Consider the following 41,933-nt stretch of genomic DNA (forward strand, 5'->3'; position numbering starts at 1 on the left):
CCGACGGCGTGGCCGCGGAGGTGGATCGGCGGCTCGGGCTCACCTGGTTCGGCGGGCTGCTGCTGCTCGCGGCACCCCTGCTCGTGCTGCTGTCCGTCGCCGCGGCCTGGCCGGTCGCCGCGGCATCCGGAGTGGCGCTGCCGCCGCTCGTCCCCGGCCGTCGACCCGCACGAGGAGAATCATGACCGACCGCCTGTCCCCGTCCCGTCCGCACACCGAGGCCCCCGCGCTCGCGATGCCCGTGGGTGGCATCGGCACCGGCGGCTTCGCGGTGAACGCCGACGGGTCGCTGCGCCAGTGGCAGCTGCAGGGCATGCCGAACCACCTGGGCGCTCTCCCCGGCACGGGCTTCTGGCTGCGGGTCACGCAGGTCGAGCCGCCGCTCAACGTCATCTCGATGGTGCAGGGCACCCCGGTCCCGGATCCGCAGGCATCGCTCACGACCGACGGCTTCGTGCCCGAGTGGATGACCGCGGCGGCCGAGAGCTTCAGCACCTTCGACAGCGCCGCGTTCCGGGGCACCTACCCGGTGGCCGAGGTCGAGCTGACCGATCCGCGCCATCCGGTCGAGGTGCGCATGCGCGTGCTCAACCCGATGGCCCCGCGCGACGTCGAGCTCAGCTCGATCCCGACCGGGATGTTCGAGTTCACGCTCACCAACACCGGCCCGATCGGGGTGCACGGCACGCTTGCGGGGTCGCTGCTCAACGCGATCGGGTGGGACGGCATCACGCCCATCGCCGACAGCACCCCGGGGCTGGGCGGCAACGTCAACCGACTGCGCCGCGGCAAGGGCTGGTCGCGCGTGGTCATGGACAACCCGAGCCTGGACGAGAGCGACCGCCTGGCCGGGCAGCTCGTGCTCGCCGCCGACGACGAGACAGCGGCCGTGCTCACGCGGTGCAGCGGTCTGGAGCACCTCGACGCGTTCCTCCGCTCCCGCGCCGGGAACGACGGACGCTCCCGGCTCGCGCTCGCCCCCACGATCGGCGACCCGCAGCTCAACGCCCCGCAGGGCGGGTCCGGCCCCAGCCCGCAGGGGCGGTCGTGGCTCGGGGTGGTCGGCGTGCCCTTCGCCCTCGCCCCCGGCGCCTCGCGCACGATCTGTTTCTCGATCTCGTGGCACCTGCCCAACCGGTTCGTCGACATCGAGCAGTTCGGGGCGCCGCACCCGGAGTGGGGAGCGTCCACCTTCTACCTCGGCAACGCGTACGGCCGGCGCTACCTCGACGCGCTCGACGTGCAGGCCACGGTCGAGCGCCGGTGGGACGAGCTCGTCGAGCGTACGCTCCGGTGGACCGGCACCCTCGCGGGGTCGAGCCTCGACGCGCGGGAGGTCGAGCACCTGGCCGCCCAGGCCGCATACGTGCGCAGCCCCACGTGCTTCATCGGCGCCGACGGCCGGTTCTACGGCTACGAGGGCTCGCTCGGCGACTCGACCTGGATGTGGTCGGGCGTCTTCGGCGGCTCCTGCCCGCTCAACTGCACGCACGTGTGGCAGTACGAGGCCGCGCTCGCCGGGCTGTGGCCGAGCCTGGAGCGGAACATGCGCGACACCGAGTTCGACGTGATGCAGGCGGCCGGCGGGTCGATCCCGCACCGCCTGCGCGTGCCCACGTATCTGCACCAGATGACGGACGAGTTCATCGGCGGACCGGAGGAGCCCGCGCTCGACGGCATGCTCGCCACGATCCTCAAGTCGCTGCGCGACGTGCAGCGCGGGGCGGGATCGGAGTGGCTCGAACGCCGCTGGCCGCAGCTCGTGCGGTTGTACACGCACATCCGGGAGAAGTGGGACGCGGACGGTGATGGCGTGCTGCGCGGCATCCAGCCCAGCACGCACGACATCGACCTCGCCGGGGTCAACCCGTTCATGGGCACGCTGTGGCTCGCGGCGCTGCGGGCGTACGAGGAGCTCGCGCGGCGGGTGGGCGACACCGAGGCCGCGGCGGAGGCGGCCGAGAGGTTCCGCTCCGGCTCGGCGGGGTACGACGAGCTGCTGTTCGACGGCACCCACTACATCCAGGTGCTCGACGAGGGCGACCCGGAGGACTTCCAGTGGCGCACGGGTGTGCTGTCCGATCAGGTGATCGGGCAGTGGTGGGCGCATCAGCTCGGACTCGGGCCGATCCTGCCGCCCGAGCACGTGCGCAGCGCCCTCCGGCACGTAGTCGCCTCGAATCTGCGGCACGGCTTCGCGGACTTCGCGCACCCGTATCGCGTCTATGCCGACACGGCCGACGACGTCGGGTTGCTGATGTGCACGTGGCCCGAGGGCGGACGACCCGAGGTGCCCACGCGCTACGCCGACGAGGTGTGGACGGGCATCGAGTGGCAGGTCGCGGCGCACTGCTTCTTCGAGGGGCTGGAGGAGGAGGGCCGTGCGGTGCTCGAAGGACTGTGGGACCGGCACGACGGCCGCCGCCGCAACCCCTACAACGAGATCGAGTGCGGCGATCACTACGCCAGGGCCATGGCGGGGTGGACGCTGCTGCAGGCGCGCTCCGGCGTGCGCGTGGACGAGGGGACGGGCGAGCTGCACGTCGGTGCCGAGGGCCGCTGGCCGTGGGTGAGCGCGGCGGGCTACGGCACCGTCACCGTGGGGGAGCAGGTGGAGGTCGATGTGGTGGAGGGCGACTGCCCGTTCACCGTGGTGCGCGCCGACTGAACGCACCGAAGGGCGCCCGCGGGAAGCGGGCGCCCTTCGTCGTGCTCGGTGTCAGCCCTGCGGCGGGCGCGACGGGGAGGCGCCGATGTCGGGCACGGCCGCGCTGCCCAGGTGCACCTCCAGGTCGTCGGCGCTCGGTGTGCGCGGGCGGCGCGCGGTCGGCCGGTCGAGGTAGAACAGCGCGGTGGAGGCGATGTCGTCCCGCAGCGGCAGGTATCGCCATCCGCTGCGCCAGCCGAGCGCCTGGATGTCGACCCGCGGGATGCCGCTGGCGAAGTGGATCGGGTCGAGCACGTGCCAGCGGTACATGCCGAAGCGCTGCTGCGACACGTAGAGGCCGTCGGGCCGGATCACCTGCGGCATCCCCAGATACGGGGTGGAGAAGGCGGTGTAGCCCTGGCCGGGGATGTCGAAGTTCCACGCGCCGCCGAAGTAGTCTTCGGTGCCGGTGCCGCAGATCGTGGGGTGGTCGGTGTCGTCGTCGAGGTAGAACTTGATCTCGCCCTCACCCCACCAGCCGTTGGAGTTCACGCCCCACGCGATGTAGGTGCCGACGTACTGCCCGCGCCCCTCGATGCCCTCCAGCAGGACGTGCGGGGTGCGGTCCTCCAGCGGGTTCGAGCGCCGCCACTGCGCGTGGAAGTAGGCGTCGTCGGAGTGATCGCCCCCGACCTCGTAGGTCACCTGGTAGTAGACGCGCACGTCGACGGTCGACGTGTTCTCGAGCGTGAGCCGGGCGCCGTCGCGGAACGGCATCGGCCAGTAGGAGTTGAAGCCGCCGTGCGGGTTCGCGGCGATGGTCTGCGAGTTCACCTGGGCGAACACGCCCCATCCGTTGCAGAAGAAGTCGCCGTAGGGCACCTCGACCGCGGGCTCCGCGGCGCCGTCCCAGTACGCGCGCAGCAGCAGGGTGCGCCAGTTGTCGGTGTGGGTGGTGATCCAGATGTGGGTGATCTTGCCCGGACCCTCGATCGCGGCGAGCTCGAAGGTCTCTCCGGCCGGGATGTCGACGCTGGGGGAGATCTTCCAGCCGGGGCCGAGGTCGCGCGCGCTCGCCGCACCGGTGCCCTCGGTGGCGCGGCCGCCGCCGCCCGGCGAGCCGTCGAAGTTCTCGGGGGAGATGGACCGGGTCTGCACGGTGCGCAGCGCTGCGAGCGTGGACAGAGAGGAGGGGGCAGGCGTCATGGCCGCCAATGTAATCGATTTCAGATCGATGCACCAGAGACCTCGCGAGCGCGCGATACTGTTGCTTCACGTCCGGGGTCACCGGACAGGCAGTGAGGGTGCATGGCCACGATCTACGACGTCGCGGAGCTCGCGGGCGTCTCGCCCGCGACGGTCTCCCGCGTGTTCAACGGCACGAGCGTCTCGGAGGAGAAGGTGGCCGCGGTGCGCGAGGCCGCCGCCCAGCTGCACTTCACGCCGAACCGCGCGGCCCGCACCCTGCGCACCCAGAGCTCCGAGGTCATCGCGCTCGTCATCCCCGACATCGAGAACCCGTACTTCACCGAGATGGCGCGCGGCGTGGAAGACGTCGCCTCCGAGGCCGGGTACTCCGTGGTGCTGTGCAACTCCGACGCCCAGCTCGAGAAGGAGGCCACGTACCTCCGCATCGCGATCGCCGAGCACATGTCGGGCGTCATCATCGCGACCGCCGATGAGCACAGCGATCTGAGCGGCATCCTCGCCACCGGGCGACCCGTCGTCGCGGTCGACCGCAGCACCACGTACGACATCGACGGCGTGGTGATGGCCAACCGGGCAGCCGGCACCTCCGCCACGCAAGACCTCATCGCCGCGGGCTACCGTCGCATCGCCTACATCGGCGGGCCCGAACACATCGACACCGCGGCCGAGCGCGCGGCCGGCTGGCGCTCCGCGCTCTCCGCCGCAGAGCCCGACCTCGACCTGGACGAGCTCGTGCGCTTCGCGACGTTCCGGGTCGACGGCGGCCGCGCGGCCATGGAGGAGCTGCTGGCGCTGCCCGAGCCGCCCGATGCGGTGGTCGCGGGCAACAACCTCATCGGGGTCGGCGCCCTGCAGGTGCTCACCGAGCGGGGGCTCACGCCGCCCGCGGTCGGGGTCGCGGTGATCGGATCGCTGCCCTTCACCACGCTCTCGCCCACGGCGGTCACCGTCGTCCGGCTCCCGGCGCGGCACATGGGGGTCACGGCGGCGCGCATGCTGCTGGAGCGGATCAAGGGCGACACCCAGCCCGCGCGCACGGTCGTGCTGCGCAACGAGGTGCAGTCCGCGAGCACGCCCCGCGTCTGACGTCCCTGCGGACGGGCGGGGCTCTGCCGGGGAAACGCCCACGCATCGGCTTGCGGCTTGAAATCGATTTCGCTTACCATGGCGAAAGGTCGGATCACCGGCCGCCCTGCGTCGAGGAGGACCATGCGCTGCACCATCGGTGTCGACATCGGCACGTCCAGCAGCAAGGGCGTGCTCGTCGACGAGGCGGGGACGATCCTCGCGACCGCGACGCGCGCGCACGAGGTGAGCCGCCCCCGCACCGGCTGGGTCGAGATGGACGGCGACGTCTGGTGGGACGAGTTCGTCGACCTGGCCCGTGAGCTCCTGGCCGCAGTGCCGGAGGCCGAGGTGGCCGGGGTCGGCGTCAGCGGCATGGGCCCCTGCATCCTGCTCGCCGACGAGCACGACCACCCCGTCCGCCCCGCCATCCTCTACGGCGTCGACACCCGCTCCACCGCGCAGATCGCACGGATGACCGCGGAGCTGGGCGACGAAGACATCACCCGCGTGGGCGGCTCGACGCTCACGTCGCAGGCCGGCGGCCCCAAGATCGCCTGGGTCGCCGACGAGGAACCCGAGGCGTGGTCGCGCGCCCGCCGCCTCTACATGCCCGCGTCCTGGCTCGCCCGCAGGCTGACCGGGGCCTACGTGCTCGACCACCAGTCCGCCAGTCAGGTGTCGCCCCTGTACGACATCGAGCACGAGCGCTGGCACGAGCCGTGGTGGCAGCGCTATGCGGGCACGATCGAGGCCCCGGAGCTGCGGTGGGCGGGCGACGTGGCGGGCACCGTGACCGACGCGGCCGCCGCCGCCACCGGCATCCCCGCAGGCACCCCCGTGGTCACCGGCACCATCGACGCCTGGACCGAGGCCGTCAGCGTGGGCGCGCACGAGCTCGGCGACCTGATGCTGATGTACGGCACCACGATGTTCCTCGTCGCGACCGGCGCCGAGACCCTGCGCACGCCCTCGATGTGGACGACCGCCGGTGCCTTCGCCGGCACGCGCAACCTCGCGGGCGGACTCTCGACCTCCGGCGCGCTCACCGCCTGGCTGAAGGACCTCACCGGCGCGGACTACCCGGAGCTGCTCGGCGAGGCCGCCACGTCCGGCCCCGGCGCCCGCGGGCTCCTGATGCTGCCGTACTTCGCAGGCGAGCGCACGCCCATCCAGGACCCGGATGCGCGGGGCGTGATCGCCGGCCTCACGCTGGAGCACACCCGCGGCGACCTGTACCGCGCGGCGCTCGAGGCCACGGCACTCGGCGTGCGCCACAACGTCGAGACCATGCGGGCCGCCGGCGCCGACATCCGCCGCATCGTCGCGGTCGGCGGCGGCACCCAGGGGCGCCTGTGGCTCCAGATCGTGTCCGACGTCACGGGACTCGTGCAGGAGGTGCCCGAGACGACCATCGGCGCGAGCTACGGCGCCGCGTTCCTCGCCGCCGGAGCCACCGCGGCCCCGGGGGCTGCTCCCGCCATCGACGACTGGAACCCGATCGCCGAGACCGTGCGGCCCGACACGGCGCTGCGCCCCTTCTACGGCGCCCTGTTCGACCGCTACGTGCGGCTGTACGAGGGGACCACATCCGTCGTCCACGACCTCGCCGCGGACCAGCGCGGCGCGACCCCGACCACCCCGACCCCGGAGGCACCATGACCACGTACACCCTGCCCGCGCCCGCCGCGCGCCCGACCGCGGCACCGAAGACCGCGTACCTCATCACCTCGGGCGATCTGCGCGAGTCGGCGAACGTCGCCGGGTGGCCGACCCAGGTGGAGCTCGAAGCGGGTGTGACGGGCGTGCTGAACGACCTCGGCTGGGAGGTGATCCGGCCGTTCGGCGTCGACCCCGAGACCGGTCACGGCTTCATCTCCAGCCAGCGCATGGGCCTCGAGGTGTTCCGCGACATCCCGACCGATGCCCCGCTGGTGGTCGCGATCGCCAACTGGCAGTACTCGCACCACGTGCTCGCCGGGCTGCGCACGCACGAGGGCCCGATCCTCACGGTCGCCAACTTCGCCGGTGACTGGCCGGGGCTGGTCGGTCTGCTCGGCCTGAACGCCGGGCTCACGAAGATGGGCAAGCCCTACGCCACCACCTGGTCGGTCGACTACACCGACGACTGGTTCATCGACGGCATCCGCGAGTGGACCGAGACCGGCGCGATCACGCACGACCAGTCGCACGTGCGTCCGCTGCCCGCGCTGCCGGACAGCCCGGAGAAGCAGCTCGGTGAGGCCCTGGCCGCGCAGCTGCGCGCCGACAAGGCCATCATCGGCGTGTTCGACGAGGGCTGCATGGGCATGTACAACGCGATCTTCGACGACGAACTGCTCAACCACACCGGCATCTACAAGGAGCGGCTGTCGCAGTCGGCGCTGTACGCCGAAATGCTGACCGTGACGGAGGACGAGGCCGACGCCGCGTACGACTGGCTGATCGACCACGGCATGACCTTCCGCTACGGCGACGACGCCGCGACCGAGCTCACGCGCGAGCAGGTGCAGTGGCAGCTCAAGATGTACATCGCCGCGCTGCGCATCGCCGACGACTTCGGGCTCGACGCCGTCGGCATCCAGTACCAGCAGGGTCTCAAAGACCTGGTGCCCGCGTCCGACCTCGCCGAGGGCATCCTCAACACCACGGCGCGCCCGCCGGTCACGTCGCGCGACGGCTCCCGCGTGCTGCACGAGGGGCGCGCGTTCCCGCACTTCAACGAGGCCGACGAGGGCGTCGCGGTCGACGCACTCGTGACCGACCGGGTCTGGCGGGCGATGGGCCTCGTGCCCGACAACACGCTGCACGACGTGCGCTGGGGCGAGGACTTCGACGGGCAGTTCGTGTGGGTGTACGAGATCTCGGGCTCCGTGCCCGCCTCGCACCTCGGCGGCTGGGAGCACGCGGAGGGCTGGCGCCAGGGCCATGTGTTCTTCCCCGCGGGCGGCGCCACCATCAACGGGGTCTCGAAGCCCGGCGAGGTCGTGCTGTCGCGGGTGTTCATCGCGGACGGCGTGCTGCAGGCCGACATCTTCCGCGCCTCGGTCGTCGAGCTGCCGGAGGAGGAGACGCAGCGCCGCAAGGACGCCACCAACCCGGAGTGGCCGATCGCCCACGTGGTGCTGCACGGCATCTCGCGCGACCAGTTCATGGCGCGGCACAAGGCCAACCACGCGCAGCTCGTCTATGCGCCCGACGCCGAGACCGCGGACCGGGCCCTCATCGCGAAGGCCGCCATGTTCGACGGGATGGGGATCCGGGTGAACCTCGTGGGGGACGTGCGCGTCTGAGCCGGGCGCGGGGCGTCACTGCGAGCGCCAGAACCGCACGGCGAGGTTCGTGAGCTCCTTGTCGAGGTCTTCCACCTTCGACTCGATCCGACCGAGGCGGGCGTCGATCCCGTCGATGCGGGCCGAGAGGGTGCCTTCGACGCGGTCGATGCGGGCGGAGAGGGTGCCTTCGACGCGACCGACCTCGGAGCGGATGACACGACTGAGCTGCGTCGTCAGGAGGGCTATCCCGCCGAGCATCACGGCGGCGAAGACGCCGAGCAGCGTCCAGATCTGCGGGTCGTTCACGGGCATGCCTCCAGTGTCTGCCAGGACGTCCCCGGTGTCACGGTATTCCGCAGGCGCCCGCGCGCGAAGACCCCATCGGTGCGGTGACCGTCGCCGGACGGCGTCGTGGAGGAGGGGTGAGCGCGCCGGTCAGCGGCCGGGCGCGGGCGTCGCGGCGACCGCAGGGACCGCGTCCGCACCCGTGCCGTCGGCACCGGGGCGCAGTCCGCTCGGCGGACCGCTCAGCGCGCGGAGGGCGTAGAGGATCGTGGCGAGGTCGACGAGCTCCTGCACGAGCGCCCCGGCGACCGCGGGGATCAGGCCCGTCATCGCCACGACCATGAGCCCGACGCTCAACCCGATGCCGATCCAGATCGACGTGAGCGCGACGCGCAGGGTGTGCCGGCCGATGGCGACCGCGTCGACGACCTTCGCGAGCGAGTCGACGAGGATCACCACGTCGGCCGCGTCGCCCGCCGCGGTCGCCCCCTTGGCGCCCATCGCGATGCCGATGTCGGCCGCCGCGAGCACCGGGGCGTCGTTCACGCCGTCGCCGACCATCAGCACGGGCCGGGGTTCGAGCTCGGCCGCGAGCCGCACCTTCTCCGGCGGGAGCAGTTCGGCGTGGACCTCCTCGATGCCCAGCTGGTGCGCCACCGACTCCGCCGTCGACCGCACGTCGCCGGTGAGCATCGCGACCCGTTCCACCTCGTGCAGCCGCAGCCACGAGACGACCGCGGCGGCCTCCGGCCGCGCCGCATCGGCGAGCAGGAGCGCTCCGGCGAAGCGTCCGTCCACCGCGACGTAGGCGGCCGCCTCGCCCGTGCCCAGCTCGGCGCGCACGGTGTCGGGCGCCAGCGACGCGACGTACGCGGGCTTGCCGACCACGACCGTGCGGCCCCGGATCGTCGCGGAGACGCCGTTGGTCGCGGTCTCGCTCGCCTCCGCGGCCGCCTCGAGGGGCAGGCCCCGCGCCTCGGCGGCGGTGCGGATGCCCGCGGCCAGCACGTGCGACGAGTACTGCTCGGCCGAGGCGGCGAGCTGCAGCACCTCGTCCGCGTCGAAGCCGGGCGCCGGTCGCACGTCGACCAGCTCCGGGCGGCCCTGTGTGAGCGTGCCGGTCTTGTCGAACGCGGCCGACCGGACGCGCGCGATCTGCTCGACCACGGCCCCGCTCTTCATGATCACGCCCGACTTCGCGGCCCGGGACAGGCCGCCGAGGAACGCCACGGGTGCCGCGATCAGCAGCGGGCACGGGGTGGCGAGCACGAGCACCTCCGCGAAGCGCGTCGCATCGCCCGACAGCGCCCACGCGGTGCCGGCCAGGACGAGCGCGACGGCCGTGAAGGGGATCGCGAACCGGTCGGCGAGACGCACGATGGGCGCGTGCGAGGACTCGGCCTGATTCACGAGGGCGACGATCTGCTGGTACTGGCTGTCGGCTCCGGTGCGCAGGGCGCGGAGGCGGATCGCCCGGCTGCCGTTGATCGCGCCGGACAGCACCTCCTCGCCCGCGTGCCGCGAGACCGGCAGGCTCTCACCGGTGAGCGAGGACTCGTCGAACTCGCCCTCGGTCGTCAGCAGCGTGCCGTCGACCGGCACGATCTCGGCCGGACGCACCAGCAGCACATCACCGACCGCGACCTCGTCGACCGGCACGTCGTGCGCCTCGTCCGACTGCGCGTCGCCGGGGTCGTGCAGCACGTGGGCGATGCGCGGCGACCGGTCGAGCAGGGCCGACAGGTCGCGGCGGGCGCGGCGGCCGGCGAAGTCCTCCAGCGCCTCCCCGCCCGACAGCATCAGCACGATGATGAGCGCCGCGATGTACTCGCCGACGGCGAGCGTCGCGACCATCGCCACGACCGCGAGGATGTCGAGGCCGACGTGGCCGCGGAGCACGTCGCGCACCATCCCGATCAGGGTCCACACCACGACCGCGGCGACGTACACCGTCGCGATCCAGCGCCCGACCTGCTGCTGATCGACCGCGTGCAGCACGCCCACCAGGGCGAACGCCAGCACGGTGAGGGTGATGACCGGATACCGCCACAGCAGACTGAGCGAACGCATGCCCCCAGCCTCCCGCGGAACGGCGGCCGAGGCCAAGGGCGGATCGTCCACTCTTTCACCCGCAGAACTTAAGCGATATAGTCGGCCGCGAGTCGCGCCGATGCGGCTCGCGCTCGACAACGATGCCGAAGGAGACGAACCCCCATGTATCCGTCCTCATCCAGAAGTCACCGCCATCGGCGCGCCTTCACGGCCGCCCTCTCCGCCGCTGCGGTGGCCCTCACCGCGGTCGCCGCGACGGGCCCGGCCGCTGCGGACGCCACCGTCGACGAGGCGAAGCTGGCGGTCTACGTCGAAGTCAACTCGAACGATTTAGCGAACGTCGCCGACTACACCCTGGCCGATTCGGGTCGCCCCGCCGTGGATCTCGCGATGATCTTCGCCGCGAACATCAACTACGACGGCCAGCAGGCGTACCTGCACTTGAACGAGCGGGTGACCGAGACCCTGCAGGATGCGGAGAACCAGATCCGGCCGCTGCAGGCGCAGGGCACGAAGGTGCTGCTCTCCGTGCTCGGCAACCACCAGGGGGCCGGGTTCGCGAACTTCACCTCGTTCGCCGCCGCCGACGCCTTCGCCGCGCAGCTCGAGGACGCGGTGACCACGTACGGCCTCGACGGCATCGACTTCGACGACGAGTGGACGGAGTACGGCGCCAACGGCACACCGCAGCCCAATACCCAGTCGTTCGGGTGGCTGGCGACCGCGCTGCGCGACCGGCTCGGCCCCGACAAGCTCATCACGCTCTACGCGATCGGCCCGTCGTACACCACCACCGACTTCACGCAGTTCGACGTCGACGGGGTGCTCGACCACGCCTGGAACCCGTACTACCCGACGTATGACGCCCCGACCGTGCCGGGCCTGGACGATCGCGCGCGGCTCGGCGCCGCGGCGATCGACCTGTCGAACACAAGCGCCGCCACCGCGGCAGACTTCGCGCAGCGCACGGTCGCCGACGGGTACGGCGTCTACGTCGCCTACAACCTCACGGCGAGCGACCAGTCCGCCTACCTGTCCGGGATCACGCAGGCGTTGAAGGGAGAGGCCACGGTCTTCCAGGCGCCTCCGGCCGACACGACCGCGCCCACCGTGACGTTCAAGAGCGGCGCGCAGTTCACCAAGCAGAAGGACGACGGCTACAAGCGGGTGAGCTTCCGGCTGCACGACGAGGGACTCATCGACCGGATCGTGCTGAACGGCGTGCCGACCGACCTGGAGAACGGGGAGTCCCGCGACCTCGACGTGCTGAAGCCCGGCGTGCTCGGTGCCGTCCTCGGGGTCAACACGCTGCAGGTGGTCGACGTCGCCGGAAACAGCACCGAGGTGACGTTCACGCTGACGAAGTGACCGGCGCGAGGGCGAACAGCTCGAGCTGACGGATCGTGACCTCGGCGTCCGCGCACAGGCGGATCGCCGGGGTCACGGTCCGTGCGGCCAGGGTGAACGGGGTCGTGCGATCCGGTCGCAGCGCCTCGGCATGGGCCGCGGCCACCCGCTCCCACCCGCCGTCCGCCCGCTCGACCTCCCAGTGCCAGCCGGACGCGGGCGTCGCGGTGACCGCGGTCACGCTCACGTCGGTGATGTCGCGCGCCGCGGGGAAGCGCCACCCCACCCACTCGCCCGGCCGCAGGCTCACGCCGTCGGCCCCCGGGGGGTCGCCGTCGTCGAACAGTCGCGCCGCGTGGTCGAGGCCCCGGGAGGCGATCGACTCGCCCGCCTCCGAGGTCAGGTCCGGGTGCCACGGCTCGACGGCGACGTCGGGCGCCGCGGCCTCCAGCGCCTCCGCGGGGTCGAGCGTGAAGGTCAGGTCGAGCACCGCATCGCCGATCAGTCGTTCCACGGGCAGGTCGGCCGTGGGGAGGGGGTCGCCGTCGAGCAGCGCCGACCGGAGCACGTGGGCGCCCGGCTCGCTCCGCTGCACGCGGATCCGCAGCGTCGACCCGTCGCCGCGATCGACGCGGACGTCGTCGAACAGCGGGGAGCCGATGCGCAGCCGCCCGGAGGCGAGCTCGAGCGGATACAGGCCCAGCGCCGCCCACAGCCACCAGGCGCTCATCTCGCCGTTGTCCTCGTCGCCGGGGAAGCCCTGCCCGATGTGCGCGCCGGCGAACAGACGCCCCGCGAGGTCGTGCACGATCGCAGCGCCCGCCCACGGGCGGTCGGTGAACGCATACAGGAAGGGGATGTGGTGGGCGGGCTGGTTCGAGATCGCGCACATGCCGGAGCGCAGCGCGCGGGCCTCCCGCTGCTCGTGGATGACCGTGCCGTAGGCGCCGCCGAAGCGTTCGTCGGCGGTCTCCGGCTCGGCGAACAGCGCGTCGAGGTGGCGGCCGAGCCCGGCGGGGCCGCCGTACAGCGCCGCGAGCGCGGGGCCGTCGTGCACCGCGCCGACCGACATCCCCCACGCGTTGGTCTCCACGTTGTCGCCACCCCACACCCGGGGGTCGAAGCCGGGCGCGAACGCCCCGTGCGCGTCGCGGCCGCGGAAGAATCCCGAGTCGGGATCGAACAGGGTGCGGTACGACCGGGCGCGGTTGGCGAGGTAGCGGGCGAACGCGCGGTAGCGGGCGGCGTCCGTGGCGGTGGCGGCGTCATCGGCGAGCTGCCGCGCGAACCGCCCGAGGGCCGCGTCGCTCACGGCGTTCTCGATGCTCCAGCTCATGCCCTCCGGCACGTCGGAGGAGATGTACCCGGTGAAGCGCCCGCGACCGATGCCCTTGCGGCCGCGACGGGCGTCCGGCCCCGGCTCGCACGCGTGGCGCCAGCCGCTCTCGAACGCGGCCTCCCGGTCGAACGCCACACCCCAGCGCGCGGCGTCGGCGAAGATCTGGTCGCTCGACGTGCCCACCATGCTGTCGACGTACCCCGGGGCGCTCCACCGCGCCATCCACCCGCCCCGCCGGAACTGGGCGAGCTGGCCGTCCAGCAGCTGCCCGGTCAGGGCGGGGTCGAGCAGCGCCAGCGCGGGCCACTCCGTGCGGTAGGTGTCCCAGTAGCCGTTGTTCACCACGAGCTCGCCCTCGGCCACGGGCGCACTGGTCTCGGTCTCCCCGAACGGCGCGCGCGGCGCGAACACGTCGGCGAAGCGGTGGTCGGGCGCGGTGGTGGTGCCCGCGTTCTCGCCCGCCGTGTTCGGGTACAGGTGCATGCGGTGCAGGGCCGCCGCGATCCGGGCGCGATGCTCCTCGTCGGCGAGACCGCGGTACGGCCGCTGCCGCGGGTCGAGCGGAGGGAGGGTCACGCGGCCGAGCAGGCGGTCCCACGCGGCGGCTGCGGCGGCGCGCAGCTCCTCGAAGGACCGGGACGGCGGAGCCTCCTGGGCGAGGCTGCGCCGGGCCTGCGCGATCGACAGGAACGACACCGCGATGCGGACCTCCAGGCTGCCGCGCCCGTCGAGGTGCCCGGCGACGCGCCCGCGCCCGTCGTCGTCGAGCCGGCCGCGCGCCTCGGTCGCGCCGACCGTCGCCCCGGCGAAGTAGCAGCGGGGCGCGTTGCCCCAGTCCTCCGCGCCCTCCGGGATCCAGCCCTCGAACTCGCCGTCGTCCGTCCAGGTCAGGCGCCCGTCGTCGGTGAGCTGATCGATCACGAAGCCGACGGTGGCCGTGGGGTCGTCGGCGGCCACCCGGAACGCCGCCGCGTGCGAGGTCGCGGTCATCGCCACGTGCAGTCCGTCGCCGAGGTCGGCGGCGTACTCGTGGGGGCGCGCCCGTTCGCTGCCCGGCACGATCCACCGTCGCCGTGCCGCGCGCTCCGAGCGGGCGCGGCCGAGGAACGGCATGAGCTGCAGCACCGAGCGATCACCGATCCACGGGCTCGGCTGGTGCGAGAACTGCAGGGCCTCCAGGCGGCGGCCCTGCGGATCGTCGTGCACGAACGGGCGGTACGGCCAGCGGGCGTCCGCGGCGTCGGTCGCCGGCGTGACGAACGTGAAGCCGTGCGGCACCGCCACCGCCGGGATCGTGTTGCCGCGCGAGAACCGCGGTCCGGAGTGCGTGCCGCGGCGGGTGTCGACGCGCTCGACCGGCGGCAGGTCGGGGTCCGCCGGTCGGCGTTCCTCCACACGGACCTGCACGAATCCGGTCGCGCGGGCGGGCAGACCCTCCGCGCCCGTGAGCGACGGCGCGCCCAGCACCAGCTCGACCGTGGCCCGCACCGCGCCTCCGGTCGACAGAGGGGCGAGCGCGACCGTATCGGCGTTCCACTGCTCCGGGAGGCTCCAGCGGGCGGCGAACTGCGCCTCGGGCGTGAGCGGCACGTCGTAGCGGTCGCGGACGGCGGTGTGGTCGCTCAGCCGGGTCCCGTCCGCCGTTCGCACGTCCACCGTCACCGCGAGCGCCGCGTGCGGAGCCAGGGTCGCGTCCGGCCCGTCGGCGTAGAACGCCCAGTGCAGCACGGTCTCGGGAGTGACGGTGAGGTCGGAGAGCCCCGGCACGTCCAGCCGCTGCGGCCCCAGGGCGGGATCGAAAGCGAACGCGAACACGTCGCCGGGCAGCACCCCGGCGTGCGGGCGCGACGACGGGGGATCGGCCGGACCGGCGGCCGGGGTCAGCGGCGCCGCGGTCACCCCTTCAGCGCACCCTCCTGCACGCCCTTGAAGAAGAACCGCTGCGTGAAGGAGAACATGATGATGATCGGCACGAGGGCGATCATGGTGCCCGCGGCGATCAGGCGCGGGTCGACCGAGAAGCTGCTGTTCAGGTACGCCATGCCGACCGTGAGCGTGTACTTCGCGGGGTCGGAGAGCACGATCAGCGGCCACAGGTAGTCGTCCCACGCGCCGATGAACGCGAAGATCGCGACGACCGACACCATGCCGCGGATGTTGGGCCACACGATGTGCCGGATGCGCTGCCACGTGGTCGCGCCGTCGACGGTCGCCGCGTCGAGCACGTCCTTCGGGATCATGCGGCACGCGGTGGCCACGAGCAGCACGTTCATGGCGCTGATCGCTCCGGGCAGGAACACGCCCGACAGCGTGTCCGCGAGCCCGAGGGCGCGGATGGTGAGGAAGTTGCTGGTCACGGTCACCTCGCCGGGGAACAGCAGGGTGGAGAGCAGGATGCCCATCACGATCCACTTGCCGCGGAACCGCATGCAGCCCAGCGCGTAGCCCGCGAAGGTCGCCAGGATCACGTTGCTCAGCACCGTGCCGAGCGAGACGAGCAGGGAGTGCCACGCGTACAGGTACACCGGCACGATGTCGGCGACGCGCGTGTAGTTCTGCAGGGTGGGGTCGCGCGGGATGAGCTCCGGCGGGAACGAGTAGATGTTCTCCTGCGGACCCTTGAACGACGTGGACAGCTGCCACACGAACGGCCCGATCACCAGGAAGAGCACCAGGAGCAGCAGCGCGTAGCGGCCGATCAGCCCGCCGAGGGTCGGCTTGCTGAAGTCGCCGGAGCCGCGGTGCCGGAAGATGCGCTCGCGCGCGGGGCGGACCGGGGCGTCGTCGGCGCGGTCGTCGGCGCGCGGCGGGGTGAGCGTGGTCATGCGGAGACCTTCGCCTTCTTCTCGCGGTTCATGAACGCGATCGCGGCCAGCGGCACGAGCGTCAGGAGGAACAGGGCCACGCTGATCGCGGAGGCGTAGCCGATGTTGCCGTTGAGTCCGGAGCCCACCTGGCGGATCAGCATCACGAGCGACATGTCGTAGCCGCCGGGGCCGCCGGTGCTCTTGGAGAGCACGTCGAGCTCGGCGAACACGCGCATGGCCGACACCGCGATCAGCACCGAGATGAGGAGCATGGCGCCGCGCACGGACGGGATCGTCACCGAGAGGAAGCGACGGAACGAGCCGGCACCGTCGAGCATCGCGGCCTCGTGCAGCTCCTTGCCCACGTTCCCTAGCGCCGCGAGGTACACGACCATGTAGTAGCCCAGGCCCTTCCAGACCGTGAGCAGGATGGCGCAGCCCAGCAGCAGCCAGCGGTCGACGAGGAACGCCATCGGCTTGTCGATCAGACCGAGGAACTCCAGGGTCTGGTTGATGATGCCGCGACTGTCGAACAGCCAGGTCCAGATGAGGGCGACCACCACGACCGAGGCGATCACGGGGAAGTAGAAGGTGGTGCGGAAGAACGAGATGCCCGGCAGCTTCTTCTGCACCAGCAGGGCGAGCAGCAGCGGCAGGATCGTGAGCAGCGGCACGCACACGACCACATAGATGAGGCACGTCGTCAGCGCGTTCCAGAACATCTCGTCGCCGAACATGCGCTCGTAGTTCGCGCCGCCCACGAACTCGGGGGTGCGCAGCGGGCGGGCATTCGTGAAGCTGAGGACGACGGTGTTGAGGAACGGCCACAGCGCGAACACCAGCACCCAGATCACGGCGGGGGCGAGGAGCAGCCACGGGGTGAACCACCGGTGGGACCTCATCGTCGTCCTTCGCTGCCGGGTGCCGGTGCTCGCGCTCATGGTCACTGGTCCACGCGGTTCGCGTTGGCGTACTCGACGATCTTGTCGAGCTGGGCCTTTGGGTCGGCCTCGCCGTTGACCGCGAGCGCGATCTGCTGCGTCATGTAGGTCGCCATGTCCGACGTCCACTGGAACGGCAGGGCCTTGGCGTCCTTCATCGCGCCGAACACCGTGTCGATCGCGGCGAGCTGCTTCTCGTCGGTGACGGAGGAGGCGATGTTCTCGACGACCTGGTCGCCGCCCTCGGCCGTTCCGGGCGCGGTCCCGACCGCGAGCGACGAGAACGCCACCTGGTTCTCCTGGTTCGTCGCGAACTCGGCGAACGCGAGCGCGGCTTCCTTGTTGTCGGAGTCGGCGGAGACGTTCAGGCCCTGCACATAGAGCGGTGCGATGCCGAGGCGCGGGGTGGCGACGGTGTTCGCCAGCAGCGACGGGGCGTCCTTCTGCAGATCGGTCGTGAAGCCGGTGCCGCCGGTCGTGAAGGCGACCTTCTCCTGGATGTAGGCCTCGGCGTTGCCGCCGTAGTCGCCGGTGAGGGCCTCGGCGGGCATGGCGCCCGCGGCGTATGCGTCGGCGTACTTCTGGATGATCGCGGCGGCCTCGTCGGTGTTGAAGTCGAACTCGCCCTTGTCGTTGATGACCTCCATGCCGGCGGCCGTGAACGTGTCGAGCGCGGGGATCGAGGAGAGCAGCTGCACCTTGCCGCCCGACTCGGTGGCCACGTCGGTGGCGAGCGTGAGCAGCTCGTCGACCGTGGTCGGCAGGTTCTGCTCCGTGACGCCGTAGGGGGCGAGCTGGGCCAGGTTCCACCACGACGCATCGCTCGACAGGTACCACGGCAGACCGTAGGTGCCGTCGACGCCCGGGTACTGGCTGTAGGCCTCCCACGCGCCCGTGTTGTACGCCGACTTCAGGTCGGGGTCGGCCGTATCGAGGTCGACCAGCTTGCCCGCGGCGACCAGCGGGTAGGCGATGTCGGGCGGCAGGTTGAGCACGTCGGGCAGGGTGTCGGCGTTGGCCTGGCTGAGGATCTTCTCCTGGTAGCCGTCGCCGGGCTGGTCGAGCCACTCGACCTTCACGTCGGGGTGCTCCTTCTCGAACGCGTCGATCAGGTCTTCGAAGTACGGCGTGAACTTCTCGTTCTTGAGCGACCAGGTCTGGAACTGGATCGTGCCGCTCAGGTCGCCGGAGGTGTCGATCGGCCCGGCGTCTCCGGCGCCGGCGCCACCGCCGGTGCAGCCGGCGAGCGCGAGGGCGCCGATCGTGAAGGTTGCCAGTGCAGCCATGCGTGCGGGAACTCTCATCGTGCTTCTTCCTCGAGGCGGGCGATTCGGCGCGGGTCCGACAGGACGGGACTACAGCGCTTTAGCTGATGAAACCATCCGAATCCACCGGTGTCAAGAGAGGGCGCGGGGAGCGCAGGCGGCGAGCGGAATCTCGTGCCGCGGTCTCGCTGCTCAAGCGTTATAGTGGTGCGATCCGCCCTCGTCGGGGGGCTCTGTCCGAAAGGTGAGAACACATGACGCAGCGTGGCGCTCTCGACGCTCCCCTGAGGTTCGGGGCGAACTACACGCCGTCTAAGGACTGGATGCACTCCTGGCTCGACTTCACGCCCGACGACGTGCGCCGCGACTTCGCCGCCCTCGCCGAACTGGGCCTCGACCATGTGCGCGTGTTCCCGCTGTGGACCGTGCTGCAGCCGAACCGCACCCTCATCCGCCCGAAGGCTCTCGACGACGTGCGGGCGATGGTCGACATCGCCGCCGAGTTCGAGCTCGACGCGAGCGTCGACGTGATCCAGGGCCACCTGTCGAGCTTCGACTTCGTGCCCGCCTGGCTGTACACCTGGCACGACCGCAACATGTTCACCGATCCGAGGGCGCTCGACGGGCAGGTCGCCCTGGTGCAGCGGCTCGCGGAGGCGCTGCGCGATGCCCCGAACTTCCTCGGCCTCACGCTCGGCAACGAGGTCAACCAGTTCTCGGCGCACACGCACCCCGCGCCGTGGCCGGTCACGGTCGACGAGGCAGGGGCGTGGATCGAGACCCTGCTCGCGGCCGCGGGGGAGGCCGCTCCCGGACTTCCTCACGTGCACAGCGAGTACGACGCGGTCTGGTACATGGACGAGCACGGGTTCACCCCGGCGCACGCCTCGCGCCTGGGCGCCATGACCACGATCCACTCGTGGATCTTCAACGGCACGGCGCAGCGCTACGGCGGTCGCTCCGTCGCCGCCGACCGGCACGCCGAGTATCTGATCGAGCTGTCGCGGGCGTTCGCGACCGACCCGCAGCGCCCGGTGTGGCTGCAGGAGGTCGGAGCGCCGTCGAACTGTCTGGAACCCGACGAGATGCCCGGGTTCCTGGAGGCGACGCTGCGCTCCTCGGCGCGGACCGAGAACCTCTGGGGCGTCACGTGGTGGTGCTCCCACGACGTGAGCCGCGACCTGGGCGACTTCCCCGACCTGGAGTATTCGCTCGGCCTGGTCGACCAGTCCGGCGCGGCCAAGCCGATCGGCCGGCGGTTCGCGGAGCTGATCCCCGAGCTGCGCGCGCGCACGGCTGCCCCGGCGCGGCCGACCGGGATCGTGGTCGAGGTGGACGAGCGCGACGTGCCGGTGAGCCGGGCCGCGCTGAGCCCGGGAGGGGCGGTGTTCCAGGCGTGGGTCGATGCGTGCACCGCGGGACTCGATCCGGCCCTGGTCACCTCGGCCGACGCGGCAGACCCCGCGGTGCTGGAGGGCCGGGGCATCCGTGAGCTGATCCGCCCCGACCTCGCGGGCGACGCGGTCGGCCGCTACGGCTCGGTCAACACCGTCGTCGACGCCTGACACCATCCGTCGGCGCGCGTCAGGACGCGGGCGGCGCCGTGCTCTCGCGCGCCGTGAGGGTGGGCGTGGGACCGGCGACGCTGGGCAGGGTCGCGCCCGCCTCGATCTGCTGCAGCAGGAGGGTGGCCGCCTGCTCGCCGAGCTCGAACGTGTCGCGCGTCATGGCGGTGATGGACGGGTTGATGAGCCCGGCGATCACCGAGTCGTCGAAGGAGGCGAGGGACACGTCGCGCGGCACGGTGCGCCCCATCTCCTGGGCGACGCGGAGTCCGGCGACCGCCATCACGTCGTTGTCGTAGACGATCGCGGTCGGGCGCTGCTTGCCGGAGAGCAGAGTGCGCGTGACCGCCGAGGCGCGTGCGGGGGAGAAGTCGGTCGCGATGACCTCGCCCGCGATGCCGTCCGCCGCGAGGCGCTCCAGCACCTCGGCGCGCAGGCGCGTGTGCTCGAGCTCGGCGGGTCCGGCGACGTAGGCGATGCGGGTGTGCCCGAGGGCCGCGAGGTAGGAGAACAGCGTCTCGGCCACCTCCTCGTCGCCGATCCACACGCTCGGCACGTCGCCCTCCGCGGACGGCTCCGACCCGATCATCACGGCGCGGGCGTCCAGCGACGCGATGTTCGCCGCGCGCGGGTCGTCGTCGCGCGGATCGATGTAGATGATGCCGTCGACCTGGTTCGACGACCGCCATTGGCGGTGCACCTCCATCTCCTCGTCGATGTCGGCGACCAGGCGCAGCTGCAGGCTGACCTTGCTCTCCGACAGCCGCGATTCGATGCCGGCGATCAGATCGGTGAAGAAGGCCTCGGAGCCCAGCGAGCGGGCGGGGCGGGCGAGTGCGAAGCCGACCGCGTTGGCACGGGCGCCGACCAGGGCACGTGCCGCGGAACTGGGCTGCCAGTGGTGCTCCTCGATGATCGCGAGGATGCGCTGCCTGGTCTCCTCGCTCACGCCGGGGCGACCGTTCAGGGCGAAGGAGACGGCACCGGGGGAGACGCCGGCCAGTCGCGCGATGTCCGCGATCGTGACGCGTTTCCCCGAGGCCATAGGCATCACACTACTTGATCGGTTTAGCCTCGCGGGAGCGTCGTGGGCGTGCCGTAGACTCAAATCGCTAGATCGTTTTAGTAAATCGGATAGCATCAGAACGCCCCCCTCACCGTCGAGCCCGGAGAACAGCCATGCATGACGACACCTCGCTCACCGTCGGCCGCGTCAAGCGCGTGCTGGAGGAACGGATCCGTCCCGCGATCCACTCGGCCTCCGTGCCGCTGACCGTCGAGCTGCACGAACTGCCAGGGGAGCCGATCCCGCCGGCCGAGGGGCTGGCGCTCGACTACGCGCCGGGCGCGGTCGGGTCGCTGTGGGGACCGGCGTGGGGCACCACGTGGTTCAAGCTCACGGGGCGCGTGCCGGCCGACTGGAAGGGGCGCCGCGTCGAGGCGCTGATCGACCTCGGCTTCGACGTGAACATGACCGGCTTCCAGTGCGAGGCCCTCGCGTACCGCCCCGACGGCACCCCGATCAAGAGCATCAACCCGCGCAACCAGTGGGTGCCGATCGCCGAGAACGCCCACGGCGACGAGCCCGTCGAGCTGTACCTCGAGGGAGCGTCGAACCCGGTGCTGCTCGACTACCACCCCTTCCTTCCGACGCAGGAGGGCGACATCCTCACCTCGTCGAAGGAGCCGCTGTACCGCCTGCGCCGCATGGACCTCGCGGTGTTCGAGCCCGAGGTGTTCGACCTGTCCCTCGACATCGAGGTGCTGTTCGAGCTGCAGGCCGAGCTGCCGGCGACCTCGCCGCGGCGCATGCGCATCCTCCAGGCGCTCGACGACGCCCTCGACGTGCTCGACCTCCAGCGCATCGTCGAGACGGCCGCCGACGCCCGCGCCCGACTCGCCGACGTGCTCGCGGCCCCGGCCGAGGCGAGCGCGCACCGCATCTCGGCGGTCGGCCACGCGCACATCGACTCCGCATGGCTGTGGCCCGTGCGCGAGACCATCCGCAAGGTCGCCCGCACCACCTCGTCCATGACCACGCTCATCGACGAGCAGCCCGATTTCCAGTACGGCATGTCCAGCGCGCAGCAGTACGCCTGGATCAAGGAGCACCGCCCCGAGGTGTGGGAGCGGGTCAGAGCCGCGGTCGCCGCGGGGCGCTTCCTGCCCCTGGGCGGCATGTGGGTCGAGTCCGACACCGTCATGCCCACCGGCGAGTCGCTCGTGCGGCAGTTCTCGCACGGCCAGCGCTTCTTCGAGCGCGAGTTCGGCATCCGGTCGAAGGGCGTGTGGCTGCCCGACAGCTTCGGCTACTCGCCCGCACTGCCGCAGCTCATGCGCCGCGCCGGGTTCGAGTGGTTCTTCACGCAGAAGATCTCGTGGAACCAGCAGAACGTCTTCCCGCACCACTCGTTCCTGTGGGAGGGCATCGATGGCTCGCAGGTGTTCACGCACTTCCCGTCGATGGACACCTACAACTCGCAGCTCAGCGGCATGGAGGTCGCCAAGGCCGCGCGGCAGTTCAAGGAGAACCGCGTCACGTCGCGGTCGATCGCCCCGGTCGGCTGGGGTGACGGCGGTGGCGGCACGACCCGGGAGATGACGGGCAAGGCCGCGCGCCTGCGCGACCTCGAGGGCAGCGCGCAGGTCGTCTGGGAGCATCCGGACGACTTCTTCGACGCCGCGAAGGCCGAGCTGCCGCACCCCGCCGTGTGGGTGGGCGAGCTGTACCTCGAGCTGCACCGCGGCACCCTCACCAGCCAGCACGCCACGAAGGCGCTGCACCGCTGGGCCGAGCACGCGCTGGTCGAGGCGGAGCTGTGGGCCGCGACCGACGCCGTGCGCACGGGGGCCGCGTACCCGCAGGCGGAGCTCGACCGGCTCTGGCAGGCCGTGCTGCTGCACGAGTTCCACGACATCCTCCCCGGCACCTCGATCGCCTGGGTGCACCGCGAGGCCGTCGCCGTGCTCTCCGACGTGCTGTCGGAGGCGCGCGACATCGCGCAGCGCGCACGCCGGTCGCTCGCGGGGGAGGGCGACCGTGAGCTGCGGTTCGAGCCGACCTCGGTCGCGGGCGGACGGGCGCTCGGGGCGGCGTTCGTCGGGGAGCCGACCGCGAGCCCGGTGACGCTCACCGAAACGGACGGCGGCTGGCGCCTGGACAACGAGCTCGTGTCGGTCGTGGTGTCGCCGGAGGGCCTCATCGTGTCGGCGGTCGACAGGGCGTCGGGCCGCGAGACGGTCGCGCCGGGCAGGGCCGCGAACCTGTTCCAGCTGCACCAGGACTTCCCCAACATGTGGGACGCGTGGGACATCGACCGCTACTACCGCAACAGTGTCGAGGACCTCACCGCGGTGTCGTCGATCGATGCCTCGGTGGTGAACGGTGTCGCGACGATCGTGGTCGAGCGCAGGTTCTCGGAGTCGACGATCACGCAGACGATCCTCCTCGCGCCCGACTCGCGCACCGTGGTACTGCGCAACGAGGTCGACTGGCACGAGACCGAGAAGCTGCTCAAGCTCGCCTTCCCGCTCGACATCCAGGCGTCGCACACCGAGGCAGAGACCCAGTTCGGCTACCAGGCCCGCGTCACCCACACGAACACGAGCTGGGAGGCCGCGAAGTTCGAGACCTCGATGCACCGCTTCGTGCTGGTGCGCGAGCAGGACTTCGGCGCCGCGCTCGTCAACGACTCGATCTACGGCTACGACACCTCGCGCGAGGTCGGTGACGACGGGGTGACCACGACCGTGCGGCTCTCGCTGCTGCGCGCGCCGCGGTTCCCCGACCCCGACACCGACCACGGGCACCACGCCATCGAGGTCGGCTTCGTGATCGGCGCGGACGCCGCGATCGCCACGGCCGAGGGAATCCGGTTCAACGCGCTGCCCACCGTCGTGCGCGGTGCCCGCGAGGTCGAGCCGCTGGTGAGCGTGTCGGGCGAGGGCATCGTGGTGTCGGCGGTCAAGCTCGCCGACGACGGCTCTGGCGACGTGATCGTGCGCGTGTACGAAGCTCTCGGGCGTCGGACCACGGGCGAGCTGGCGGTCGGCTTCGAGCATCGCGAGGTGCGCGAGGTGAGCCTGATCGAGGACGACCTCGACGACGCGCGGACGGGTGGAGCGCTGCACCTGCGTCCGTTCGAGGTGCGCACCCTCCGCATCGCGCGCTGACCCCCGCGCGGGCCCGGGCGTTGTGCGCGGGCGGGGCGTGCGGGAGCATGACGGGATGGCGACGATCGACGACGTGCGGCGGATCGCGCTCGCGCTGCCCGGGGTCACCGAGGCCGTCAACGGTCACACGGGTCTGCCCGGGTGGCGCGTGACGCAGGGGCAGTTCGCGGGGCTGCGCGGCCCGACCGGCGCCGATCTGCGCCAGCTGGCCGAGCTCGGTCGGCAGTGGCCCGACGGCGAGGTGCTGTCGGTGCGCGTGGCGGATCAGGGCGAGAAGGAGGCGCTGCTGGCCGCGGAGCCGGAGGCGCTGTTCTCGATCCCGCACTTCGACGGCTACCCGGCGCTGCTCGTACGCCTGGACGTGGTGGACGCGGAGCGGCTGGCGGAGCTCGTCACCGACGCCTGGCTCGTGCGTGTTCCGGCCACTGTCGCGAAGGACTGGCTCGCCGCGCACGGCCTCGCGTGAGTCCTTCCCGCACCCGGCGGTGGACGTCGAGGGTGTCAGGCCGGAGGCAGCCGCAGCACGTCGGGCGACTCGCCGCCGGTGAGGTCGTCGGCGATGCGGATGCTCCGGGCGAGGTCGTCGAGCGCGGTGCCGAGCGTGCCGAAGCGCTCCCGGTCGGCGCACACCGCCGTCAGCGTGATCAGGTGCGTGCCGGTGTCCCACGTGTACGTCGTGAACGGGGGCATCGCGGGCGAGGGCGGCATCGCGACCACCAGCTTCTCGCCGGCCCCGAGCCGCGTCGGGAAAGAGGTGGTGTCGTCGTACTCCATGGGCATCGACGCTCGGGCGATGCGCACATCGGGCGTCAGCACCTGGGCGGTCGCCATCGCCACCACCAGCTCGGGCTCGGCCTTCCACGTCCACACCAGCACACGGCCGTCGGCCTTCTTCATGAGCATCGGGGCGGCCTGGCTCATGGCCCACGCGCCGAAGCGCGATCCAGGGCGCTCGGTCGCCCCCACCGCCGCGTTCACCTGTCCCAGCAGCATGCGGATCGCGGCCTTCCGGTGCCGGCGCCCCTTCCAACCGAGGGAGTCGGTGACGGGGATCCACAGCTGGGGGTCGGCGTCGGCAGTCAGTCGCATGCGCCAACGCTAACGGCTCCGGCTGGGCGGATGCCGGTATGCCTCGGCGGCCCGGCCAGGGCCCTCGGGTAGAGTTGCGTGCGCCCGACCAGGGCTTTCCCTTGGCCGCCCCATCGTAAGGCAGCATGTCTGTGACCCCCTCCGACGATCCGACCGAGGCGTCCCCCGACGCCGCCGAAGCCCCCCGCCCGCTGAAGATCCTGATCGGCTGCGACACCTTCGCGCCCGACATCAACGGTGCCGCCCGCTTCGCCGAGCGTCTCGCGGCCGGCCTCGTCCAGCGCGGACACGACGTGCACGTGGTCGCCCCCAACCAGGCGTACCGTCGCTCGGCGCCTCACACCGAGGTGATCGAGGGCGAGCCGATGACGCTGCACCGGCTGCCGTCCGTGCGCTGGGCCCCGCACGACTGGCTGCGTTTCGTGTGGCCGTGGCGCTCCAAGCACTACGCGCGGAAGGTGCTCGACCGCGTGCAGCCCGACGTCGTGCACATCCAGTCGCACATCGTGATCGGGCGCGGCCTCGCGCGCATCGCGAAGCAGCGCGGCATCCCGGTCATCGCGACCAACCACGTGATGGCCGAGAACATCCTCGATCACACGACCATGCCGAAGTTCATCGACGACCTGGTGCTGAAGTTCGCCTGGGCCGATGCGAAGCGCACGTTCGACCTCACCCGCGCCATCACGACCCCGACCCGCCGCGCCGCCGACTTCCTCGAGAAGACGGTCGAGGTGCAGGGCGTCATCCCGGTGAGCTGCGGCATCGACCGCTCGCAGTACACGCCGGTGATCGCGCCTCGCGAGGAGAACCGCCTGGTGTTCGTCGGGCGCCTCACGGCCGAGAAGCAGGTCGAGGTCATCCTCAAGGCGATGACGAAGCTCGACCCCGCGTTGAACACGACGTTCGACATCGTCGGCGGCGGCGATCAGCGCAAGCAGCTCGAGAGCCTCACCGCGCAGCTCGGTCTCGCCGACCGGGTCACGTTCCACGGCCGCACGACCGACGAGGAGCTGCGCGCCCTGCTGTCGCGCGCGAGCCTGTTCGTGATCGCGTCGATCGCCGAGCTGCAGTCGATCGCGACCATGGAGGCGATGGCGTCGGCGCTGCCGATCGTCGCCGCGGACGCGGTGGCCCTGCCGCATCTGGTGCACGACGGCGAGAACGGCCACCTGTTCGAGCCGGGCAACGTCGACGAGCTCGCCGCGCGACTGACCGATGTCCTCACCGCCTCGCCGGGCGAGTACGAGCGGATGCAGCACGCCTCGCTCGACGGCGTCGCGATCCACGACATCAACCGCACGCTCGACACCTTCGAGGCGCTGTACCGCGACGAGCCGCTGCCGGAGTAACCGCATGCACATCGTCTTCTTCGGCGATCAGCACCTGGACTCCCTCGGTGGCGCGCAGGTGTCGATGCGGCTGCAGCGGACCTTTCTGGAGAGGGCGGGGCACACCGTGACGGTGGTCGCGCCACGCATGCACGCGCACCGCGATCCCGAGGGCGACGTGCCGGCCGGTGCCTACGTCGACCTCCCGTCCGTCCCGATCACACTCGACCGCGAGTACGCGATGAGCTGGCCGGGCCGCGCCACCGACCGCGCCCTCGACCGCGCCATGACGCAGCGCCCTCCCGTCGACCTCGTGCACGTGCAGGCCGACTTCTGGGGGGCGTTCATCGGACACCGCTACGCCCAGCGGCACGGGCTCCCCGTGGTGCACACCATGCACAACCGCGTCGATGTGGGCCTCGCGGCGGTCACCCCGCTGCACCGTCCCGTGCTCGCGGTGCTCAACGCGTGGCGCCGCCGTGCGTTGCGGGGCATCGGGATCCGCGTGGGGGGCAGTGACGGCTGGTCGTACCTGCGCGGGCTCGCGGCCGGGGCCTCGGCGGTCACCGCGCCCTCCGGTCACTTCGCCCGGCGTCTGGAGCAGAACGGCGTGTTCCCGCACGTCGACGTGATCTGGAACGGCATCGACGACGACGTGCGGGCGAGCACCCTCGCCGCGGCGCCCGCCGAGCGCCGCCCGGGGCGCCCGCGCTTCGTGTGGCTCGGACGGATGAGCCCGGAGAAGCGCCTGCTGCCGTTCCTGGAGGCGTTCGTGGCCTCGGGCGTCGACGCCGACCTGGAGGTCATCGGGGGCGGCGCGCAGCGCGCGGCCGCGGAACGGATCGTCGCCGGTCGCGACGGCGTGACCTTCGCGGGGCGCCTCACCTACGCGCAGACGCTCGCGCGCATCGCCGACGCCGACGCGCTCGTCCAGACCTCCATCGGCTTCGAGACGCAGGGCATGACCCCGTTTGAGGCCGCGACGCTCGGCACGCCCTCGGTGGTGTGCGACCCCGACATCGCGGCCGAGCTCGAGGGCGGGCTGTGGGCCGTACCGGAGGCGGACCCCACCGCGTCGGAGCGCGAGCGCGAGGCGCAGCGGACCGCGGCCCTCGCGGAGACGTTGCGTCGTGCCGCCGCCGACATCGCCGCGGGCGCCGCTCCGTCCCCCGTTCCGGCGGTCGCCGAGGCGTTCCGCCAGTCGTCGCGCACCGCCGCCATGGTCGCGGTGTACGAGCGCGTGCGGGACGGCCGGTGAGCGGGACCCTCGGCGTCGATCAGACGAAGCGGTAGAACATCGAGGCCAGCCAGACGGTGACGATCCCGAGCAGTCCGGCGCCGGAGATGCCGATCGCGATCCCCGCGAACAGCCGGGAGCCGGGGCGGCGCGCGGCGACGATGCCCAGCACGAGCGCGACCGCGTAGCCCAGGAAGCCGACGACGGACGACGCGCCCTCGACGAATCCGATCAGCGAGTAGCCGCGGTCGCCCATGTAGAGGAACGGGCGCCCGAGGATCAGGAGCAGGTCGAGGGCGAACACCACGACCGCGACGATGAACGCCACCCGGCCGAGCGAGCTGCCACGGTCGGCGGCGGTGCGGGGCGGGGCGCCGACCGGGAACTGCGGGTACCCGGGGCCGCCCGGCGTGACGGCCGTGGGGTACGCGGGCGGGTAGGGGGTGCCGTCCGGTGCCGCGGACGGGGCGGTGGCGTACGGGTTCGCGGTCGGGCCGGTCGCACCGGGAGCCGCGGTCGTCGAGGCGGGGGCGGCCGGCGATGCGGCGGGGTGGGGGAAGGAGGGCGCGGAGCTCGGGTACCCCGGGGGCGGCGCGGCGGGGTAGCGCGGCTCGGCCGTGAGGGGAGGGGCGGGCGGCGGTGGCACGGGTGCGGACTCGGCGGGCTGCTGGGGGTCGCTCATGCCCCGAGCGTAGCCGCGCCGCCGTGGCGCGACGAGGGGGTTGTGCGACGGTCAGCGGTAGCCGTGACCCGGCTCGGCCCGCTGGTGCACGTCGCGACCGGAGACCCGGCTCCAGTCGGTCGGGGTGGGGCGGTAGCCGTCGCGGCGCAGTTCGACGATCGTGGCGACGACCGCCCACCCGGCGATGGCGAGAAGCGCGATGATGAGTATCATGGCAGAAAAGCTACGCGCAGCGGGTTACGGCCACGAGTGGCAGAAACGACCCTCTACGACAGAAAACTGCCAACCGGGAGAGTGCATGAAGACGGTCGCCTGCGTCATCCAGGACGGATTCGCCCCCTTCGAGTTCGGTGTCGCGTGCGAGGCGTTCGGCCTCGACCGCTCGGACGACGGCGTGCCGAACTTCGACTTCCGCATCGTCGCGCCGGAGCCCGGGGTCGTGCGCTCCAAGATCGGCTTTTCCGTCAACGTCGAGCACGACCTGACCTTCGCCGACGAAGCCGACCTCGTGGTGTTCTGCCCCGTGCCCCGCTCGACCTGGGGTCGTATCGACGAGCGTCTGACCGATCTCGCCCGCGCCGCGGTCGACCGGGGGGCCTGGGTCATGAGCGTGTGCAGCGGATCGTTCATCCTCGCGGCGGCCGGGGTGCTCGACGGGCGCCGTGCCACGACCCACTGGATGTACGCGCACACCATGGCCGAGATGTACCCGCGGATCGACATCGACCCCGACGTGCTGTTCGTGCAGGACGACCGCATCATCACCAGTGCCGGGACGGCCGCGGGCATCGACGCGTGCCTGCACCTGCTGCGCCAGGAGCTCGGGGCCGAGATCACCAACCGCATCGCCCGCCGCATGGTCGTGCCGCCGCAGCGCGACGGCGGTCAGGCGCAGTTCATCGACCGCCCCATCCCGGTGGCGCCGTCGGACTCCCTCGCCGCGGTCGCCGACTGGGCTGTGGAGAACCTGCGCGAGGAGCTCAGCGTCGACCACCTCGCCGGCCGGGCGCTCATGTCGCCCCGCACGTTCGCGCGGCGCTTCAAGGCCGAGTACGGCGCGACACCCGCCGCGTGGCTCGCCCGGCAGCGCATCATCCACGCGCAGCGTCTGCTGGAGCGCACCGACCTGCCCCTCGAGCACATCGCCGGCGAGTGCGGCTTCGGCTCGGCGGCCGTGCTGCGGCAGAACTTCGCCAGGGTGCTCGGCGTGACGCCCACGGCCTATCGGGCGCGGTTCTCCTGCGCGGACGACGCGGTGCCCGCGGCCTGAGTCGCGGGCGCGCCGGGTCGGTGCCGGGCAGTGCGGGGTGGATAACGGGCCGGGGGAGGCGCGGGAAGGCGCGGTTTCGATCCGGAAGGCCAGGGCGCCGTGGGTCAGGGCGCCGCGGGTCAGGCGGTCCAGTGCGCGGGGGACGGGAGGGTGACGTCGCGCACCTCGACCCCCGCGGGGGTGACCGCGGCCACGGCGTACAGCAGCGACTGCGTCGGATACCCGTGCGGACGGTTGTCGCGGATGATCGCGCGGTCGTCCTCGGGTGACAGCTCCGCGGAGGCCCCGAGCAGCGCCGTCCACTCCGCGACCCAGTCGGCGCTCGCCGCGGCGGGCCCGAGGGCGCGGAACTCCGGCAGCCACGCGGTGATGCGCGGCGTCTGCTCGTCGTCGAGGTCGTCGTGCGCGATCATGTGGGTTCCGGGCGTCACCGGGGTCTCGCGCATCGTCGCGCCGTCCCACGACACCACCCGCGCGCCGTCGGGCCCGACCTCGAGCAGGTTGAACCCGTGCATGCGGGGGAGGCCCTGCGGCGAACGGCCCGACACCGATTCGAGCGGCAGCGATCCGCGCGATGCCGCGGGGCCGGGGAGGTCGTTCACGTCGGCACGGTTGAGCAGCACCGCGAGGCGGCGCTCCTGCGGGTTCACCGCGAGCCAGGCCCCGCCCGCCCGGCGGTCGCGGATGCCGATCACCCCCGGATACTGCTCCGGCCACCACGGGCCGAGTGCGTCCCACTCGCGGTGGGGATCCTCGTCTCGCACGGCCAGGAGCCGTGCCGAACCGGCAGCCTCGACATCGATCACGACCGTGCACACCCTCCCGAGTCTAGGTCGCCCGCGCGCGCCGGGGCCCTCCCGGCGCGGCGTCGACGACGTGCGCGGGACCGGCGTGCCCGGCCCCTCTGCGATCCTGCAGGCCCGGGCGGGGGCGGGCTGGGGCAGAATCGAGACGTGAACATCGTGGTGGGGGTCACGGGCGGCATCGCCGCCTACAAGACGGTGCACCTGGTGCGCCTGCTGACGAAGGCGGGTCACGACGTGACGGTGGTGCCCACGGCGGACGCCCTGCGTTTCGTGGGGCTGCCGACGTGGGAGGCGATCAGCAGGCACCCGGTCACCACGAGCGTGCACGACGATGTGGCGAAGGTGCGCCACGTCGCGCTCGGGCAGGCCGCGGAGCTCGTGGTGGTGGCGCCCGCGACCGCCAACACGCTCGCGAAGATGGCCGCCGGGCTGGCCGACGACCTCCTGGGCACCACGCTGCTCGCGACCGAGGCGCCGGTGCTGGTGGCCCCGGCGATGCACGCGGAGATGTGGCGGCACCCCGCCACGCAGGCGAACATGGGAACGCTCCGTGAACGCGGCGTGCACGTGGTCGGTCCGGCCGACGGCGAGCTGGCGGGTGGCGACAGCGGTCCGGGGCGGATGGCGGAGCCGGAGGAGGTGTTCGCGGCGGCGCAGACCCTCCTCACGCCCGGCGACCTCGCCGGCGTCCGGGTGGTGGTGTCGGCGGGTGGCACGCGCGAGCCGATCGATCCGGTGCGCTTCCTCGGCAACCGTTCCAGCGGGCGGCAGGGGGTCGCCCTGGCCGCCGAAGCCGCCGCCCGCGGCGCCGAGGTGACCCTGGTGGCGGCGAACGTGGCGGGCGACGTGCGTGAGGCCGCGCGGCATCCGGGCATCCGGGTGGTCACGGTCGGCACGGCCGCGGAGCTGTCCGCCGCGATGGCCGAGGCGGCCGCGGACGCTCAGGTCGTGGTCATGGCGGCGGCGGTGGCCGACTACCGCCCGGTCGAGGTGTCGGCGCGCAAGCTCACGAAGGACACCGGGGGCGTGCCGCCGATCGAGCTCGTGGAGAACGAGGACATCGTCGCCGGGCTCGCGGCCGCTCGGCGCGCGGGGCAGCTCGTGATCGCGTTCGCCGCGGAGACGCCGGAGGACGAGGCCGAGATGCTCGACCGTGCCCGCGCGAAGCAGCAGCGCAAGGGCGTCGACCTGCTGGTGGTGAACGAGGTCGGCTGGGACCGCGGCTTCGAGCGCGCGGAGAACACCGTGCACATCCTCGGTCCTGGCGGTACCGCGGCCGGCACCGCGTCGGGGTCGAAGCGCGAGGTCGCCGCCGCGGTCTGGGATGCCATCGTCCGGGAGAGGTGACGACGGGCTGGAGGCACGACCCCCGGAATGGTAAACTTGAGTCAACACGGCTCAACTTTTTATCCCGTCCCCGGACTTCGGCGGCGGGGCCGACCAGAAGGAGTACCTCCAGGAGGAGCGCATGACCACCCCGCAGACCGGATCCCCGAACCAGGAACAGCAGTCCGCCCTCGAGCAGTTCGGCATCAACCTGACCGACCGCGCCCGCGAGGGCAAGCTCGACCCCGTCATCGGACGGGACAGCGAGATCCGACGCGTCAGCCAGGTCCTCACGCGTCGCACCAAGAACAACCCGGTGCTGATCGGCGAGCCCGGCGTCGGCAAGACGGCCGTCGTCGAAGGGCTCGCGCAGCGCATCGTCGCGGGCGACGTGGCCGAGTCGCTGAAGGACAAGGAGCTCGTCACCCTCGACATCTCCGCCCTCGTGGCCGGTGCCATGTACCGCGGGCAGTTCGAGGAGCGGCTGAAGCAGGTGCTCAAGGAGATCACCGAATCGGACGGGCGGGTCATCACCTTCATCGACGAGCTGCACGTGCTCATGGGCGCGGGCGGCGGGGAGGGCTCCGTCGCGGCCTCCAACATGCTCAAGCCGATGCTGGCCCGCGGTGAGCTGCGGCTCATCGGCGCGACCACGCTCAACGAGTACCGCGAGTTCATCGAAAAGGACGCGGCCCTGGAGCGCCGGTTCCAGCAGGTGTACGTGGGAGAGCCCTCGGTTGAGGACACGATCGCGATCCTCCGCGGCCTCAAGGGTCGCTACGAGGCGCACCACGGGGTGACGATCTCGGACAGCGCCCTCGTGGCGGCCGCCGCCCTGTCCAACCGGTACCTGCCCGCTCGGCAGCTCCCGGACAAGGCCATCGACCTGATCGACGAGTCGATGTCGCGGCTCAAGATGGAGATCGACTCCTCCCCGGTCGAGATCGACCAGCTCAAGCGTCAGGTCGACCGGCTCAAGCTCGAGGAGCTGGCCCTCAAGCGCGAGAAGGATGCCGCCTCGAAGGAGCGCCTCGGGGCGCTGCGCGAGCACCTGGTCGAGCTGGAGAAGGAGCTCGCCGGCCTCGAGGCCCGCTGGGCGCGCGAGCGTCAGGGGCTCAACCGGGTCGGCGAGCTGAAGAAGCAGCTCGACGACGCCGTCACCCAGCGCGACCTCGCGATGCGCAACGCCGACTACACGAAGGCGTCCAAGCTCGAGTACGAGACCATCAAGCGGCTGGAGCGCGAGATCGCCGAAGCGGAGCAGGCGGAGGCGACCACCTCGACCGAGCCGCGCATGGTGAACGAGCAGGTCACCGAGGAGGACATCGCCGCGGTGATCGCCGCCTGGACGGGCATCCCCGTCGGGCGTCTGCTCCAGGGCGAGAGCGAGAAGCTGCTGCACCTGGAGAACGAGCTCGGCAAGCGGCTGATCGGCCAGAAGGACGCCGTGAAGGCCGTGTCCGACGCGGTGCGCCGCTCCCGTGCGGGCATCAGCGACCCCGGTCGTCCGACCGGATCGTTCCTGTTCCTCGGGCCGACCGGTGTCGGAAAGACCGAGCTGGCCAAGGCGCTCGCCGCGTTCCTCTTCGACGACGAGCACGCCATGGTGCGCATCGACATGTCGGAGTACGGCGAGAAGCACTCGGTCTCCCGGCTCGTGGGCGCCCCTCCCGGGTACGTCGGCTACGAGCAGGGCGGCCAGCTCACCGAGGCCGTGCGGCGGCGCCCGTACAGCGTGGTGCTGCTCGACGAGGTGGAGAAGGCGCACCCCGAGGTGTTCGACGTGCTGCTGCAGGTGCTCGACGACGGCCGCCTGACCGACGGCCAGGGTCGCACGGTCGACTTCTCGAACGTGATCCTGATCCTCACCTCGAACCTCGGCTCGCCGATCCTCATCGACCCCGTGCTCTCGCCCGACGAGAAGCGCGAGCAGGTGATGGCGCTGGTGCGGCAGGCGTTCCGCCCGGAGTTCCTCAACCGGCTCGACGACATCGTGATGTTCAGCGCGCTGAGCGAGGACGACCTCGCGCAGATTGTGGAGCTGTCGGTCGACCAGCTGCACGACCGGCTCAAGGACCGCCGGCTCACGCTCGCCGTCACCCCGGACGCGCGGGCGTGGCTCGCCGAACGCGGCTACGACCCGATGTTCGGTGCGCGGCCGCTGCGCCGGCTCATCCAGACCGAGGTGCAGAACAAGCTGGCCACGGCGCTGCTCTCCGGTGGCGTGCGCGACGGCGACACCGTCCGCGTGGACGTGGCGGCCGACGGCTCGGGACTCGTGCTCACGTCGACGACCCCCGAGCCCGAGCCCGCGGAGGACGACGACGACGTGATCGAGGCCGAGCTGCTCGACGACTGAGACTCCGTCACCACACGAGAGCCCCGTCCCGGAAACCCGGGGCGGGGCTCTTCGCCGTCAGTCCGACGGCCTGCTGCGGAGGCCGCCGAGGGCGTCGCGCTCCAGCTCCCGGCCGATCAGCGAGTGCCGGCGGGAGTAGGCGAAGTAGATCACCAGGCCCAGCGCGAGCCAGATCGCGAACCGCACCCAGGTCTCGGTGCTGAGGTTCAGCATCAGCCAGAAGCAGGCGATCGCGGAGATCCACGGGAGCCAGGGCGACAGCGGCACCGTGAACGGCCGCTCCAGGTCGGGGCGGCTCTTGCGCAGGATCGGCACCCCGATGCTCACGAGCACGAACGCCGAGAGGGTGCCGATGTTGATCATGTCGCCCAGCACCTGCACGTCGGTGAATCCGGCGATGATCGCGATCACCACCCCGACGATCAGCTGGATGCGGATGGGGGTGCCGCGCTTGGCGTCGGTCACGCTGAGCGAGCGGGGCAGCAGGCCGTCACGGCTCATCGCGAAGACCACGCGCGCCAGACCCATGAGCAGCACCATGACCACCGTGGTGAGCCCCACGAGGCTGCCGATCGCGATCACCTGCGCCGCCCACGTCGCCCCGACCAGCTCGAACGCACTGGACAGCGACGGCTCGTCGAGCTTGGCCAGCTCGGTGTACGACACCATCCCGGTGATGACGATCGCGACCAGCACGTAGAGCACGGTCACGATCACGAGCCCGAGGATGATGCCACGCGGCACGGTGCGCTTGGGGTCCTTGGTCTCCTCGGCGCTGGTGGCGACGACGTCGAACCCGATGAACGCGAAGAACACCAGGGCCGCGCCGCTGAGGATCCCGAACACGCCGTAGATCGACGGGTCGGCGCCGGTCATGAAGGAGAACAGCGACTGCGTCCAGGCGCTCTCCGAGGCGACGCCCTCCTGCGCCGGCGGCACGAACGGGGTGTAGTTGGCGCCGTTGATGAAGAACAGCCCCACGACGATGACGAACAGCACGATCGCGACCTTGATGACCGTGAACACGCTGTTGACGCGGCTGGACAGCCGCGTGCCGAGCGCGAGCAGCACGGTGAAGATGGCCACGATCACGACGGGACCCCAGTCGAAGCTGAGCGGGCCGAGCTGCAGCGTCATCGGGATCTGCAGGTCGAACAGCGACACGGCGTCGCCCAGGTAGACGCCCCAGTACTTGGCGATCACCGCGGAGGCCATCAGCATCTCGAGGATGAGATCCCAGCCGATGATCCAGGCCAGGAACTCGCCCAACGTCGAGTACGTGAACGTGTATGCGGACCCGGCCACCGGGATGGAGGAGGCGAACTCCGCGTAGCAGAGGATCGCGAGACCGCAGACGGCCGCCGCGATGATGAACGAGATGATGACGGCCGGGCCCGCGTGTCGCGCGGAGGCCTCGGCGCCGACGGAGAAGATGCCGGCGCCGACCGCGACCGCGACACCCATGACGGCGAGATCCCACACGCCGAGGGATCGCTTCAGCGATCTCTGCTCGTCGTGGGTCTCGGCGATCGACTGCTCGACGGACTTGACCCTGCGCTGGAATGCCATGCCGACGATTGTAGGTGCGGGGGGTCGTGCCGCACCCCTCACAAAAGGCCGCCCGATACGGCGAGGCCCGGCCCCGTGCGGGGACCGGGCCTTGTCGCGGCGGAGCGCCGGCGTGCGCGCGACTCAGGCGCTGAGGAGCACGGTCTCCGCGATCGGGCGACGCACGCGCGGGGCGACCTCGCGCTCCTGCAGCGGCTCCGGCAGCGCAGCGATGTCGCCCAGCTCGCCGAGCGCGATGACGGTGGTGGGGGTGAAGCGCGGCTCCAGGTCGGCGAACTCGCGCACGACCTCCGGGTCGAAGCCGCTCATCTGGTGCACGACGAGGCCGTCATGGTGCGCCTGCACGGAGAGGTGGGCCACGGCCTGGCCGAGGTCGTACAGGGCGTGGGTGAGCGGCGTGCCGTCGGCGGTCTCGGTCTCGGCGATCGCGACGATCAGCGCCGCGGCGTTGCCGGCCCACGCCTGGTTGAAGCCCATCAGCGCGTCGACGATCTGCGCGTGGAGTGCGGTGCCGCGACGGGCGACCAGGAAGCGCCAGGGCTGGGTGTTGTTGGCGGAGGGGCTCCAGCGGGCGGCCTCCAGGGCGGTGGCGAGCTTGTCCTCGTCGATCGCGTTCTGCGCGTCGTAGGCGCGGGGGCTCCAGCGGCCGGCGAGGACGTCGAGGACGGGGTGCTCGGTCGGGGCGGTGCGGTCGATGACGGGAGTGCTCACGGAAGTGCCTTTCGGACGGTGGGATGGATCGGACGCCGTCGTCCGGGCTACTCCCCACCCAACTCATACATGCGCATGCATATTCCCGCGCGTCAGCGGCGGATGCTCAGCGGCCGAGCGCCCACCGGGCCCGGCGCCGCACCACGCCCGCGAGTCGCCGCGCCCGCACGCCCATCGGCTGCTCCCGTGCGGCCGTCAGCAGCTTCGCGTCGTACGCGGCCCGGAGTTCGCGCGCCCACCGCCGGGTGATCGCCCGGTCGGAGAACTCGGCCGCCCTGGCCCGCGCCTTCCTCCGCATGCCCTCGACCCGCCCGGGCGGCATCGCGGCGAGCCCCGCGATCCGCCGGGCGAGCCCGTCCACGTCGCCCTCGGGGAGCAGGAAGCCGTTCACGCCATCGCGGATCATGTCGGCCGGGCCGTAGCGGATGTCGTAGGCGAGCGGGATGCACCCGGCCGCCATGCTCTCCACGAGCACGAGGGGCAGCCCCTCCGACGTCGACGTGAGCAGGCTGAACCCGGCGGTCGCGAACTCCTCCCGTGCGTGCGGGTCGAAGCCGCGCAACCGGATCCAGTCCTCGGCGCCGAGATCGCGGATGCGCGCGGCCAGCTTCGGCTCGTCCGGGCCCTCGCCGATGACGTCGGCCTCGATCCGGGCGTCCGCGGTGTGGGCCTTCGCGAGCGCCTCGATCGCGTGGCCCAGGCGCTTGCGCTTGTCCAGCGACGCGACCACCACGCCGCGGGTGGCCGGACGGGCGGCGGAGACCGCGGGCGGCAGCGTCACCTCGTTCGGGATCGTGCGCACGCGCGCGTGCACGCCCAGGGCCGCCAGGTCTTCCACGAGGTCGCTGCGCTGCCGCTCGGTCAGCACCACGATCTCGTCGAAGTCTCCCGCGCGTCGCAGGACGCCCTCCCGCGAGGCGCGGAGCGTCCGCGGGCGTCCGGCCACCCGGTGCGAGGCGTGCACGACGTGCAGGGTCGTCACGTGGTCACGGCGGTATCCCGCGACCGGTCGCGCGGCGGTCTTCGAGTCGACCAGCAGGAAGCTCGCGCGCCCCGCCGTCAGGCGGTCGAACCACCAGCGGTACAGCCCCCAGGTGGTGCGCCAGGAGCGCAGCGGGGTCCCGTCGACGCCGTAGACGACCACGCGCCGCTCCGCCCCCTCGCGCTCGGTCGCCAGGAGGGAGCCGTCGCGGCGGAACCGGTCGACCGACAGGTGTCCGTCCCCGTCTCGGCGTGCGCGGCTGAGCACCACGCCGTCGTGCTCGCGCACGGTGTCGTCGTCTTCCGGGGCCAGCAGCGGCGGCAGCGTCGGGATGACGCCCCGGGGTGCGGGCGGGGTGGCGCGCAGCTCGTCCCACAGGTTGCGGATGCGCAGCCCGTCGATCAGCTCGCCCTTCGCCCGCAGCCGCTCCGAGAGCTCGGGGTAGTCGGGGCCGTCGTCGAGCGTCAGCAGGTCGACGTCGACGCCCCCGATCCGGCGGAACGAGCGGGACCGGCGCAGCATCGCGCTCGTCATCCCCCCGTACTGCTCCGTGATGCCCCAGGTGAGGGCGAAGTGCCGGGCGGCCGGGAGGCGGGGAGGGAAGAGCGACATCTTGCCGAGGATAGCCCGGGGCTCTCCGGGGCGCGTCCTCCTCGCGGATGACCGGGCGGATCAGTCGAGGAGGTTGTGCGAGGCGGCGTCGGCGAGGGCGGCCCGCACGGCGCGGATCGACGGGGCGGCGGCCGACACCCGTCGCGCGGAGGAGAAGATCTCGCGGCGCGGGGAGCGCGGCAGCGGGGAGAGGTCGACGGTCGGGGTGTCGCCCGCCCACACCAGCTCGGGGAGCAGCCCGACGGCCAGCCCGGCGTGGATCAGGCGGATGTGCGCCGTGAGGTCGGCGAGCTCGAAGCGCACGTCCGGTTCGAACCCCGCGGTGCGGCACAGCTGCTCGGCCCAGGCGCGCGAGGCGGTGCCCGCCGGCTCCAGCACCCAGGGGGCCGTGCTGGTCGACCGGAGCGTCGTCGCGGGGTCGCCGTGCGCGGGGGAACCGGGGCGCCGGGCGAGCGCGATCGCGTCGTGCGCGAGCGCCACCCGGTCGAGATCGGCGTGGATCGGACGGCTGTGCCCGGGATACTGCTCGGCGAGGATGAGGTCGTCCTCCCGGCCGGAGACCGCGTCGAGGGCGGACTCCGGGTCGCGCTCGGTCACCTCGACCCGGAGGGCGGGGTGACGTTCCGCGAGCGCGGCGAGAGCGCGGGGCAGGAGCGAGTGGGCGGTGGACTGGAACACGGCCAGACGCACGGTCCCCGTCACCTCGGTGAGCGATTCCGCGACCGCGACCCTGGCGTGCTCGAGCTGGTCGAGGATGCCGATCGCCTCGGTCACCAGCACGGTGCCCTGCGGGGTGAGCTGCACGCCGCGCCCCACCCGGCGCAGCAGGGGGACGCCCACGTCGCGCTCGAGGGCCGCGAGCTGCTGCGACACCGAGGCCTTGCTGTAGGACAGTGCGTCGGCGACCGCGGAGAGCGTGCCACGACGCGACAGCTCCACGAGCATGCGCAGGCGGGTGATGTCGAGCACGGGGCCTCGCGTCCGTTAAGTCTGAGTGAACAGAATCCACTCGAATCGGTTGATAGACGGAGCCTACCGAGCGGCTGGACAATGATCCAGCCGCACACGTCACCCGGGTGTGCGCTGCCGAGGAAGGTAACCCCGCCCATGACCGTCATCGACGACACCACGCCCCGCACGGAAGAGGTCGCCGCACTCGTGCAGCGCTGGCTCGCCGAGAGCGAGACCCACCCCGTCGAGCCCGCCGCTCAGCGCCTCTCCGAGGTGCTCAAAGACCCGAACGGTCTCGACTTCACGGTCGGCTTCGTCGACGGCGTCATGCGTCCGGAAGACCTCCGCGTCGCCGGCCGCAAGCTCGCCGAGCTCAGCGACATCACCCCCACGCTGCTGCCCGGCTACCTGCGTGCCGCGATCAAGGCCGGCGGCTTCTGGGCGCCCAAGCTCCCCGGCGTCGTCGTCCCCATCTCGCGTCGCGTGCTGCGGGCGATGGTGGGCCACCTCGTGCTCGACGCCACCCCGTCGAAGCTCGGGCCCGCGATCGCGAAGCTGCGCAAGACCGGCAACCGCCTGAACCTCAACCTGCTCGGCGAGGCCGTGCTGGGCGAGCGCGAGGCCGGCCGCCGCCTGCAGGGCACGTACGACTTCCTCGCCCGCCCCGACGTCGACTACGTGTCGATCAAGGTGTCGAGCGTCGTCAGCCAGCTGTCGATGTGGTCATTCGACGAGGCCGTCGCCGACGTGGTCGAGAAGCTCACGCCGCTCTACCGGCTCGCCGCGAAGGCGGAGGCTGCGGGCAAGGCCAAGTTCATCAACCTCGACATGGAGGAGTACCGTGACCTCGACCTGACGATCGCGGCCTTCACGAGCATCCTCGACCAGCCCGGGCTGGAGGACCTCGAGGCCGGCATCGTGCTGCAGGCCTACCTGCCCGACGCGCTCGGTGCCATGCAGCGCCTGCAGGAGTGGGCCACCGCCCGCCGGGCCAAGGGCGGGGCGCCCATCAAGGTCCGCGTCGTCAAGGGCGCCAACCTCGCGATGGAAGAGGTCGACGCGACCGTGCACGGGTGGCCGCTCGCGCCCTACGGCACCAAGCAGGACTCCGACACGAACTACAAGCGCGTGCTCGACTGGGCCATGACCCCCGAGCGCCTCGACGCGGTGCGCATCGGCGTCGCCGGACACAACCTGTTCGACATCGCCTACACCTGGCTCCTCGCGAAGGCGCGCGGCGTGACCGACGCGGTCGAGTACGAGATGCTGCTGGGCATGGCGACCGGTCAGGCCGAGGCCGTGCGCAAGGACGTCGGCCGCCTGCTGCTCTACACGCCGGTCGTGAACCCCGCCGAGTTCGACGTCGCGATCGCCTACCTCGTGCGCCGCCTGGAGGAGAATGCGAGCCCGGAGAACTTCATGTCGGCCGTGTTCGAACTCGCGTCGAACCCGACCCTGCTCACGCGCGAGCGCGAGCGGTTCGAGCGCTCCCTCGCCGCCCTCGCCGCCGACGCCGGGCTGCCGGAGTCGCAGCGGGTTCCGGCACCGCACCGCACGCAGAACCGGGCGGACGAGCGCCCCGCCGGCGTGACCGAGGGCTTCGCGAACCAGCCGGACAGCGACCCCGCGCTCGCCGCGAACCGCGCCTGGGGTCGCGACATCCTGCGCCGCTCCGTCTCCACGACGCTGGGGCGTGACGCGATCGCCGCCGCCCGCATCGAGACCGAGGCCGAGCTCGACGCGGTCTTCACCGCCGCGACCGCCGCCGCCGAGCGGTGGGCGGCGCTGCCTGCCGCCGAGCGTGCCGCCGTGCTGCATCGCGCGGGCGACGAGCTCGCCGCGCGCCGGGGACAGCTCATCGAGATCATGGCCAACGAGGCGGGCAAGACCATCGCCGAGGCCGACCCCGAGGTGAGCGAGGCCATCGACTTCGCCCACTACTACGCCGAGCGCGCGAAGGACCTGGACGCCGTGACGGGCGCGGAGTTCGTGCCGTCGAAGGTCACCGTGGTCACGCCGCCCTGGAACTTCCCCGTCGCGATCCCCGCGGGCGGTGTGCTGGCCGGCCTCGCGTCGGGCTCCGGTGTGATCATCAAGCCCGCCAAGCTCACGCAGCGCTGCGGTGCCGTGATGGTGGAGGCGCTGTGGGCCGCTGGTGTGCCGCGCGACCTCCTCGCCCTCGTCGACCTGGCCTCGCGCGACCTCGGCACCCGCCTGGTCGCCAGCCCGCAGGTCGACCGGGTCATCCTCACCGGCGCCTACGAGACCGCGCAGCTGTTCCGCTCGTTCCGGGCCGACCTGCCGCTGCTCGCCGAGACCAGCGGCAAGAACGCGATCATCGTCACGCCCTCCGCCGACCTCGACCTGGCCGCCGCCGACGTCGCCCGCAGCGCCTTCGGCCACGCGGGACAGAAGTGCTCCGCCGCCTCCCTCGCGATCCTCGTGGGCTCGGTCGCGGACTCGAAGCGGTTCGAGCGGCAGCTCGTCGACGCCGTGACCTCGATGCGCGTGGGGCTCCCCGACGACCCCGCCACGCAGATGGGCCCGATCATCGAACCCGCGAACGGCAAGCTGCTCACAGCGCTCACCACGCTCGACAAGGGCGAGCGCTGGCTGGTCGAGCCCCGCAAGCTCGACGACGAGGGGAAGCAGTGGACCCCCGGCGTGAAGACCGGTGTGCGCGAGGGCTCGTACTTCCACCTCACGGAGTTCTTCGGCCCCGTGCTCGGCATCATGCACGCGAAGGACCTCGACGAGGCCATCCGCCTGCAGAACGCCGTGGACTACGGCCTCACCGCCGGCCTGCACTCGCTCGACTCCGCCGAGGTCGCCACCTGGCTCGACCGGGTCGAGGCGGGCAACCTGTACGTGAACCGCGGCATCACCGGCGCGATCGTGCAGCGGCAGCCGTTCGGCGGGTGGAAGCGCTCGGCCGTGGGCGCCGGCGCCAAGGCGGGCGGCCCGAACTACCTGTTCGGCCTCGGCGAGTGGCGGGCGGCCGAACTGCCCGCCGCCGCGCCCGGTGCCGCCGTGACCCC

31 protein-coding genes are annotated in these 41,933 nt (G+C 71.9%); 15 read left to right on the plus strand and 16 right to left on the minus strand.

Annotation, left to right across the window (positions count from 1 at the left end; genetic code table 11):
• Positions 1–185, plus strand: a 185-nt coding sequence (locus DW297_RS19055) for a hypothetical protein (RefSeq protein ID WP_168442903.1), incomplete at its 5' end; no start/stop codon positions are given.
• Complete coding sequence (locus DW297_RS18320) at positions 182–2,668, plus strand: GH116 family glycosyl-hydrolase (RefSeq protein ID WP_136035120.1); 2,487 nt, start codon at positions 182–184, stop codon at positions 2,666–2,668. The genes DW297_RS19055 and DW297_RS18320, both read left to right, overlap by 4 nt.
• Before the next feature lie 51 nt (positions 2,669–2,719).
• On the opposite strand, the gene DW297_RS18325 is transcribed toward DW297_RS18320, so the two are convergent.
• Positions 2,720–3,853 carry a glycoside hydrolase family 172 protein gene (locus DW297_RS18325; RefSeq protein WP_136035122.1) on the minus strand — a complete coding sequence of 378 codons (1,134 nt, stop codon included), beginning with the start codon at positions 3,851–3,853 and terminating at the stop codon, positions 2,720–2,722.
• 102 nt (positions 3,854–3,955) lie between these two features.
• On the opposite strand from DW297_RS18325, the gene DW297_RS18330 reads away from it, so the two are divergent.
• The 3 genes from DW297_RS18330 to DW297_RS18340 all read left to right on the plus strand — a co-directional run bounded on the left by DW297_RS18330 (position 3,956) and on the right by DW297_RS18340 (position 8,214).
• On the plus strand, positions 3,956–4,942 hold the full coding sequence (locus tag DW297_RS18330; RefSeq protein ID WP_136035124.1) for a LacI family DNA-binding transcriptional regulator: 987 nt from the start codon (positions 3,956–3,958) through the stop codon (positions 4,940–4,942).
• Positions 4,943–5,065: 123 nt separating this feature from the next.
• Positions 5,066–6,583: an FGGY-family carbohydrate kinase gene (locus DW297_RS18335; RefSeq protein ID WP_136035126.1), complete on the plus strand. Its 1,518-nt coding sequence runs from the start codon at positions 5,066–5,068 to the stop codon at positions 6,581–6,583.
• Entirely contained in the window at positions 6,580–8,214 is a 1,635-nt protein-coding gene (locus DW297_RS18340) for a fucose isomerase (RefSeq protein ID WP_136035128.1), read from the plus strand. The genes DW297_RS18335 and DW297_RS18340 overlap by 4 nt, the downstream gene beginning before the upstream one ends.
• A 15-nt stretch (positions 8,215–8,229) precedes the next feature.
• Here DW297_RS18340 and DW297_RS18345 read toward each other — a convergent pair whose 3' ends face one another.
• Together DW297_RS18345 and DW297_RS18350 are read right to left on the minus strand one after the other, a co-directional pair.
• The gene (locus tag DW297_RS18345; RefSeq protein ID WP_136035130.1) at positions 8,230–8,508 is read right to left on the minus strand and encodes a hypothetical protein; all 279 of its coding nucleotides are present in this window, start codon (positions 8,506–8,508) and stop codon (positions 8,230–8,232) included.
• A 123-nt stretch (positions 8,509–8,631) separates the two neighbouring features.
• Complete coding sequence (locus DW297_RS18350) at positions 8,632–10,551, minus strand: heavy metal translocating P-type ATPase (protein ID WP_136035132.1); 1,920 nt, start codon at positions 10,549–10,551, stop codon at positions 8,632–8,634.
• A gap of 144 nt (positions 10,552–10,695) precedes the next feature.
• Between DW297_RS18350 and DW297_RS19285 the strand changes: the two genes are divergently transcribed.
• On the plus strand, positions 10,696–11,901 hold the full coding sequence (locus DW297_RS19285) for an endo-beta-N-acetylglucosaminidase H (protein ID WP_240744688.1): 1,206 nt from the start codon (positions 10,696–10,698) through the stop codon (positions 11,899–11,901).
• On the opposite strand, the gene DW297_RS18360 is transcribed toward DW297_RS19285, so the two are convergent.
• Genes DW297_RS18360 through DW297_RS18375 form a run of 4 tightly spaced genes read right to left on the minus strand, consistent with a single transcriptional unit; the run spans position 11,885 to position 18,253 of the window.
• Positions 11,885–15,118: a GH92 family glycosyl hydrolase gene (locus tag DW297_RS18360; RefSeq protein ID WP_136035134.1), complete on the minus strand. Its 3,234-nt coding sequence runs from the start codon at positions 15,116–15,118 to the stop codon at positions 11,885–11,887. The genes DW297_RS19285 and DW297_RS18360 overlap by 17 nt on opposite strands.
• A complete protein-coding gene (locus tag DW297_RS18365) occupies positions 15,115–16,044 on the minus strand; it encodes a carbohydrate ABC transporter permease (protein WP_136035136.1) in 930 nt (309 codons plus the stop codon). Before DW297_RS18365 ends, DW297_RS18360 begins: the two co-directional genes overlap by 4 nt.
• Complete coding sequence (locus DW297_RS18370) at positions 16,041–16,928, minus strand: carbohydrate ABC transporter permease (protein WP_136035139.1); 888 nt, start codon at positions 16,926–16,928, stop codon at positions 16,041–16,043. The genes DW297_RS18365 and DW297_RS18370 overlap by 4 nt, the downstream gene beginning before the upstream one ends.
• Positions 16,929–16,969: 41 nt before the next feature.
• Positions 16,970–18,253 (minus strand): ABC transporter substrate-binding protein, encoded by a 1,284-nt coding sequence (locus DW297_RS18375; protein ID WP_168442904.1) that lies wholly within the window; start codon positions 18,251–18,253, stop codon positions 16,970–16,972.
• Between the two features lie 233 nt (positions 18,254–18,486).
• Here DW297_RS18375 and DW297_RS18380 point away from each other — a divergent pair, with 233 nt between their 5' ends.
• Positions 18,487–19,797 carry a glycoside hydrolase 5 family protein gene (locus tag DW297_RS18380; RefSeq protein ID WP_136035142.1) on the plus strand — a complete coding sequence of 437 codons (1,311 nt, stop codon included), beginning with the start codon at positions 18,487–18,489 and terminating at the stop codon, positions 19,795–19,797.
• Positions 19,798–19,816: 19 nt separating this feature from the next.
• Here the strand turns inward: DW297_RS18380 and DW297_RS18385 are convergent, their stop codons facing one another.
• Complete coding sequence (locus tag DW297_RS18385; protein WP_136035143.1) at positions 19,817–20,842, minus strand: LacI family DNA-binding transcriptional regulator; 1,026 nt, start codon at positions 20,840–20,842, stop codon at positions 19,817–19,819.
• A 134-nt stretch (positions 20,843–20,976) separates the two neighbouring features.
• Here DW297_RS18385 and DW297_RS18390 point away from each other — a divergent pair, with 134 nt between their 5' ends.
• Both DW297_RS18390 and DW297_RS18395 read left to right on the plus strand, forming a co-directional pair.
• Complete coding sequence (locus DW297_RS18390) at positions 20,977–23,970, plus strand: alpha-mannosidase (RefSeq protein WP_136035144.1); 2,994 nt, start codon at positions 20,977–20,979, stop codon at positions 23,968–23,970.
• 55 nt (positions 23,971–24,025) lie between these two features.
• Positions 24,026–24,436 (plus strand): MmcQ/YjbR family DNA-binding protein, encoded by a 411-nt coding sequence (locus DW297_RS18395; RefSeq protein WP_136035145.1) that lies wholly within the window; start codon positions 24,026–24,028, stop codon positions 24,434–24,436.
• A gap of 35 nt (positions 24,437–24,471) precedes the next feature.
• On the opposite strand, the gene DW297_RS18400 is transcribed toward DW297_RS18395, so the two are convergent.
• On the minus strand, positions 24,472–25,059 hold the full coding sequence (locus tag DW297_RS18400) for a hypothetical protein (protein ID WP_136035146.1): 588 nt from the start codon (positions 25,057–25,059) through the stop codon (positions 24,472–24,474).
• Positions 25,060–25,184: 125 nt separating this feature from the next.
• On the opposite strand from DW297_RS18400, the gene DW297_RS18405 reads away from it, so the two are divergent.
• On the plus strand, positions 25,185–26,411 hold the full coding sequence (locus tag DW297_RS18405; protein ID WP_136035147.1) for a glycosyltransferase: 1,227 nt from the start codon (positions 25,185–25,187) through the stop codon (positions 26,409–26,411).
• 4 nt (positions 26,412–26,415) lie between these two features.
• A complete protein-coding gene (locus DW297_RS18410; protein ID WP_136035148.1) occupies positions 26,416–27,648 on the plus strand; it encodes a glycosyltransferase in 1,233 nt (410 codons plus the stop codon).
• 19 nt (positions 27,649–27,667) lie between these two features.
• Here the strand turns inward: DW297_RS18410 and DW297_RS18415 are convergent, their stop codons facing one another.
• A complete protein-coding gene (locus DW297_RS18415; protein WP_136035149.1) occupies positions 27,668–28,309 on the minus strand; it encodes a hypothetical protein in 642 nt (213 codons plus the stop codon).
• Positions 28,310–28,360: 51 nt separating this feature from the next.
• On the minus strand, positions 28,361–28,522 hold the full coding sequence (locus tag DW297_RS19060; RefSeq protein ID WP_168442905.1) for a hypothetical protein: 162 nt from the start codon (positions 28,520–28,522) through the stop codon (positions 28,361–28,363).
• 85 nt (positions 28,523–28,607) lie between these two features.
• Between DW297_RS19060 and DW297_RS18420 the strand changes: the two genes are divergently transcribed.
• Entirely contained in the window at positions 28,608–29,579 is a 972-nt protein-coding gene (locus DW297_RS18420) for a GlxA family transcriptional regulator (protein ID WP_136035150.1), read from the plus strand.
• Between the two features lie 119 nt (positions 29,580–29,698).
• On the opposite strand, the gene DW297_RS18425 is transcribed toward DW297_RS18420, so the two are convergent.
• Positions 29,699–30,397: an NRDE family protein gene (locus DW297_RS18425; protein WP_136035151.1), complete on the minus strand. Its 699-nt coding sequence runs from the start codon at positions 30,395–30,397 to the stop codon at positions 29,699–29,701.
• 135 nt (positions 30,398–30,532) lie between these two features.
• Between DW297_RS18425 and coaBC the strand changes: the two genes are divergently transcribed.
• Positions 30,533–31,732 (plus strand): bifunctional phosphopantothenoylcysteine decarboxylase/phosphopantothenate--cysteine ligase CoaBC, encoded by a 1,200-nt coding sequence (gene coaBC / locus DW297_RS18430; RefSeq protein ID WP_136035152.1) that lies wholly within the window; start codon positions 30,533–30,535, stop codon positions 31,730–31,732.
• 121 nt (positions 31,733–31,853) lie between these two features.
• On the plus strand, positions 31,854–34,070 hold the full coding sequence (locus tag DW297_RS18435) for an ATP-dependent Clp protease ATP-binding subunit (RefSeq protein ID WP_136035153.1): 2,217 nt from the start codon (positions 31,854–31,856) through the stop codon (positions 34,068–34,070).
• A 57-nt stretch (positions 34,071–34,127) separates the two neighbouring features.
• Here the strand turns inward: DW297_RS18435 and DW297_RS18440 are convergent, their stop codons facing one another.
• From DW297_RS18440 to DW297_RS18455, 4 genes are all read right to left on the minus strand, one after another.
• The gene (locus tag DW297_RS18440) at positions 34,128–35,639 is read right to left on the minus strand and encodes an APC family permease (protein ID WP_136035154.1); all 1,512 of its coding nucleotides are present in this window, start codon (positions 35,637–35,639) and stop codon (positions 34,128–34,130) included.
• A 123-nt stretch (positions 35,640–35,762) separates the two neighbouring features.
• Entirely contained in the window at positions 35,763–36,350 is a 588-nt protein-coding gene (locus tag DW297_RS18445) for a nitroreductase family protein (protein WP_136035155.1), read from the minus strand.
• A gap of 106 nt (positions 36,351–36,456) precedes the next feature.
• The gene (locus DW297_RS18450) at positions 36,457–37,944 is read right to left on the minus strand and encodes a glycosyltransferase (protein WP_136035156.1); all 1,488 of its coding nucleotides are present in this window, start codon (positions 37,942–37,944) and stop codon (positions 36,457–36,459) included.
• A 60-nt stretch (positions 37,945–38,004) separates the two neighbouring features.
• Positions 38,005–38,913 carry a LysR family transcriptional regulator gene (locus DW297_RS18455; protein WP_136035157.1) on the minus strand — a complete coding sequence of 303 codons (909 nt, stop codon included), beginning with the start codon at positions 38,911–38,913 and terminating at the stop codon, positions 38,005–38,007.
• 138 nt (positions 38,914–39,051) lie between these two features.
• Here DW297_RS18455 and DW297_RS18460 point away from each other — a divergent pair.
• On the plus strand, positions 39,052–41,933 hold a 2,882-nt coding region (locus tag DW297_RS18460), incomplete at its 3' end, for a proline dehydrogenase family protein (protein ID WP_136035158.1).

The sequence above is a fragment of the Microbacterium sp. PF5 genome (genome assembly GCF_004794315.1).
Classification (GTDB): Bacteria; Actinomycetota; Actinomycetes; order Actinomycetales; family Microbacteriaceae; genus Microbacterium; species Microbacterium sufflavum.

Excerpts from the sequence above, each read along its gene's own strand:
- DW297_RS18365 (WP_136035136.1), bottom strand. The coding sequence starts at position 16,044 with ATGACCACGCTCACCCCGCCGCGCGCCGACGACCGCGCCGACGACGCC.
- DW297_RS18410 (WP_136035148.1), top strand. The coding sequence starts at position 26,416 with ATGCACATCGTCTTCTTCGGCGATCAGCACCTGGACTCCCTCGGTGGC.
- DW297_RS18395 (WP_136035145.1), top strand. The coding sequence starts at position 24,026 with ATGGCGACGATCGACGACGTGCGGCGGATCGCGCTCGCGCTGCCCGGG.
- DW297_RS18380 (WP_136035142.1), top strand. The coding sequence starts at position 18,487 with ATGACGCAGCGTGGCGCTCTCGACGCTCCCCTGAGGTTCGGGGCGAAC.
- DW297_RS18400 (WP_136035146.1), bottom strand. The coding sequence starts at position 25,059 with ATGCGACTGACTGCCGACGCCGACCCCCAGCTGTGGATCCCCGTCACC.
- DW297_RS18450 (WP_136035156.1), bottom strand. The coding sequence starts at position 37,944 with ATGTCGCTCTTCCCTCCCCGCCTCCCGGCCGCCCGGCACTTCGCCCTC.
- DW297_RS18330 (WP_136035124.1), top strand. The coding sequence starts at position 3,956 with ATGGCCACGATCTACGACGTCGCGGAGCTCGCGGGCGTCTCGCCCGCG.
- DW297_RS18325 (WP_136035122.1), bottom strand. The coding sequence starts at position 3,853 with ATGACGCCTGCCCCCTCCTCTCTGTCCACGCTCGCAGCGCTGCGCACC.
- DW297_RS19285 (WP_240744688.1), top strand. The coding sequence starts at position 10,696 with ATGTATCCGTCCTCATCCAGAAGTCACCGCCATCGGCGCGCCTTCACG.
- DW297_RS18385 (WP_136035143.1), bottom strand. The coding sequence starts at position 20,842 with ATGGCCTCGGGGAAACGCGTCACGATCGCGGACATCGCGCGACTGGCC.
- DW297_RS18350 (WP_136035132.1), bottom strand. The coding sequence starts at position 10,551 with ATGCGTTCGCTCAGTCTGCTGTGGCGGTATCCGGTCATCACCCTCACC.
- DW297_RS18340 (WP_136035128.1), top strand. The coding sequence starts at position 6,580 with ATGACCACGTACACCCTGCCCGCGCCCGCCGCGCGCCCGACCGCGGCA.
- DW297_RS18405 (WP_136035147.1), top strand. The coding sequence starts at position 25,185 with ATGTCTGTGACCCCCTCCGACGATCCGACCGAGGCGTCCCCCGACGCC.
- DW297_RS19060 (WP_168442905.1), bottom strand. The coding sequence starts at position 28,522 with ATGATACTCATCATCGCGCTTCTCGCCATCGCCGGGTGGGCGGTCGTC.
- DW297_RS18420 (WP_136035150.1), top strand. The coding sequence starts at position 28,608 with ATGAAGACGGTCGCCTGCGTCATCCAGGACGGATTCGCCCCCTTCGAG.
- DW297_RS18345 (WP_136035130.1), bottom strand. The coding sequence starts at position 8,508 with ATGCCCGTGAACGACCCGCAGATCTGGACGCTGCTCGGCGTCTTCGCC.
- DW297_RS18320 (WP_136035120.1), top strand. The coding sequence starts at position 182 with ATGACCGACCGCCTGTCCCCGTCCCGTCCGCACACCGAGGCCCCCGCG.
- DW297_RS18435 (WP_136035153.1), top strand. The coding sequence starts at position 31,854 with ATGACCACCCCGCAGACCGGATCCCCGAACCAGGAACAGCAGTCCGCC.
- DW297_RS18440 (WP_136035154.1), bottom strand. The coding sequence starts at position 35,639 with ATGGCATTCCAGCGCAGGGTCAAGTCCGTCGAGCAGTCGATCGCCGAG.
- DW297_RS18415 (WP_136035149.1), bottom strand. The coding sequence starts at position 28,309 with ATGAGCGACCCCCAGCAGCCCGCCGAGTCCGCACCCGTGCCACCGCCG.
- DW297_RS18375 (WP_168442904.1), bottom strand. The coding sequence starts at position 18,253 with ATGGCTGCACTGGCAACCTTCACGATCGGCGCCCTCGCGCTCGCCGGC.
- DW297_RS18390 (WP_136035144.1), top strand. The coding sequence starts at position 20,977 with ATGCATGACGACACCTCGCTCACCGTCGGCCGCGTCAAGCGCGTGCTG.
- DW297_RS18370 (WP_136035139.1), bottom strand. The coding sequence starts at position 16,928 with ATGAGGTCCCACCGGTGGTTCACCCCGTGGCTGCTCCTCGCCCCCGCC.
- DW297_RS18335 (WP_136035126.1), top strand. The coding sequence starts at position 5,066 with ATGCGCTGCACCATCGGTGTCGACATCGGCACGTCCAGCAGCAAGGGC.